We start from the raw sequence: 56550 nt of genomic DNA, 5'->3' as shown, positions 1-56550 counted from the left end.
GTCTGGGACAGATAAGCCGCCTCATCCCATGGCACCCGCGCAATCGCCGCGCGGTCCTCATCCGTCAACTCGACGACATCGTCGTAGAAGCCATCCACGGTGATCCGACCATCGGTTGACTTCATGCTGGCCAACAATTGGGCCAATGCCATCGCCGGGTTCGCGACACCCCCGCCATGCATACCGGAATGTAGATCGGACTTTGCGCCCTGTACAAAGATCTCAAGCGAAGTAAGACCTTTCAGACCCAGAACCAACTGCGGCGTTTCGGTGTCCCACTGGCTTCCATCCGCGGAAAAGATCATATCGGCCTGAAGCCGGTCGAGATTTGCCTCGATAAAAGGTGGGAGGTCGGGAGATCCGATCTCTTCCTGGCCCTCAAAGAAAAACCGAACGTTGACCGGCAGTTTCCCGGTCTCTGCCAGCAAAGCCTCGGCCGCAAGGATGGGGATGAGCATGGCACCCTTGTCGTCTGTCGCACCGCGCCCGTAAATCCGGTCTCCACGGATCGTCGGTTCGAACGGAGGCGATGACCAGAGATCAAATGGTTCGGCTGGCTGCACATCGAAATGACCATAGATCAGGATTGTGGGCGCATCGGTTCCGGCATGCAGCCAATCGGCACAGACCACCGGATGGCCTGCGGTGTCCATCATCTGGACGTTTTCCATTCCCGCCGCAACCAATCGGTTAACCACCCACTGACCGGCTTTTCGAACATCGCCCGCGTTCTCGGGTTTGGCTGACACCGATGGAATACGGATGAAGTCGGATAGCTCTTCGACAAAGCGCGATTGATGGGTGTCGAGATACTCGGTCCAGCTCATTCCATATCCTGCCTCTGTTTGCGATTAGCTTACGAAACTAAACGCATCCCGCAAGTCTTCTGAACACAATCAATTGACCGGTCCTACCCGACAAGGGCTGAGCGAATGCGGCCCATTCCGCACCTTGAGCCAAGGATCGTGATGCCGCGGTGCGGCCCGTCAGACCCGCCATTCGCTGCGCTTGCGAACTCTGGTCGGCGTCGGAGGTCAGGTGCGCGGACAAAGTTCGCTTTCGCTGCGGTGTTTATGGGTTCGCCAAAGACGCTGTACAACTAATGGAACTAGTGGAGCTACATGGGTGTGGGCCAGCCCTGACCCGTGCACAGATGCCTGAACATCCGCAAATCTGCACGAACAAGACCTAGTTGGAATTTGATCGTCCATTGGCTGGCCGACTGCGGCAGGCCGACGCTGTTGCACGGTTCTCGAAAACTCCCACCGCGGTACGATTTGGTGCCTCCGCTTATGGCGCAGATACCGAAGCCGTTTTGCTGAGTCCGGCGTTAAAAAGTGAACCAGCGCCAACGCAAATCAGTGAGAACATCGTAACATGCTGAATTAGAACATTTGTTAACGAGAGCAAAAAAGGAGTTGCAATGCTATCTACCTATCGATAGGTAGATAGCATTGCAACTCCCGACGGAGGTACTCAGATGAAGATTTATGATGTCGAAGGGTTGCCGAACCCTGCACGTATCCGCATTGCGCTGGCTGAAAAAGGCATGTCAGACAAAGTTGAATTCATCCCTGTGGATGTGATGGGCGGCGAACATCGCACGCCTGAGTTCAAAGCCAAAAACCCCGATGCAGCGGTGCCTTGTCTGGAACTGGAAGATGGTTCGCACATCGCTCAATGCAACGCGATCACTGAATATATTGACGCAACCTTCGATGGCCCATCATTGACCGGCGTGACTGCGCAAGAGCGCGCCCGCATCTCGATGATGAACCTGCGCGCGGAAAACGGTCTGTTGAATGCGGTCGGCACCTACTTCCACCACGCTACATCTGGGCTGGGCCCCGATCTTGAAACTTATCAATGCGCCGAATGGGGCAATAAACAGAAAGAGGTCGCCGGAAACACAATGGCCTATCTGGACTCGGTTCTCGCCGAAAATGAATACTTGGCCGGAGACACATTCTCGGTAGCTGATATCACTGCCTTTGCAGGATTGGCGTTCGCCGATTTTGCCAAAGTTGAAATTCCTGAAGCCTTGACCAACCTGCAAGCTTGGCGTGCTAAGATGGCGGCCCGTCCGTCTATCGCCGCCTAAGCGAGAACTGCCATTTAAGTTGAAAGGACCTCTCCCATGGAGCTCAACTCGGACTTCTCTTCGCGTGTCGTTGTTCACTCTGCTCAGCTTGAGTGGCAGGCCTCGCCCATGAAGGGTGTGGACCGGCGCATGCTGGACCGAATTGGTGGCGAAGTCGCCCGCGCCACCACCATTGTGCGCTATGCGCCCGGCAGCAAGTTTTCGGCCCACACCCATACAGGAGGTGAAGAATTCATCGTTCTGGACGGCGTCTTTCAGGATGAGCATGGCGATTTTCCCGAAGGCACCTATGTGCGCAATCCCCCAACGACTGAGCATACGCCCGGCTCGGAACCCGGCTGCACGATCTTCGTCAAACTCTGGCAGTTCGACATGGATGACCGCAATCAGTTCCGCAAAACCATGGCTGACGAACTGGCCGCACCCGTAAACGGGGTTGCCACTGCGACCCTGCACAAGGATGACCGCGAGGTTGTCACCTACAGCCATGTTGATGCAGGCACCGAGATTACCTCGGATGCGCCAGGTGGTATCGAGCTGTTGATGATTGGCGGATCGCTGACCTCAGGCGGTGACGTTCTGAAAAAGGACGACTGGCTGCGCCTGCCTGAAGGCGAAGCGCTGTCTGCAGTCGCGGGCCCAGACGGGGCGAAGGTCTGGATGAAAACCGGCCACCTGCCCTTTGCTCAACCACCGGCGGTGTGATTCATGAATTCTGACAAACCTCTGGCGATTGTCGCCGGTGCGGGGACTGGCCTTGGCCAGTCCCTTCTCGCGCGGTTTCAGGCAGGTGGCATGACGACCATTGGTCTTGGACGGACGCAGCCGCAGGAAACGATCGCGCCGTTTCATCAGGTCGATCTGTCCGATCCGAGTGCGGTTGCGCCAGTGATTTCTGAATTGATCGCCACGCATGGCCCGCCGAAGATCGTGGTACACAGTACGGCTGAGCTGGTGATCGCGCCATTCCCCGAAACCACATTGGAGGACTACCAGAGAACGTGGACATCAATGGTGCAATCTCTGGTCGTGCTGGGGCAATGTGTTATGCAACCGATGGTGCGCGGCGGTGGTGGCGCGCTCATCGTTTCCGGGGCCACAGCGTCGCTGCGCGGCGGCCCACGGTTTTCCGCATTTGCGTCGGCCAAGTTCGCCTTGCGCGGGCTGACACAATCGCTGGCACGTGAATATCAACCGGCTGGCGTACATGTCTCGCACGTCGTTCTGGACGGGATCATTGATACGCCCCGCTCGCGGGATTTGCACTCGCTGGATCCGTCGAAGATGATGAAACCGGACGAGATTGCCGAGGCCTACTGGCAGTTAGCTCATCAACCGCAGTCCACCTGGACCCATGAGCTGGACCTGCGCCCGGCATCAGAGGGGTTCTGAGCGATGCAGACGCAAACTGTGATCATCGGCGCAGGCCTTTCTGGCCTGTGCCTTGCGCAACAGCTACAGGCACAAAACCATGACTACCTGCTGGTCGAAGCACGGGATCGTCCGGGCGGACGTATCCTGACGGAAAGGCTGGAGGGTGAGTATTTCGACATGGGTCCGGCCTGGTTCTGGCCCGGACAGCCGCGTATTGCAGCGTTGATAAAACGGCTCGGACTGGAGTGGTTCGAGCAATATTCAGCAGGCGCGCTCAGCTTTGAAAACGAGAGCGGCCAGGTCGAGCGTGATCGCGGGTTTGCCTCGATGCGGGGGTCTTACCGCCTGAAAGGTGGTCTGGGCGCCCTCACTGATGCGCTGGCCGCCGAGATACCGCAGAAGCGGCTTATCTTACCCGCGCCTATCGTCGGGTTAGAGAAGTCTGCGTGTGGGATCACCGCGTCCGCTCAAACTGGGCAAGTCATCCCTGCTCAGGAAGTCGTACTGGCCCTCCCTCCTCGCGTGGCGAGCAAGATCGCGTTCTCACCTGCTTTACCAGATGAAGCTTTAGCGGCAATGACCGGGATCGCGACTTGGATGGCAGGGCAGGCCAAAGCCATCGCTGTCTATGATACCCCGTTCTGGCGCACGGCCGGGCTGTCCGGTGACGTGATGAGCCGCAGGGGGCCGATGGTGGAAATACACGACGCATCCCCTGCCGTGGGCGGACCTTACGCGTTGTTCGGCTTTATCGGCTTACCTCCCCGCGCCCGCAGCAATGAAGAACGGCTGCGGCAGGCGCTTATTGAGCAACTGGCCCGGCTGTTTGGTGCTGAAGCCGCAGAGCCAATGACACTCTTTGTCAAAGACTGGACCTTCGATCCGTTCACCTCTATCGAAGAGGATCAACAGCCGCTATATGCTCATCCGCAATACGGGCTACCCCATGCGATGACCCGCCTTTGGGATGGCAGACTGATCTTTGGCGGGACCGAGGTTGCGCCACAGTTCGGGGGTTATATCGAAGGCGCCCTGGAGTCTGCGGACAACGCGCTGGCCCTGATCATGACGGAAAAGGTTTGAGCACGTATGACGAGTGATACCAAGACTGCCCTTCTGGATGTTGCCGAACACGCTGCGCGCGCGCGCGGATTTGACGGGTTCAGCTATGCTGATCTGGCCGAGGCAGTAGGTATTCGCAAGGCGTCGATCCATTACCATTTCCCGACCAAAGCGGCGCTGTCAGCGGCACTCATGGATCGCTATAGTCTGACCTTGGAGGCAGAGTGCGACCGCATCCGGGTAGAACACAAAACCGGGGCCGAGCAGTTGCTGGCCCTGATCGACCTCTACCGGGATGCACTCAATGACGGGAAAACCCTGTGCCTCTGCGTGTCGCTCATCAGCAGCCGTGAAAGCCTGTCGGATGACGTGATCCTAAAGATCCGGAAATTCCGCGCCATGATGGTTGCCCAAATCGAAGAGATCCTGAAGCTTGGCCAAGAAGACAAGTCAATCACCGGCATCACCGATCCGATCTCGGAGGCCCGCGCGATACTGGCCCTTTTGGAAGGCGCACATCTGACTGCACGCGCGGAAGAGAAAGTGAATACCTTCGATGAGGCATTGGGCGTTTTAAAGTCCCGCTGTTGACCTTCGCCCCGACACATCAGATCGTTGCCACAAGCAATTCATTTGATATTCGGAGCTTCCCTTATGCCCAAAGTCATTCTGATCACCGGCACGTCAACCGGCCTTGGTGTTCAAATCGCAGTACAAGCGGCCCAAGCGGGCCATACTGTCTATGCTACGATGCGAAACCTCGCCAAGCGCGGCACCTTGGATGCGGTCGCCTCTGAAGCTGGCGTCAATTTCAACATGCTTGAGCTGGACGTGCAGGACAGCGCGAGCGTAAACGCCGCCGTCGACCAGATCATCGCGAACGAGGGCCGGATCGATACGCTGATCAATAATGCGGGTGCTGGATTTGTCCGCACAACCGAACAAGCCAGCGAAGAAGACGTCGACTGGGTCATGGATGTGAATTTCATGGGCGTCGTGCGCTGCACAAAAGCGGTGATGCCACACATGCGCGCAGCGCGCTCGGGCCATGTCATCACAATCTCATCCGTAGGTGGGCTTGTGGGTCAGCCGTTCAACGAGATCTACTGCGCCGCAAAATTCGCCGTTGAGGGTTACACTGAGGCTCTGGCCAGCTATGTCACGCCCAATTTCGGCATCCATTTCTCGACGGTTGAACCGGGCGGCATTCAATCCGAATTTGCCGCCAGTGTGCTGAAAAATGTCGAGGCCACGGGCGGGATGCTTGAGGATGAGTATCTGCCCATTCTCCAGAAGTACATCGGCGGCGCGCAGGCGCGAATGGATGGCAGCGATATCTATCAAACCTCGGAACAAGTGGCATCCGTTGTCATGGGCGTGGTTGACGCCTCTGATCCGCCGATCCGCATTCGCACCTCAAACTGGGGTGAGGAGTTTACACGCCTGAAAACCGAAGCTGACCCGGACGGCAAAAAGCAACAGGCAGCCGTGATTGAGCAATTCTTAAGCTGAGAGCCTATTGGTGCGATGTTGCTCGGAATGTGGCAGCCTTGCTTCGGTTGCCGCAGGTTTCCATGCTGCACCACCGGCGACGCCCACTTTTTGAGATGTCGCGAAACACCAGAACGCATTGATCATGTGCACATTCCCTTAGGGGTTGTACCGTTAAGTTCGAGCTGTGGCACTTGGCATGAGCTTAGACCCAATAATCCGAGTATTTTGACCAGTAGGACGACCGTCCAGCGTCTTAGCGAGACACGTTATCCATATTGCTGTCGCTCCTCTAGCCGCTGTGCACCTTTTCCGACATGCTTCTGCATCCGCGCCACCGCGATGATCACGTCGCTGGCGCATTCAATTCGATCCTTTCGACGACCTCTTAGCCATTAGCGCCATGTAAAAACCGACTAATCGGGGTGGCGATTAATTCCAATCGGGATGTCCCCGCGATGCGGGCGGAGGATTCGGACGCGGACAGAACGTTCTGGCCCAGTCCCCGCAGCGAATAGGCCGGATCCGTGTACATCGCCCGAATTCGCGCTGTCCCAGTCCCTTTCTTCTGAACTTGCCGAAATTGAGCATTAGGGTCGTGGATAAGTGGTGTCCTCTTGCTCCATCCGCCCGAGGCACGCACCACCCCATCGACTTCGAGAACATAGTAGGTACCGCTCTCTATCATCCATGGTTCGAGCGGGATGATGCGATGATTGAATTCAGCAGGTCGCAGGTCTTCGACTTAAAATTAAGACTCTGTTCTCGCAGCCCGCTTTGCGGTCATTCGCTGCGCATGTAAAAATTGGTGACGTCCAAATCAGCCATGTTTTAAAAGACAAACGCCTCACGGTGCCGCCGTGTTTCCTCAATGCTCAGTTCGTTGAGCGCCGCTTCCGTGCTCGTCATCAAGGCGTCCGGACCGCACATATACACATCTCGCATTCCAATATGCGCAACCGCCCGAAAGTCTTCGCGCTGCATGCGTCGCGGCTTTCGTTCCAGCGGTTGATCGGTGAACGCCTCGCGAAGTTCATTCCATGCGGACTGCCCAGCCAGCTGGTTTCCACCAACGCTTTGGAACGCGACAATTTGCAGTCGCACCTGATCCAATGCAGGGCAATTTCGCGGCAGAAAGTGCTTCAAAACTGCGATATCATCGTCCCGTCCAGAATATAGCAGCGCGATATCGATTGGTTGGTTCGGCCGGTGTACCATTGCCACCTGTTGGATCCCGTCCCACATCGCCATAAACGGAGTGATGCCAACACCCCCAGCGATCCAAAGCATCTTTCCGGGGATGGTCGGATGCCCCCCCTCAGCACCGGCTGAGAAACACGTAAAACCAGCGCCAGTTCCTTTGAACTGAACGGGAAGAGCCTGCGCTATCAATTGGTCTCCGTTGTTGTGCAAAACGTTCGACATCAAGCCGCCCGGTTTGCGTTTGACGGTGACACGCACCTGATTGGTCCGCTCAAAACCGTTTCTCTCTGCGTCAAAATTCGGCGCGCTGGATAGCGTCCACGTGCGGACGTAGTCTTCATTCACGAGCTGCGGGTGCGCGTCGTTCATGTGGGCGTAGCCCGCGTTCACAAGGCCGGAGAAGTCAAAGACACCAAACCCGCCGGGGAGTGGGTTTTGGATCGCTTCAGAAAGCTCGAAATCGAAGGTCGTGATCGTACTGGACAGAGGTTCTGTCGAGACAAGCGTGGCCGTTAGCGCCTCTGCGCTGACATGCGGTTCGATCGCATGGCCATTCCGCTCCAACTCGGTGCGTAAATATTTAATGGGCGGGTTATAGGGCGACAGCTCTTCTCGGGACGTGAGCTTTAGGTTCAGCCCCCCGCGCACAAAGACCGCCCCCGTCACCTTGATGCGCGTCAGCAAACTTGTGCGCGGCATCAACGCATCCGCGTCGTCCTCAAGGAGGTTTTCAGCGTCCCCGGTTATGTAGAGAACCTCGCCCGTTGCAAAGTCAGGAAAGACCAGCCCGACCTGTGGATCGGTCTCGATATTCCCAAGCGATTGATAAAATCGATTGCCGGAATGATCCGGCAAGACCAAATACGTGCCACCATCACGCACCTCGTACAGCCGGACAAACCCTGGCGCGCCGCCGCGGTGATTGACACCCATGTCGGTCTGAGCGCTATCATCGCTCGTGTGCTTGGTCGCCAGAAATACGGTGCTGGCCCGTGCTACGACGGACTTTGCCTCATCAGGCAACGACGAAAACTGCGCATCAAAGTTGTCATGAACAACTTCGGCATTGCGCGGCGTGTGCTCCAATGAGCGGACAGTGATGTATTTCGGACAATTCCCAAGGTGTTGATCTGAGATAAGGTTCAGTCTGATCTTTCCCGCACCTTCGACCGACGCACCTTCGATCGAACCTGCTATCTTGTTCCGCCGGCGGTTTCTGAAATCGACCCCCACCCCCGCGAAGAGCTGCGCTTCGCGGACGGCAGTGTGATCTTGACTGAAAGCGCGCACAAACGGGTCAAAGGGATTTGTTTCTGCCACCACCTGTATCGCGTTCTCGCCCGCGATCTTAATACCAAGCGATGGGTCGCTGCCAGATCGTGTGACCAAAAGGCTCACCCAGGGGCGCCCCTGCCCATCAAGCGTTGCCAGCGGCAAATAGGTCAGTCCAACAAAGAAGTCGGCGTGCTGCTGCGGCATTTCGCTGTCTATGTAGTGCGGGATCGCATCGCTCAGCTCCCGCGGCGTGTGACGCCGCGCTTGCAGCGCCAACTCCCCCTTGTGAGATTTGTGTGTCTTTTCCATTGCGTGACCCTACCACCTGCCCCCAGTCAGAGCCCAAGATCGCTGAGACTGGGGTGGTCGTCCGGACGACGCCCGAGCGGCCAGCGGAACTTGCGGTCCACTTCCTCGATTGGGTGCTCATTGATGCTGGCAAAGCGGCGCTCCATGTAGCCATCCGCGTTGAACTCCCAATTCTCGTTGCCATAGGCACGGAACCAATTCCCGCTGTCGTCGTGATACTCGTAGGCATAGCGTACCGCGATACGGTTGCCGTCATGGGCCCAGAGCTCTTTGACCAGGCGGTAGTCCAGCTCCTTGGCCCATTTACGGGTCAGGAACGATTCAATCTGATCGCGTCCTTCGGGAAACTCCGCCCGGTTGCGCCACTTGCTATCCGGCGTGTAGGCCAGCGCGACCTGCGCCGGGTTGCGGCCATTCCAACCGTCCTCTGCAAGGCGCACTTTTTGGATAGCAGTTTCTTTTGTGAATGGAGGCAAGGGAGGCCGCGGGGCTTCGAGTGTCATGGGTATGTCCTTTCACCCGGCAACCAGGCCAACGGCTGTTGACGGCATGGCCTCGAAACCGGGCAACGCTTCGAACCGGGCAAGCCAGGCGCGAACATGCGGGTACGGCTCGAGCGAAACGTTCCCCTCAGGCGCGTGCGCCGTATACGAATAGCTGGCCACATCTGCGATTGTGGGCCTGTCACCGACAAGCCAATCATGGCGCGCGAGCCGGTGTTCTAGCTTCTGCATCGCTTTTGCAGCTGTCGCGGCGGCAAAATCCGGGTCCAGCGGCGCGCCGAAGACGGTGATCAACCGCGCAGCGCAGGCGCCAAAAGCAATCTCTCCAGCCGCCAGAGTAAGCCAGCGTTGCACATTGGCCTCCCCCACCGCATCGCTTGGCATCCAGTCCGGCGCATAGGTCCGCGCCAGATAGACAAGGATCGCGTTCGAGTCGGACACAACCACTTCACCATCTTCAAGAACTGGCACTTGGCCATTTGGGTTCATCGCCAGAAAGTCAGGCGATTTGTGCTCACCTGCGGCCAAATCAACGGGAACAGCTTCATGCGGAATGCCAGCAAGCTTGGCAAAGACCAAGGCGCGATGCGCATGGCCCGATTTGGCAAAGTGGTGAATGCGAACAGCGTTGGACATGTGTCTCTCCGTTTTGGATTTGGGTGTTGGCCCAGCAATACAACTTGCATAGGCTGGCGATAATCACCTAATTCTGACCAAGTTTCAGCCCTCAGAAGGCGCAATAAGATGGATAAGATCGACCGCATGCGCGCCTTTGCCCTTGTCGCAAAGAACGCGTCCTTCACCACCGCGGCGCAGCGCATGGGGCGGTCCGCGCGCCTGGTCAGCAAATACGTGGCTGATCTGGAAAACGCACTCGGGGTCCAGTTGCTCAATCGCACAACACGCAGCGTCTCTTTGACGGATGCGGGCGCGACATACCTGACGCTGTGCGAACCGCTTTTGGACGGGTTTGACGAACTCGAAGACCGGGTCAGGAACGAGCAAGCTTCGTTGCGCGGTGCGATTCATATCTCCGCGCCCACGGGCTTTGGCGCGGTGCGGTTAGTCCCGTCACTTGCAAAATTCGCAGAGGCACACCCGCATGTGGAGCTTGATCTGAGGTTCTCGGATCGGCGGGCATCGATTGTTGATGAGGGCCTCGACCTTGCTATCCGGATTGGCCCCATGCGGGACAGCTCTTTGAAAATCCGACAACTGGGCCGCATGCCTTTGGTTGTCTGTGCCTCCCGAGCCTATCTGGAGCGCGCAGGACGCCCAAACGACCCGCAGGCGCTGACAACGCATGAGTGCATCCTGGATGGCAATATGGCCGAGCCCACAACGTGGAGATTTGATATCGGTGGCCGGGAAGAAACCGTCCACGTCAACGGGCGCTTCCGGATGGACGCGCCCGCTGCGTCAGCACGCCTCGCAGCTCAAGGCGCAGCCATCGCGCGGTGTCCGGCTTATACCGTCACAGAAGCCCTGACGTCGGGAGAGTTGGTCGAGCTTTTCTCGGAGCACCGAATTTCGCCATATGTCGTCGCTGCGCTGTTCCCACAAAACAGGCGCCTCACAACCCGAGTACGCGCCTTAATTGAACATCTGGCAAACGATCCAGAACTATGCCCTGATGACAAGCGTTAACGGCCCATTTCTGACGTTCATCGACTTTGCTCTCGTCGCGATGCGGTTTCATGTAAGCGGACATCGAACAACAGTATTGGTCATCATTTGTCGATCTTTGGGGCATGAGTTTATTCGCCTGCGAGTCTTGATGTTGAAATTCCTACTGACCTCTTGACTTTTGCAGCTCTGAGCCTGATATTTCTGTCATGACAGAAATTAAAGAACCATCGACATCCAACGCCGCGAACCAATTTATTCTCTACTGGGGCGACATGGGCAACCAATGGGGTGTAAACCGCTCTGTGGCGCAAATACACGCGCTTCTCTATCTCAGCTCGCAACCACTTAATGCTGAACAGATTGCCGAGGCTCTGGGAATTGCGCGGTCCAATGTGTCCAACTCGCTCAAGGAACTGGTAAGCTGGCGACTGATCCGCCGCATTCCCATTCCGGGAGATCGGCGCGAGCACTATGAGGCCGAGGTAGATGTCTGGGAAATGGGGATCCGGATCGCTCAAGGGCGCAAAGAGAGGGAAATTGATCCTGCAACACGCGCCTTGCGCGCCTGCGTGTCCCAGGCTGAAATCGAAAGCGGTCTGGACCCTATTGCACTGCAGCGGATGCAGGAGATGCAGGAGTTCCTGGCAACAGCCGACACTTGGTTTCGCGACATGCTTACGGTGCCGCGTCCGAAGTTGGTGAGGTTGATGAAAATGGGAGCCAAGATCGTTTCCCTACTCAACTTCACCGGAGGCAAAAAGAGCAGTTAAAAATTTTTGAACCATTATTTCTCTTATGACGGAAACAGCAGAATGCTCATAAAAAGGGAAAACCCCGCCCTCCCCGGCCAAAAGTTGGCTGAAACACAATTCGATGTGGCACGCGACAGGGATGATCGATTCAAACACCTCCTTGGAGCCAGGGCATGGGCCGTACTACCCAAGGCAATCCAACGCCGATTCAGCAAACAACTTCTGGGAGATGCCAGCCTTGCCTATCAAGGCCGCGTAACCCAAATGCGCATGAACCCCGTTGGGCGCGCACTGGCCTGTGCACTCCGCATCATAGGGGCACCACTGCCGTTTGATGGCAGTTCCGTCGGTCGATCGGCGGTGGTCACCGTCACCGAGGATGCGGCAACCGGCGGGCAGTATTGGATCCGACAATATGGCCGGGCCGCTGGCTTTCCACAGATGGTTGGCAGCTCCAAACGCTTTGCCGGACCGACCGGATTGGAAGAGTATGTTGGCTTTGGGATCGGTATCTCGCTGAGGTTGAAAGGCACGAAGAACGGTCTGTATTTTATCAGCGACCGCTACTTCCTGAAATTGGGGCGACTGCGGCTGCCCTTTCCTCGGTGGGCCGGCCCCGGAAGTCTGGTTGTTGGCCATGAAGAACTCGGCGACGGACATTTTCGTTTTACCTTGGAACTGGCACATCCTCTTTTTGGTCAGTTGATCTGGCAGGACGCGACCTTCCGCGATGCGGAAATTGTCGAGGGTATCCCGTCATGAAGGTCGTAATAATAGGCGGATACGGTGTATTTGGATCCCTGACCGCACGATTGCTGGCCCGTGACGGGCACCAGCTTTGGCTGGCCGGGCGCCATCCCGAAAAGGGTTGCGCTCTGGCTCACGAACTCAACGCAAACACCTTGAAACTGGACACTAGCGCAGCACCAGAAGCCCTATTCGAAGCAGAGCCGGACATGGTTATCGATGCAGCTGGACCATTCCAAAACTATGGCCACGATCCCTACGCAATCCCGAGACTCTGCATCGTCCATCGCTGCCACTATCTCGACCTGTCAGACAGCGCCAAATTCACAAAAGGAATCGCAGCTTTGAACGCTGATGCGATAGCCGCAGGCGTCTTTGTGCTGTCTGGGGCATCCAGTGTACCGGGCCTGTCCTCATGCATCGTCAAAGACCTGATCGACGGTCTGGATGAGGTCGACCTGATCGACATTGCAATCCTGCCAGGCAATCGGGCACCGCGCGGTTTGTCGGTTATCAAAAGTATCGTAAGCGGGGTTGGTCGCCCCTATCAAATATGGCGCGAAGGTGCTTGGCAGACGGCGATTGGATGGACGGATCGCAAGCTTTATCAACTGGAACCAGGTTTGTGGCGTGCCGGATACTGCATTGAAGTTCCCGACATCGCGCTTCTTCCCGCACTAGCCGGGGCCAAAAACGTCGTTTTCCGCGCAGGTCTTGAACTTCCGCTGATGAATGGGGCGCTAAATCTGCTGGCGCGGTTAAGGCAGTACCGGCGTTTCGAGCTACCGGGCCCGGCCTATTCCGCGCTCCACCTGCTCTCTAAGGCGCTCTATTCCTTCGGGAGCGATCGTGGAGGCATGGACGTGAGTGTTTCCGGCAAGCTCGATGGGCATCTCATTACCCGCACATGGAAGTTGATCGCGGAACAAGGGGACGGGCCGTTTGTGCCTGGCGTTATGTGTCGCGCAATCTTGCGGGAGCGCGCCAACATCAACGCCGGTGCGCGCCCTTGCCTGGCAGAGCTGCCAAGGCCGATAGTTGAACGCGCGATGGGAGATTTGCAGGTTCGCACCGGGTTGGTTGAATTGCCTGATCACACGGCTGTGTTCCGCGACGCGCGGACAAAGCGGGCAGAGACTTCGAACAGCCAGACAGATAGAGCCCAATCCCTTCAGCACCATGATTCCGCTTAGATGCGAAGTGTGACCTGTGCCTTGCAAACGGCCCATAGCGGACATTTTCTGCAGCGGATCATCTTGCGGATCTGCAGCTTGCTGCCATTTTCCCTGCGCGCTCAAACCGCACTCATCCAAAACGTGTCACATAATAGTCGCGATGATCTTTTTTTGACGCTTCTTTCCGGTATGCCGTAGAACCGCCAATTTGCGTGGCTTCATGTAAAGCTTCACAACTTTCACGTTCAGCTCATGCTCAGTATTTTCTTCAAAGCGGTTTTACAGAGGTATATGGATATTTCGTTTTCCGTGTCCCCGACACAAGCTGTGCGTGTTGTCGAAGCGCCGGGATTGTGGATGGCGCCGGGAGACTTGGATGAGCTCACAAACCAATTGCACAAAGTGGCAGCAACAACTTTGCCTGCAGGTGATCTGGATTACGGGGTGCTCGGCGGAGATGAGTCCCGGCTGAACAGTTCAATCATAACGCTGGTTACCGAAAAGGCAGACGGCACGCCAGTGGCCTTTAATGCGCTAGCTAGGATGGAGGTAGATCTAGGGCATCGATGTGAGAACGTTTTGCATCTTGGCCTTGTGATGGTTGACCCGAACCAACGCAGTCAGGGGCTTAGCTGGGTGCTTTATGGTCTGACTTGCATTCTGGTGCTCTTCCGCAACGGCATGCGCCCGGTTTGGATTTCGAATGTGACTCAAGTACCTGCGGTTGTGGGGATCGTGTCTTCAGGGTTCTCTCGGGTCTTTCCAAGGCCAGATGCCGCGCTGCGCGATGATAGAAGCCTGGCTCATCTGCTGCTGGCGCGCCGCATTATGAAGGATCATCGCCATGTTTTCGGCGTCGGCGAGGATGCCGGTTTTGACGAAGACCGGTTTGTTGTCACCAATGCCTATACGGGCGGGTCGGATCACTTAAAAAAGACCTATGAAGATGCACCCAAGCACCGGGATACCGCTGTGAATGAGTTTTGCCAGGTAGAGCTCGATTATGAGCGCGGTGACGATGTGCTGCAGCTTGGTCAGATAGACCTGCCAACGGCGCTCTCCTACCTTGCACGGGAAGTGCCACCACGATCCTTTGGGGCTGTCGCCGTGGCCGTGTTTGCCGCGCTTCTGAACCGCTTGGCCCTGCCGATTTGGTATTGGTTTGACTGCAACCATGAATTTGGGATTTTGCGCGCACGGGGCGACAAGACATGACGGCATTCACGTATGAGGAATTCACCACGCGCAATCTGGGTTTTGTGAGCGCCGCCGAGCAAGCGAAACTGAAAGGCGGATGCGTCTTCATCTGCGGCGCGGGCGGCATGGGCGGCAGTGTCATCATGAATTTGATTCGGGTCGGTGTTGGCAAGCTGATCCTTGCCGATCTCGATGAGTTCGAAGTTTCGAATTTAAACCGTCAGCTCTTCGCCACGCTCGATACCGTGGATCATCACAAGGCTCACGCCACGAGCTATCAATGCCTACAGATCAACCCTGAGGCAGAAATTGAGGTGCTGGGAGCGGATTGGCCGGACCATGCCGAACGACTGGTCAGCGCATGCGATGTGGTCATCAACGGCACCGACGATCTTAGGGCAAGCCTGCTGCTCTATCGCACGGCGCGCAAGCTGGAGCGTTGCGTGATTGATGCCTACGCCTCGCCTTTGCCGTCGGTCTATGTCACCGCGCCCAGAGATCCCATGCCCGAAGAATGGCTGGGATATCCGACAATTGGAACCGCATGGGACGCCATCACGCAGGATATGCGTGATGGTGCCATGATGGCGGAGGCAACTCATGTCATGCTGCACTCCAGCTCCCGCCACTACATTGAAATGAAGCTTGCCGGAGAAATGGTCGCGGGTAAGCGCAGCCGGATGTCTTTTGCGCCAATGGTGATCATGGCCGGGACACTTATGGCCGGAGAGGCGATTAACATTCTTCTGGATCGCCCGTCATGCACGGATCACCGCGGTTGGTTCTTCAATGCTCATGCGGGGCGGGTTGAGCGGCCCAAACCAAGCTGGCTGGCCGCCTGTCTGCGTCCTCTGGTGCGCCGCGAGATCAACAAGCTGTTGGGCGCGTAGCAATGGGCGATCATGCGTTTCTGGCAGATACCTCCATCTCGATCTTTGGTGCGCTTGGTGCTGCCATCGTTCTGTGCAATCTAAAGCACATCACTCCAACAGATACGGTGGCCCGCCCTGTGCGCTTTTGCCTATGGGTCCTGATCATCCTCTTGGTGGCCCGGGTCGGGCATTGGGGAGAGCTGGGTTGGCTGTTTTCAATGCTGACACAGGCCGCAGCGGCGTTCATCCCGCTGTCCGGATTGCTGATTGCAGAGGTCTTGTTGCGCCGACACGCGCCGCCCATACTCAAGTGGTTTTGCGCGCTTGGGGCGGTGGTGTTTGTGATCTTCGCAGTTCTGAGCTCGGGTCAGTTTGACTATTGGCATATGCGAGGATTGCTGACGTTTCAGGTGATCTGTTTGACCGGCATCGCCGTTCTCATTGTGTCCCGCGACCGGGCTAGCCTAGCTTTGGCCGAAAATCAGGCGATCGGTCGCATCTCTTTGGCGTTCGTGTTCATCTTGCCCTTCTTGGTCACGGATTTCCTGCGAACGCCCAATGTGGATATTCCCGTGCGTCTGGGCGGCGTCGCCGTTCTGGCGCTCTGCTGGCTGTTGATCAACTTTCAGCGTTCGGGCCTCAGCAGGGCCGACATCATGCGTGGCTTCAGTGCTGTATTTGGCTTCAGCGTGGTGCTGGTTGTCCTGATGGCACTGGCCGTACCACTGGAGTGGCGCTCCGGCGCACAGATCACCGCCGTTCTGCTCGCGGCGTTTATGCTCTTGGCGACGTGGCAGGCCTCAGTTGCCTTGCATATCGAGGATGCTCCGATGGTGGCCCTTCGTGCCATATCAGAGGCCACGGGCTCAGGCCCCGAAGCAGGGTTGATCCTGCTGCGCCGTGCCTCAGGATCTCCGGACGCCATGGTGATCGGGGAGGCAGAACTGGGTGATTTCGATGACGCCGTTCTTGCACAAGCCTTTGAACACAGCGACATTCGCCATATCGGTGAAAGCGCCGTTTCGGAAGATGTCTCCTGGCTGCTTGCCGCCTACGGCGCGACCCATGCGGTGCGTTTGACAGACGCGCCGTTTTCTTTGGTTTTGCTCAACAACCCGGCGCTCGCCATGTCCGACGGCGACGACATGGGCCTCGCAGCCGTGGTGCGCATGGCCCGGATAATCAGCAAGGAAACTGCTGCGTGATGCAACTGGTGGAACGTGACTTCAGTGCCTTCTTTGATGCCCCGTTTCATGCCTATGGGTCAGAAAGCGCCTATGTCTCTCCGATGAAAAGCGATCTGGCGCGGTTTTTGTCGCGTCATAACCCGCTCTTTGGCTCTGATGACGATTTCACCTATTTCGCGGTGGTTCAAAATGGTCAGGCCATCGGGCGCGTCACCGCTCATATACACCGCGCCTCAAACGTTCATTTTGGCGAAGGTCGCGCCTATTTCGGCTACTTTGATTGCGCCGACAACTCAGAAGCAGCCGCGCATTTGCTTGGCGCGGCGGAAGATTGGGCGCGCGTCAGAGGGCTGCGCAGCCTGACAGGCAATTTCAATCTGACGGCGATGCAGCAAGCGGGCATCGTGACGGATGGCTTCGAAAAGGCGCCGTTCACAGATCAGGTCTGGAACCCTCCTCACGTGCCCAAACTGCTCGAAAACCTAGGGTATACTCGTCAGTTTCCCATGACGACTTTTGTGCGAGACCTTGGACAACACGACCTTGGCGAGGTCTTGCCCGACGTGGCGCGAGATGCGCTGTTGAAAGAAGGGTTTTACTTCGCGCCGATCACCCGACGCACCATCAATCAAAGGCTGGAAGACGCCCGCACGATCCTGAACACCAGTTTCAAAGACAACCCGATGTTCGTGCCCGTCAGCAACGAAGAGTTCATGTTTCAGGCCAAGGATATGAAATGGATCATGGACCCGCGTATCTCAAAGGTCGTGCACTATCAGGGCAAACCCGCAGGGGCGGTCATTGCGATACCTGACCTCAATCCACTGCTGAAATCTGTGGGTTCGCGATTTGGGCTCTCACTGCCCTTTCACTACCTGTGCCACCGCGCCCGGAACGATCGGGCAGTGGTGATTTTCCAGGGTGTGATGCCGGAGTTTCAACGCAAATCCGTAAACCCTTTGATGCTCTGTGAGATGACCCGGTCCCTCGTTCAAGCAGGCTACCAGACCGTGGGCGGCACGTGGATTGCCGATGAAAACACAGCCAGCCTTCGCCAGGCGGAAAAGAGCCGGGCCACGGCGCTGCACCGGTTGCATCTCTTCTCCAAGGACCTGATCTGATGGAGCGCGCTGTTTTCGAAGCGATTGTGGCGGAGGCCATGCTCGCCCCGTCCGCCCACAACACCCAGCCCGTACGCTGGCGGCAAGACAGCGAATGCATCAACCTGCTGGCGGATTTGACCCGGCGACTGCCCGTGGGCGACCCGGACGACCGCGATTTCAAGGTCGGATGCGGCATGGCGGTGGAAGGCACAGTGCTGGCGCTGGCCAAGCGGGGTATGGGCGCTCGGGTGACGTGGTTGGACGATGAAGTCCCGACGTTACGTCCCTTTGCCCGTATTGTTCCACAAGGCACACCCCATGCGAGCGACGTAGACTTGGCCGCGCATGTGCAAAAGAGGACCACGCATCGCGCAGGGTTTTTGCCCATGCAGGACACGCGCTTGGCCGCTTTGTCGTCATCACATGTGACACTGGTGACCGACCCCGCTGACATCGCGTCGCTTGCCAAAGAGATTGACCGTGCTTCTGCCGCGCTGCTGCGTGATCCAGCGCTACGGCGAGAGCTGTTGGATTGGATGCGTCTTTCGCCCGGGCAGCTAGGGTACGAGAGCGATGGGTTGAACCGCGAAACGTTATATATGAATAGCTTAACCGCGCGCATCGCTAGCCCGGTTCTTGGCACATTTCTTTATGATATCCTGTCACGCTTTGGCCTCGGCCCAGCCCTGTCTGGTGAGCGCGCACGAACAAACTCTGCCAGTGCTATCGTGCTTTTTCATTGGCCCGTCGAAGGCTCTCTGTTTGAGGCCGGTCGTGCCTTTTATCGGACGTGGCTTCAGGCGTCCGCGTTGGGCTTCGCGGGCTGGCCCGCAGCCGCGCTGGCAGATCATGAAGACACGACGGCCCGCGTCTCGGCTCGTTTCGGTGTACCACCCTCAGATAAGCTGATTAATACGTTGCGGCTGGGCAGGGCCAAAGGTGCCACACCCAGTCGCACGCGCCTTGCAGTATCAGATGTTATCATTTGACGACATAGGTTTGGCGAATGACATCTGAGTATACATCACCAACGCCAGCCGTCTGGCCCAACGCCGTGATTGCCGCTTGATCTTTGCGCTCTGCTATCGTCAGGTCACCTTGAAATCCCCCCAATTCATCAATGTAGCTGGGCAAATGACCAGACGCCATCAGACGCCAATCAAGCCCAACCTCGGGGTGCAAAGCTCTGGCGAGCGGATAAAGCGTGGTGGTACAGTTATGTGTGATCGTATTGTAAAACGCTGGCTGTTCTTCGAGCGTGTTGGCCAGCTCAACATAGGACAGGAACAGAGTGCGACGCTGTTGGTCATTCAGGGCCAAGGGATATAGGCGCACATCTTCTTTGCGGTGGCTGGTGCGGAGTTTAAGGATGTCATCTTCGGTCGCTGCAATCAGAACAAGCTCGAACTGACGAAAGAAGCCGCCCACCACGTTGAAGCTCTCATGGGCCTCTTTGCGAGTTTCCACGGAAAACGCCACGCGCTGCCCATCTTTAAAGCCGAAGGTCACGATCACATGGGCAATGTCTTCGCTGTCCCAAACCGAGGTGACAAGAGCGACGCTATCCAGTTTCTCTAGGTCATAGCTGCGCGCCTCCCAGGATATGTTGGCGGTGTCTTTTGTGATCCAATCAAAGTTGCGTACCTTGTCCATTTGTACGGTGTCGCCTTCGACCCGGGCCTTTACGCCGTGGGCCACATCAAAGGCCCAACTGCGATCCTCTTGGGGCGTAAGGGTTTGGTACCAGCCGACTCCGAACCCGAAGACCACCAAAAGCGCGGCCCATCCCCAGCGTTTGGACATCAAAAACGCAGCACTGACGGCGATGACGCCCAGACTCAGAGCCCAGTAGGCCGCGATCAGCACAAAGCCCGTGAGGTGAAAGGACAGCGCGGTGGCAATCAAGGCTGTGGTGGTGGCAAGGGCGGCCAGCAACACAACGGCGTTCAACACCCAACCCAGCGTGATCTTTGGAAATGAAATCGACATTGTCATAATCCTTGTCATCTCTCGCAACTCAACCGGGCGCCTCGTGGAAGCGCCCGGAGATGTAAGGCTCTTAGCTGTGCGTGCCCGATGTTTCAGCCAACAAACGCTCGGTTTGGGCGTCCTCAATCTTGTTGTGCAGCCTCTCAGATTCTTCGTTGTCGCGGAGCGCCTTAGTAATCGCGGCGGTGCTGCTGACCAGCATGATGGCCGACATTGCATAGAAGCCTTTGGCGGCAAAGCTTGCCTCGAGGAAGAATATCCCGCCTGCCATCATTGACCCGGCCACGACAAACTGCAGGTAAGTGAACATGTTCCAGGTCTGAGACGGTTTGTTGATATATGCGTTGGACATTGGGTTTTCCTTTCAGATGTCAGTGTGTGTTTTGATTTGGTTAAGGGTTAGGATTTCGGTGTTGGTTTCTTGGCTTTGAGTCTGGCGAGCACATCGTCGGCAGTGCTTACTTTTGGCGCGCCATAGCCAGCATCGGCCAAGCGGTCACCCATGGTGTCGGCGCTTTGCGTGGCGGACAGCTCAGCCATAGCAGCCATTGTGGCGTCGGAATGGGCCTGACGTTCCTGCAACCGTTTCAAAGTAGCGGCGGCCTCTTCAAGATTGCTCGACTGAAGCGTCGTGATCTGACCATGAGCGCGGTGGGCCTTGTCATTAGCCTCTGCGATGCGCTGACCGCGCTTGAGCTGGGCCAGAACACTCTGCGATTTGCCGAGATGATCGCGCAGGCGGGCAATCTCAGCGGTGTAGTTGGCAATCGTCTGGGCCGTTGCGTCCCGCTCTGCCTCAAGATGGGCGATGGTGGCGGCCGCCTCGCGGACCAGATCCTCATCACCGTTCTCAAGCGCTTCACACGCCCGCGTTTCTAGATCAGCGATCTTTTCGTTGAGCTGCGCAAGCGCCACATTTTCGCGCTCTGAATAGGCCATCACCGTAGCCAGTGCCTTGCGGGATTGCTCTACGCAGCGGGCTGCATCACGTATCTGCTGACGCAGCAAAGTCAGAGCATTTACATCTAAGAAAGCCTCGGCGCTGTCGACGGACCGACCGCGAACCAGAGTGAAAATTTGTTTGAACATCAGAACCTCTTTTGCTAGTTTGAACATCGTTCACAAAACAAACTTATGACAAACATGAACATCGTTCAAGCAAAAAATGAACAAGGTTCAAGAAACGGAGCGTAGAAGCTTGGGAAACAATCGAGAAACCAAACGCGAGGCTTTGCGCACTCGCTTGATCGAGGCAGCGGAAGAAGAAATATCTTCTCTGGGTTTGGCCGGACTAAAAGCGCGCAGCATAACACAAAAGGCAGGCTGTGCTCTTGGGGCGCTTTACAATGTCGTTTCCGATCTCGATGAGTTGATCATTTTGGTCAACTCCAGAACGATTAAACGCCTAGGTGAAGAGCTGGGCCGCGCCTCAGATCGTGCAAGCACGCCGGAAGAGACGTTGCAGGCGTTGGCAGCCGCATATGTCGATTTTGCGCTCTCAGAAGAAAAGCTGTGGTTTGCCGCATTCAACCACAGTCTGCCCGACGGGGAAGATCTGCCGGACTGGCACCAGACCGACTATTTGGATTTGATTGCTTTCTTGGCCGCACCGCTTGGGCAAATGCTACCTGACTTATCGCCTGAAGCGCGCACTCTGCGTGCGCTCACATTGTTTGCGTCAGTGCATGGAGTGGTGCAACTGTCGCTAAATGGCCAATTTGCCGGCGCACCCAGAGATGCGCTGCCGAGCGAGGTGCGGGAATTGGTCGGGGCAATATCGAGAGGACTAACAGAACAATGAAGACGCTTTCGCGAGATCTATGCATGGGATGACTCGAAAACCTGACTTGGAAGCTATAGCCCTCGCCTGATCTCTTGGTCTGTTATGTCGCAAATACTAGCCTAAATATAGACGAAATGAGGCAGTGTAACCAATTAGGTTGCTTCCAAGCTCTCTTGCATTGCGCATGCAGGGTGAGGCGGGCGGCAAGCGGACTTTGGCCCATGAAGAACGAACGGTGGCTACATCCCGACTGGTTCCCTGCCCAGCCCATCTGTGCTGCGGGCGGCATCAATGACCAGTTTCGTCGCCGCACAACAGCGCCCATAGCCATACGCTTGCAGAGATTTTCATGCTGCGAGCGCGCGAAGCAAAAAAAGCGATGACTGCCTTGGCCTCGATGCAGACATCGGAGTCAGCGCAGAAATCCTTTGATATGGTACCTTGTCAACGTCGGGTTGTCGCTTTGGGAGGGAATGGCGGATCGGAGGATCAGTCATGGAAACACCAAACTTACCGGCCATTCGCGCGCTTCGCCCAGCTTGGAACAAAGGACGTATCGTTGGCCAGAAACGACCGCTCAAGCCAAAGCACGTCTGGGCAATCCGAGTTCGACTTGAACTGGCCGAGAACCATCGCGACCTCGCGCTGTTCAATATGGCAATCGACAGCAAACTTCGTGGCTGTGACCTTGTAAGGATGAAAGTCGTCGACGCAATGGCATCGGGACAGATCAAAGAGCGCGCATCCGTCCTGCAAAGCAAAACTCAGAAACCAGTCCGCTTCGAGATTTCCGAGGGCACGCGTGCTTCAGTCGAAAAGTGGATGGAGGACGAACTCATGGTAGGCTCGGAGTATCTTTGGCCTGGCCGCTTCCATGAGCGCCTGCACATTTCAACACGCCAGTACGCGCGGATCGTCCGTGAGTGGGTCACATCCATTGGCCTTGAGGCAAGCGCATACGGAACGCATTCGATGCGGCGTACCAAAGTAACCCAGATCTACAAGAAGACTGGCAACCTGCGCGCCGTGCAGTTGCTTCTTGGGCATACGAAGATGGACAGCACAGTTAGATACTTGGGCGTCGAACTTGAAGACGCTCTAGCTATCGCCGAAGCCATTGAAATCTAGTGCAATGGGTCGCTTTCACTGGCGCCCCTAAGCGGACATTGCCGTTGTTATCAAGCGCTGCAGTGCGGCTTCTTGGAAGCGGATTTTAATCAACCGCGAAGCATTTTTGGCAGCCCTTATGACTGCCGTGCTGAACTAAGCGTCATTTCTTGGAGGCTATCCTGATGACTGCTTCAGAACGTCCTGATTTGCCTATTGGACATTTTTTGGGCAGCTTCACGACTACCGCAGCCGACCTACAGCTGACTTTGGTCGATCAAACAATGTACGACGAAGAGGGCGGAGCACTGGACGGACTGAATGGTCAACTCGCCCCAGATAGAAGTCCTAGTGTTTACGACCAGTGTAACGCAAATATCGTCCGGTGTCGGCATCAAAGCGCAGCTCGTACCAGTCCCATTTTTGCGATTCCTTGCGCGGCTTTTCCAGTTTTTGCGCAATAACGACCTTGTCGCCCAACGCGCGCACTGTGATCATACCGTAGACGGCTACGTTGCGGTCCTTGCGGGCTTCGATTGCTTTGATCGCAGCCCTTCTTTCGGCGGTATCGGTGATGGCATCAACGGCACCAATTTCTTCCAATAGTGCCACAAAGTCAGGCACTGGCGTCGAAAATTCCTTGGTGCTGCGTGCTAATTCGGTCGAGAATATTAAAGGGCGGTTTCCATGGCTGTGCTTGCCATAAGCACCAAGCGCATCGGGGCGCGGATGGCTGTGGGATTCGTTGTCGCCACTGGACAGAACGGTTGCAACAGCATCGGTGGCCCGAATGAAATCGTCCAGAATGTGCTGGCTGCCGTGATGACACGCCTTGGCAATGTCCGCGCCAAACACTTCGTTTCCTCGCGTGGCGAGCCTGGCACGCTGGGCCTCCAACGCGTATAACTCTTGTTGCTGAGCGCTTGTAAGTGGCTGGCGTTTGGCCATCAATTTTCCGATCGCCTTGTGTACCTCATCTGGCGTTTTTTCGGTCCCGGCGTAGGCCTTTAGCAGAAAATTCTGCGATGGTTCGTTTAGATCACCGCCAAGTAACAAACGCAGATTTCCATAACAGCCTTTCAGAATCACGCTATGTCCGTTTTTCGTCTCGCTTTCGCTGCCAAGTCGGCGCAATGCTTTGCGATCAGCTCCATTGAATGTGACTTGCTCACGGATAGGCCCCAGCACCTGCAGCGAGAACGCTTTGTCGTCTTCAAAATCGGGCACAAAGACATCTTGATCCAAGGTCGCCATATCAACGCCGAGCGACCGCACCGTGCAATTAGGCGAAGATGCAAACAAAGCCTGCACTGTCGTCAAGAGGTCCTTGGCCGTTCTCGGGTGCCGATCCGAAATTGCCTCTAGTTCAGCGGTCGTGGCGACATAGTCGAACAAATACTTCTCGCCCGATGCTTCAAACTGACCGCCAAGATCCCACGGGTAGTCAACGCCATCGTGTTCCTCTTCGTCAGGGCGTTCAATAATGCCATTGTGAAAGACATCGCCAAATTGCAGTTTGGGGTTTCGAAAGACATATTTCAGTCCAAGGTAGTGATCATTGTCGGGGTGCGAAATCAAAACATAGTCAATTTTCCAGGGCCGCTTCTCAGCCGTGTTCGGATCAAAACCCTCAGTATCTGGTACGTTGCGCCCCCTGAGGTTATAACGCCAGCTCAAGAAGCGGTTCATGTTATCCGACACTCCAGCATCGATCAGAAAAACCTTGTCGTCAGGTGTCACGATATGACAGCCGTCGCCTTGACCGACGTCGACAAAATTCACCTCTAGCCCGCGCACGGCGTCAAATTCGTCAAGCTGCAACCATCCTGTGTCGCCGCGACACTTCACCTTTGCGTATGTCTTGCCTTCATGAACGTTGCCTTCGCCTTGATATTGAAGCCAGTCACCAAGTAGCAAATGGTTGATTCCGGTTTTACCGTCATTGGTTTCTTTAAGGACAACGGTTGGCTTACAGACGAAATACGTGCCTTCGTCTTGAAGGTCGGCAAGTTCCAACGGCATTGTAGCATCCTTCAGTCTCGGACATGAACGGCGTTACGATACATCTTTTTGACAGATCGCAAAAAAGCCTGTTTGTCGAAAAAGTAATAGCGGCTTCGGGAGCCAATTGAGTCGTAACGGTCTTATCGATTACAGGACGACAGCTAGCACCAAAGATTGGGGGTTTTGCTGACCACGGGGCGGGCACAATCCTTTATCAATGATGCCATGCTACACCAGTTTTTTTCGACCCAAAGCTGCCCTTCATCGAACTAGTTGTTTAGTCCCGCCATCTGGTGGATCGGATTTAGGATCAAACGTGTGGTTCTGATGTCCAGATTTTGCATATATCTTCGTAAGAAGTGAGACCGCTGAGCGTCTTCAATCGACGCACGAAGTTGTAGGCATCCATAAAATCGGCTAGATGCCTGCGAAGCTGATCGTGGCTGTCGTAGTGGTACCGCTTTATCGTGGGGTCCTTGATCGTGCGGTTCATCCGTTCAACCTGGTCGTTGGTCCAAGGATGATTGGGCTTGGCTTTCGGGCGCTATGCAGCTTGCTGCGTGGGGTGTGGAAACACGATGAGGCCCCGGGGCCGAAATGGCACGATCGGGGCATACTCCTCGAACGCACCAAAGGCAAAAGCCCGTGATCGAAAGGGCGCGAAGCGCCTATCTTTCCGCGCCAACTCCCGGTGTCCAGCTTATCCAGAATCGCATGGGCGGCGTCCCACGGCTCTTCCTGCACCGGGCGCTTTTCACCCAGATTGAAGAACTTGTGAAACGGCCGCGCGATCAACCTGCCATCGAGGTCAAATTTCAACCCCCGGCATTCTCGTGCCACTGCGCTGTCGAACGTGTTGTCCAGCGTGTAGACGTAGTTGATCACCGAGTATCCATCGTAGTCGAAATGAAAAATCCCGGTGTCGGGGACAATGTGCGGGAGGACGTCCTCCAGCGTTTCGATGATACGGTCCACGTCTATGCTCCAGAAAAATAAAAAGCCGCCTCGGGAAGAGACGGCCTGGTTCGAAAAATAAAGTTGGGGTTAGATCACTCGGGTCTTAATCCACCTGTCGAAGAGAAGCCGCCACAAAGCACTGCGTCGCGATTATCCGCGCACAGTTCTTGTGGTATGTATGATGATTCAAAGGTCACTCGGCTTCTCCTGATCTCGCGTCTACCGCTTAGGTAGTGAGTTGGTCAAGAAACTCGTGGCACTATGGTCGCCCAAATTGCACAGCCCATTTTACGTGCGGCATTGATTTATCATGATCGTCATTTTCATCTGCCTAAGCTTAGCCCGTTGTGCCTTACGGACACCACGCGCTAAGAATTACCCACAGATATTACCCGATATATAAAGCTCAAATGAAGAGATGATCGTCATCGCATCGTGCTCGCACGCCAGAGCGCGGATCTACAATTTCAGCAAAGTGATTCGACATACTACCAACACTCCTTCAATCAGCTCTCGAACTGCTTCATTAAATAGCTCAGACAAATTGTTTTCATGTGCGGAAATGTGACCGCAATCTGACCGCTCGGCGCTCCTTTCCATGCGACCTGCCACATTGCTGCCACTGCGCGGTCGCACGTCACAAAATTGATAATGGCCTCGCTCATTTCCCTCTTAACGTGTGCCGTAACCTTTGCTAGCGAGAAGCTAATAAAACAAACAAAAGGTTACGGAATGCGTATTTTGAGGACCGCTTTTGGCGGAGCAGTTTCTGCATCTATCGCTTGTGGTGCATTTGCGGGTGTTCCTGCGGGCATAGCCGCCCTGGAAGCTGGCAATGTTCCGGCCGCAGTCGAAGAGTTCCAAGCTGGATTTGATGACGGTGACGCGGATGGTGCGTTCTTCATCGGGCGCCTGTTTGAGATGGGGTTGGGAACCGAGCGCGACATGCGCCGGGCTGTCGAGCTGTATAGTGCGGCAGCCGATCAGGGGAGTGCGCTAGCGCAGAACCGGCTCGGTTTGATGTACCTGAACGGTGAACTTGTCTTGCAGGACTACAAGCGTGCAGCGGAGTTAATTTGTGCGGCTGCGGAGTCCGACGATGCCAACAGCGCGTTCAATTGCGGATTACTATTCGCGGATGGGCAAGGTGTCGACCAGGACGCAGGCAAGGCGGTGAGCTACTGGCGGCAAGCTGCAGAGCAGAACCACGTAGCAGCCATCAACTATCTGGGTCAGGCCTACCGCGATGGCACGGGTGTAACGCAGAGCTACGAGACCGCTTTTGAGAATTTCTCGCGCACCGGAGGAGCTGGCAACCCTTTAGGGCTCTTTGAGTTGGCCAAAGCCTATCAATTGGGGAACGGTGTGGATCAGGATCGCATCAAAGCGCACGGCTATGCCAATCTCGCGTCCGCGCGGGGCATGGAAGAGGCCCGCGCTCTGCGAGATACACTGAACGCACAGCTGGATCGTGATGATCTGGAAGCAGCACAGAGCTTTGCCCGCGACTGGGAGGCAACGCCGCTGGATCAGGCTGCGCAGTAGCGCACTTTCAGGATTTCGAGTTCTCACCGGTTCAGATTGGTTCGTCTGTTATGAAAAATCCTCTTTTTCTCACGGTTGCTGTTTTTTGCGTCCTGAGCGGGTGTTCAGGTACGTCGCCTGAGCGCCTGAAAGAAATCTATGGCGTCTCTCCGTCGAGCGACGGCGGCTATACGGCCTCCATAGAAGTGCGCGCAAACCATGCCGATCAGCAGGATAAGTTCAGCCAGAACGCATTCAACGAGATTTGTGCGGGGCCCGCGACCATCTCGTCCCGAACCGTTTCGGCGCCATTCGACAAACAAACCACATACACACAAAAAACATGGAACCCAGCCAGCGGCCAATTGGTTCAAACGGCAAGTTTTCCGGTGAACACGCCGCACGTTCGCATGACCTACAGGTTCAAATGCGCATGATGAACAATGCGTTCCTTCGGTCGACCATCTGTATTGGCCTCGCCCTCTTCCAGTCCGCGGCTTTGGCGCAAGAGGCGGAACCTCAGTCCATGGAAGAGGTATTCTCGGACTGGCGGGTATTGTGTCAACCGGTGGAGCAGAATGCCGTCTGTCAGATGATGCAGAGCGTCGCCGCCGAAGAGAGTGGCCCACCCGTCTTTATGCTGAGCGTGTCTGACGATGAAGACACGGGTCAAAGCTATGCAGTCATGACGGTTCCCGTTGGTGTCTATCTGGCTCCGGGCATCGAGTTGCACGTGGACAACCGCCGCCCCTTCAAAGTCTTGTACGAGGTCTGTGATCAGCTTGGCTGTCACGCGGGGTTTCGGATGGATGGAGATGTCCTGTCGGCCTTTCGCAAAGGACTAGAGGTAAAAGCCCGGGTTTGGACAGCGCGCGACAAGGCCGTTGATTTCCCGGTTTCTCTGCGCGGGTTCACGGCCGCTTATAATCAATTCCGAACGGCAGGGGACAACTGATGGGTTTGCGATCCCTCTTCCTGACCTCCGCACTCGGTTTCAACGCGCTTCTACTGACGGGAGCAGCCGTTTCCGCGCAGGGCGTCTCGCCCGGTGATTTGCAACGCATCGGCAACGATATTCTTCAGCAGCAAACCCAGCAGACGGAAGAGCAAGAACTACGCCGCCGGGAATTCGAAACCCGTGAAGATGCAGCACAGGACGAAGCCGCTGGAGCGGAGCTCTATGTCCCACCTCCGGGTGGGCCGTGCTTTGATATCCGCAGCATTGATCTCGAAGGTTTTGAGGCCTTCAAACGTGAACCCGAAGGCTATCGCGATCTGATCGGCACCTGTGCGACAGCGGCAGACATCGCGCAAACATTGAACCTGATCAACACATTCTATCAGGAACTGGGCTTCATCACGACCCGCGCATACGTACCTGAACAGGACATTGCAGACGGGTCTTTGGCGATCACCATCGTGCCGGGCCGCATCGAAGGCTATGTCTACGGCACCGGCCAGCCTGCGGATACGCGTCTGAATACGGCCTTCCCGACTGGACGTGGTGACCTTCTCAACCTGCGCGATCTGGAACAGGGGCTGGAAAATATCAACGCGCCCCGGTCGGCAAGCGGTCAGTTCCAGCTCGTGCCCGGAGAGACGCCCGGTGGGTCGTTCATCCAGGTTGATGTGCAAGATCGGCGTCCCTGGTTTCTGGATTTCCAGTTCGACAATTCCGGCTTTGAGTCCACGGGTCGCGTCAAAGGAACTGCCAACTTTGGTCTCGACAATGCATTGAATCTCAATGACCAGCTGCGGATCGGAATCACCACCACTCCATTTGAGGAGCGTGGGGAGCGCTATTCAGATTCTGTTTCTGTCAGCTGGGGCTTGCCGGTGGGCAACTGGCTGTTCAATGCGGATTTTGGAGCCAGCGACTATCGCTTCATCACCCAAGGCATCAACCAGTCCTTTGTCACAGAAGGACGCAGCCAATACCTGATCCTGCTGACCGAGCGTCTTTTGATGCGGAACCAGACATCGAAGGTCTATGCCTACGGTGATCTGAAGCTGAACAGAACCAAAACATCGATCAACGGCATCGATATCACCAGCCAACGCCAACGCCTGACAATTGCCTCACTTGGCGTTCGGGGCGAGAAGACCATCGGACAGGGTCGGCTGTTCTGGAACATAGGCGTGAAAGCCGGGCTTGATGCGCTGGGAGCGGATATTCCGGAACGCAGTGTCATCGATCAGGAGTTTCGCCTTGTGAAGCTGCGGGCGGATTATTCTGCGCCAATTGGGAAAAGCGGGCTGACCTATCGGGGTACACTGGCCGGGCAATACTCGGACGATATCCTACCTGGCATTGAGCAGTTCGGTATTGGCGGATGGAGCACCGTTCGAGGCTTTCACGACAACAGCCTCTATGGCGATACAGGAATCTATCTCCGCAATACTGTTGAATGGGGTGCTTACAAGGCACCAAGGTTTGAAGTGCGCATGAATGCGGGCCTCGATTTCGGCTATGTCAAACCGTCGGCCCTGCGCCGCTGGTCTCAGGATCATCTGGCAGGTGTCAGCCTTGGGGCGGATATCATCGTGAACAGTCAGTTCACTCTGCAAATGCAGGTGGCACATGCGCTGAGCCGACCTGACGAGTCCCCACCCAACACCAATCCAGCCTTCGAATCCGACAAGACCGTTGGGTATCTCAGTCTGAGGTTACAGTTCTGATGAAGCGTTTTGTTGAGCAAAGTAATTTAGAAAGCCGTAACCATGCGTAGTCGTGTTTTTAAGGAAGTCATTTCTTCGACGCTCGCGCTTGCGCTGACGATACAACCTGCTTTGCTTCATGCGCAGAACATCCAACCTGTCGGCCCGAATACAGGTCCGCGACCGCATGTCGACCAGTCGCTGAACGGCACAACGGTCATCAACATCTCGACCCCAAATGGTGCGGGCGTCAGTCACGATGTCTACACCGACTTTCAGGCGGATGACCTGATCCTGAACAACTCGGCCACGATCACCAACACGCAGCTCGGTGGCGTGATTGAGGGCAACGGCAATCTGAGGCCCGGACGAGAGGCCGATCTTTGGATCGGTGAGGTCGTCGGGGGCAATCAGACTCAGCTGAACGGTATTCTGGAAGTGGCCGGGCCACAAATGGATGTGGTGGTTGCCAATGAGTTTGGCATCACCTGCAATGGCTGCGGGTTCATCAACACTGGCCGTGCGACCCTGACGACCGGAAAACCGCAATTCGGCGGCAATGGCGCCCTCACAGGGTTCGATGTACGTCGCGGTACTGTCACAATCGGGGCTGAGGGTCTGAACCCGGAGAACAGGATTGCCCTGACCGACACCAGCCGCGTCGACGTCATTGCGAGGGCGGCCGCTATCTATGGCAAGATGCGTGCGGATCAGCTCAATGTCGTCGCCGGCGCCAACCAGGTGGACTATAACTGGTCTTACGATCCGGAGACCGGCGCGGTGACCGGGATCACCGAGCAGGCCGGTGAAGGGGCCGCCCCGGCTTTGGCTGTGGACGTGGCCGCTCTTGGTGGCATGTATGCCAACGCAATCCGTTTGATTGCCACCGAGAATGGCGTGGGCGTGCGTCTGAATGGGGATATGGCGTCCTCAACCAACATTGCGCTGCGGACTGATGGGCAGCTTACGCTGGGCGCTCCTGCTGGTGGTCATACACCGCAAATCCGTGCGGGCGGGCGCGTCCAGGTCCGCAACCAGGGTCCGATCCTTCTGGAAGGTGCGATCACCTCCGAGAGCGGTGATTTGATCGACATCAGAACCAGCAATGGCGACCTGACCTTCAACGGTCAGGCAGCGGGCGGTGCAATCCGTCTGGAAAGCGCGGGGATGCTGAACATTTCTGGCGCGATTGTGGCGCGCGACGCGTTTGCGGCTGCATCAACTGGCAGCTCTGTGGGGCTGGACGGCAACTCCGAAGTCTTCGCTCAGTCCATTGATGTGAATGCGCTGACACAGCTGACGTTCGACGGCAAAGCCGCTGCCCTGGAAGCGGCGTCGCTGACGGCCGGAACTGAGCTTGTAACAGGTGCCGATTCAGAACTGGTTGCGGAGTCGGTAGCTCTCACCGGAGGTGACGCCCGGATTGAAGGTCAGGTGCAGGCGCTTGAGACACTGTCTGTTGCTGCGACTGACGGGTCGGTTACTCACATGGGATCGTCACGCGGGCAATCTGTCACCATAGCGGGTGACGAGGTCCGGACAAGCGACGGATCGCAGATCGCTGCCGTCGAATCTCTGTCCGTGACGGCTCAGGATCAAGCGATCATCGATGGTGATCTGGTCGCAGGGCAGCAGGCAAATTTGTCAGTGACAGCGGGGGATCTCGACCTTCAGGGGCAGATCAATGCGCGAAACACCAGCGTCGCTGTATCCGGACAAACCAGCCTTAGTGCCGATGCGCTGCTGGTGGGTCAATCCGTTCTGGAGTTTCAGTCAGGGTCGCTGAACGGCGGGCTGAATACGTCTCACTTCGACCAACTGCGTGCAGGTGATGGGCTTGCAGTCACGTTGGACACTGGTGGCTTGTCTGTCGGTGCATCAGAACAGGTGGAGTTTGACGGAGACCTTCTGCTCGATCTTGGTGGTGATTTGGAGAACCGCGGTACGATCAAGGCGAGTGGCGATCTTCAACTGCGCAGCGGTTCTGATCTGAGCAACCGCGGCGGTCTGCTGAAATCCGGCGAGATAATGCAGCTGGTAGCGCGAGATGGCGCTGTGCTCAACCAGTCTGGACGCATCGAAGCGGATGGTGGTCTGACTATCGAAGCAGAGAACTTCATCAACCGCTACTTATCATTGAATGTTGATACAACTATCGGGAGCGCTCTGATCGAAGGCAGTTACAGCTTTGTAAGATGCGTTCGCCAAAACTCGGATGGCTGTCTGGAAACAGAAACCGTTGTTGTACCTGTATCCCGAACGGTGGTCGTGAATGATCCACGCGATCTGCCACCACAGTCTTGTCGCAGCCGGGTTAGAATACCTGGTGGCGGCGGTGGCTGTGGAGGTGTTTTTGCCGGTGTATCTGACAGTACCGGAACGGTGGAATGGAGCCGGGGAACAGCAGTTGACGCTGAGGGCGATCGCCCCGAGATCGTATCCGGTGCGGGAATCGTCATCGCTGCCGATACCGTCCGCAACGACGCGGGTTTGATTGCGTCTGCAAACGGCATCACCGTAAACTCGGGTCGTTTTGAAAATTCAGCTTATGAGGATACGCGAACAACAGCGCGGGCGACATATAGTAAAGCGACCAGCACCGAAATCTCAGGTGGTGGTCCGGACGGCCAGAATGGCGACCGCGAATATCGGATAACTGAAATAAATGTGGGTCCCGCGGAAATTCTGAGACAACCCGACCCTGCTGTGTCTTTCAACGCTGAGATACGCGCAGGCGGCGCCGTGAATATTAACAGCACGAGCGTTGCGACAGATGGCACTATCACATCAGGCGCAGCAAGCGTTGTCTCCCCGAGTGAAACTGCGGCCGTCACAGAACCGCCTTTGCCCGAACTCGTTATTCCGGCAGAAGCTCTGAACCCTGTGCAGCCTGAGCTTCAGGAACTCGCCAATCTGGATACCCTGATTGGTGAGGGGCGGACAAATTTCGGAACAAACCCTGTCTCGTATGAAGACTTTATTTCGTCTGACTATTTTCTGGATCGCCTGCAAATCCAGGATGAGCTGTTCCAAAACATCAATCGACCAGCCGAGTGGAACGGCTATCCGGTTAGCAGCACCGACTATCACGGTGGAGACGCGGTTCAAGCTGCTGGTTCAAGCTTCAATGGATTTGGCGACCGCTTTGGCTTGTCCGAGACAGGTCTGCTCGAGTCTCTGGACAAGGCCAATCGCTCGGACAGCGGTGATCTGACGATCATTGCGGGGAGTATCTCGGGGACTGGCGGCTCGCTGGTCGCTGAGGGCGGCGATCTGTCCCTGACGTCTTTCGGTGACATCGCTTTCGAAGACACCGAGCTTGGTGGCGATCTGGTCGACATCATCACGGGCGGGGATTTCTCCGGCAAAGCGCTGGTCATAAGGTCTGCATCGGATACGTCCATCTTCTCTGCTGGTAGCGTCACCATTGAAGGCCTGGAATGGACCAAGAACCAGTACACCAAGACCAGCACCACCAAGGTAACCGGAAACATCGCGTCCCGGTTTGAAGTGGGCGGCGACCTGTCCATCATTTCTTCCGCCGACATGACACTGGCTGGTGTTCAGGCGCAGGTTGTCGGTGACATGCGTCTAACGGCAGGTGGCAGCCTTTACCTGCTCGCGGAGCAATCTGGTGTTCAATACAGCGAAGGCGGCAAAAGCAACGGAACTGACCGCCTGACCCTGACAGCTCAGGTCACCCAATTGTCCACTGGTGGCGACTTTATCGCCAACGCGGGCGGTGATGCGGTACTGATCGGGACGCAGATTGATGCAGGTGGAACGGCACATCTGGCTGCAGCTGGTGATGTGATTCTTGCTGCTGCGCAAGACATCACCCAATCGGAAACTCGCAAAACCAGCAGCGGGTTCCTGTCGAAGAAAAAGGAAACGCGATCCACGCTGGCCGTCACCAACCGGGGTGTTGGAATCACCGCTGGCGGTGGCATCGATGTTATCGCTGAGACAGGTGATCTGACTACCGCAGGGACGGAATTCGCCAGCAAATCTGGTGATATCAACCTCACTGCGACCGAAGGAGACATCCTTGTTGGTACTTACACCGACGTTTTTGAAGAGACGCATATCAAGGAAAAGAGCTACCTTGGGGGTCTGCTGAGCAAGTCCAGCCAATTACACACGGTCGATCACATCAATACTGGCACGGATGCGCTGGCAGCGCTTGATCTCAGCATCGTGTCCGGCACGGACACCACTTTGGTCGGAGCGACGCTGTCAGCTGGCCAAAACCTGAATATCACAACAGGTGGTGATTTCTCGGTTCAGGCCGCCATCGACAGCCACCGTTCCGAATTCTTCGAGACCGACATGGGGCTGGTCACCCTGACCACGATCACCGAGACCAGCTTTACGGAAACGGCCGTTTTGACCGAATTGCTTGCCGGACAAGGCATGAGCCTCGACATCGGCGGTGATGCTGAGTTGGTCCTGTATCAAACCGCAGGTGTTGATGCGCCCAACCCGCAAGATCTCTATCCTGAGGAACTTCTGGCCATAGACGGGCTGGAACTGATCAGCCAGGAACTGGCAGATGAGTACTTCTATGAAGAGAAAACGCAGCTCTCGCCTGCGTTTAAGGCGCTGGTGTCAATTGTGGTGGCGGCATATGTCGCGCCTCAGCTGGTCGGTGAGTTGCTGCCAAACCTGACCTCGGTAGCCGTCTCTAATGGAGCCAATGCGTTCACTTCAACAGCGCTCGTCGAAACGTTGGATGGTGTCGTAGCCGGAGATCTCGACCTGGGCGCGATTTTGGAAGCAGCTGCGTTCTCAGGTGTATCAGCAGGACTCACATCAGGCATCAACCTGAATATCCCCGAAAACAGCCCCCTGAACGATGCCTTGATTAGTGGCCTTGGCAATCCGCAAGGTCCACAACTCACGGTGGCCGGCATTCTGGAAGGGACGCTGGATGGGGCGATTTCCTCCGGTCTGAGTTCGACTGTCTATGGAACGGATTTTTCGGATGGGTTCTCAGCAAGCCTTGTTCAAACCGTCACCAATCTGGCGCTGGCAGATGCTCAGTTCGAAATTGGTGGGTTGTTCACTGACGCGAATGGCAACCCCATCAACGGCGGCGAAGGCTCGGCAGGTCATATGCTCCTTCATGCGCTCGCGGGTTGTGCCGCCGCCGAAGCCACCGGTGCGGACTGTGCGGCGGGCGCGGCAGGTGGAATTGCGCAGAGTATTTATGTAGGTACGGATCCTGCGCTCGCAGGGCTTTCAGACTATGAGATCCAAAAACGCGCGGAACTATTTGGTGCCGTCGCAGGCCTGCTCGCATCTGGGGGCAATGCTGACAACGTTGTCGCTGCAGCAGCAATCGCTCAATCTGCCGCGCTGAATAACTACTTGTCGCATACAGAAGCCGCCTTGCGTTCTGAACTTAGAGACAAGCTATTGAGCGAAGAGTGTCAGTCGGGAGGTTGCGAAGACGAGCTCATTAAGCTGAGAGAACTGAACGAACTGGACGCGCAACGTGACGCAGACTTTGCTGCCGCTTGTGGCGCTGGCAGTGCTTCATCTGAATGTCGTAACGAGTTGACCAAACTTCAGGATGCCTTTGAAAGCTACAAAGGAGCCTACAGATCACGTGAAGTTCTGGCTGACGGTACGCTCGGCGAATATCTCAATGTCGCCTCGAAATTCGGGACGTACAGAAGTGAAGCCATGTCGAAGGCTGCGCGTGAAGCCTTGATTGAAATGCCTGTGGATTCAGCAAAAGGTGTAATCGACCTGGTCGAAATTTCCGCTCTTGCTCTGACAGGTGACGAGACTGCACAACAACAGCTGAAGTTGGTTGCCAGCCAGACATGGGACTTGATCAAAGACCCGATCGGGACAACTCAAAACCAGATAAAGGCCGATCTGGAAAAAGCTGATCGCCTCGAAGCGCAGGGCAAGATCCATGAAGCCAACAAGCTGCGCAGCAAGGTGTTCATAAGCGGATACCTCTCTGCAACGGGCGTTGCTGGAGCTGCCAGCGCGACAAGCGGTGGTATCAAGATCGTACTGCGGGGTACTACACCAAATACAATCAAAGTTGATGTATCAGATGTTCGAAAGGGAACCCAAGAATACGAAGCAATAAACAACCCAGAGCCAAATACAACCACTGAGTTGAGCAACGGTACTACTTTCAAGACTGGCGAAGGTGGGTACGTCGATGAAATCACGTATAGACCCTTGGATAGCCCTGGTGTTCGTGACGCCCGGCAAACTGCGGTCGGTAAAGAAGGTATCGACGGTGATGTTGGTGGTCACATTCAAGCTTGCCGTCATGGTGGAACTTGTGATCGGTTTAATCTGTTCCCTCAGAACTCTAACTTCAATAATGGTGCCTATAAGCGGTGGGAGAATGAAATCACGCGTTCACTGCAAAATGGTGATGATATTGGAAATGTAACGGTGCGTTTGAACCGAGCTGATCCTCATAATCCGAGGCCGGATAGTCTTGAGATTGAGTACCAGATCAATGGTGAAACTAGAATTCTAGACTTCAAAAATGAAGCGGGAGGTTAATATGAGTAATCCCATCGAAGAGCAAAGGTTAATCATCGACCAGTTGTATCACATCGTCAAAGGAAGTTGCCCATCGGCTGCTACTTCTGCGAAATGTAAGTTTGAGTATGATCACGGATATGAAGATGGAAGCTCTAGTGTAGGGCAAATTTTTTATTATACCGAGAATGGCAACAGTGTCTCTGCAGCATTGGATCGTACGCTTAGAACTTCCGTCAAGGATTTGGTTCCCAAGCTCCATGCCAAGATGAAGGAGCATACCGGCGGTGACTGGGATGCATTCACACTGTTCATAAATGAAGATGGGACTGTAACGACAAAGTTCGAATACCCCGAAGAAAAGGCGGACAGCTACCCGAGTGGTTGAAATGGAAGTACCTGCTGGCACTCGATTGTTTGAAGGGTTTGCAGCACCCCAACGAGACTTGGTAGGTGGAGGCAATCAAATTTATTTTGATCGCAACGTTAACCCACTGAACCCAGATTGGATTAGCCAATGAGTGAATCTGAATGTGAATGGGAGAGAATCGACGCGTTCTCCTCTCCTATGGAGTTTAAGAGATTTGTGAGATGGATTGAAAATCAAGCATCAGGAGGTGTTTGCCGAGAGATAGGTGGTGTCGATCAAAAGGACGAATGGGCTGATAGAAAATTTCTATGTAATGCATCGGGTGAAGTCTGGATACTCCGGCAACCCGATCCTGGTTACTTTTCAGGGTCTTGGTCGCCCGAATGAGAATTCGTCGGGCACGCGATTTTGTTGACAATCAAATAGTACGAACAAGTGAATGGGGGTGTAGATAAAAGCCGATCTTGAAAAAGCTGATCTCCTTGAAGCGCAGGGCAAGATCCATGAAGCCAACAAGCTGCGCAGCAAGGTGTTCATCAGCGGGTACCTTACCGCTACGGGCGTCGCAGGCGCTGCCAGCGCGACAAGCGGTGGTATCAAGATCGTACTGCGGGGTACAAAACCAAATAGTGCTGGAAGTGCCATCGACGGAATTTATGGCAGCACTCGTTCAATGACGGAGGAGTTTCCTGAACTTGCTGGTGTCAACCCGCACTACATAGATGGTGCAGGGTCTGGCGTTAATACAAACTGTGTTTCATGTGTGAACGCCACTGTCGACCGTCTTACAGGTCGCAATCCTAACGCTGTAGCCAGTCCATCGAATGGATACGGAACTCCGAATGATCTGCTACCTTCTGCTCCTTTCGGTTTCAAACCTGCGACCAACCCCGCAAACGTTACGAGTGAGCTTGTTTCGCAAGGCGATGGTGCTGTTGCAGTAGTTCGTATTCAACAAGCTGGGCCAGTTGAACATGTCATCGTCGGTGTGAACAGGGGCGGTACAGTTCACTATATTGATCCGCAATTAGGAAGTATTGTTGACTTGAACCCCAATCTGACAGTTGTACCAGGTTATCGATGATGGAACAGCGTGAATTAACTTTTTCGGAAATCCGAACTCTAGCAATACAAGCTGGAGAAAATGAATGGTGTGAATTTATCACGAACCAGCAAGAAATACTTGGGACTCAATGTATCGGCTACGGTCGCGCGTGGATGTTCTTTCGTCACTCGGACATTGAGATTCCTGAGCACGCTAATATGCGTAAATGTGCCATCGTTGTAAGCAAATACGGCGAGGTAAGGAAGACAGCTGACTTTTCACCAGATTACAACGAATGCATGATGTATCTAAAAACTATGTCAGAACACTTTGAAGAGCGAAACCTATAAGCGGTGGGGGAAACTTCCAGTTTCTGTGAAAGAAGTTGGTCAGATTTACCTCAAAGCTCAAAAAATGCTCTGATCAATGCCGGTTTGTTCAAGCCAAATGGTAAGCCAATAAAATGAAGTACGAAACACCTACCAAACGCTCACTAAACGAAACCAAATCGGCCTTACTTGAGAAAGGTCTGACCGATGAGGAAGTCTCCGGCCTGTTTTGTCAGCAATCTATTACGTTGAACCCAGTGCTGCTGCTGACATCTTGTTCGATCAATTTAAAGCTGCGAAAGTTGAAAACAAAGCTTATTTAATGGTTTTGTTTAATACTTTCTACTACATACACAAAACAACTTACAGAATTGAAGAAGGCGTGAATTTGTTGAAGGCGTATCAGATTGAAGTCCCCGAGTTGTTTGATCGAATACAGTTTGTAATTGACGATGTGCTCTGGGTAAAAAAACTGTGTCGTCGGGATAGGCAGGAAAGCAATTTGAGGCCGGTATGAGGATCTCAGCCAAACGAGCCAAACCCTCCTGATTAGAAAGATTCTAGGTTTAGATTTTGATAATTAATGAAGGGCAGGAAATTGAAGCCAGAAGAAAATAACCGTGCTGTCGAAATCCAAACCGCAAGAGACTTCTGTAATGCACTGAATATTCTGCTGCGTGATCCTGAGTTTCCTGAAGAAAACTTGAATACCAAGTCTTTTGTGGAGGCAATGCAGGCATGGCTGCTAGCTTTCGAGGGGCGCAATAGCCTCTTCGATCAGCCTTGCGAGGAATACATCACTTGGGCCGACTTGTATAAGCTGCTTCAAGCGGCGGCAGTGTACGAGTAGACTTTTGGTAATCCCCAGATTGAAAGACTCTGGGCCAATGGCGCACGCGGTTGCACTACGGGTGAAACAAGTATCCGGGTCATTGTTAAGCTCAGTACAAACGAAACCATTTCGGCTTACCAACAATGAAACAGAATAGTACTCATGAATGCCCAAGATGCAAACAGGGCTCTGTAGTTCCAGCGAAAATAAAAAGGAATGGTCGCGTCATTCATATCTGTGACGAGTGTGATGCCGTGTGGTTTTGCTCAGACAGCATCGAATACGCGACCTTCAATTACTTCAACCGCTACATGGAACGCTTGGGATTGCCGGATGATTGGTCAGAGCTGGAGATCTTATCAATAAAGTCTGAGCCTTAATTGTCTGATCACTAGGCTGGGCAATAGAATGAACAATCCTATCGAAGAACAACGAAAGATAATTGATCAGCTGTATCTAGCAATCTTGGTGCGTGCGCCTGATGGGTTTACCAGCGCGGCTTGCCGGTTTGACTATGACCATGGTTATGACGACGGTAGTACATCGGTCGGAAGCCAACTCACGTTCTGTGTCAAAGGTGAAAAGATGTATGCCTTACTAAGAAATGATAGTGCAACCGATCTTGTTCCACAGCTTCATTCAAAGATGAAAGTGCATACAGGAGGAGATTGGGATGCGTTAACGTTGTTTATTAATGAAGACGGAACCCTAACAACAAAATTCGAATACCCCGAAGAAAAGGCGGATAGCTACCCGAGTGGTTGAAATGGAAGTACCTGCTGGCACTCGATTGTTTGAAGGGTTTGCAGCATCCCAACGAGACTTGGTAGGTGGAGGCAATCAAGTTTATTTTGATCGCAATATTAACCCACTGAACCCAGATTGGATTAGCCGATGAATGAATGTAAATGGGAGAGAATCGACGCATTCTCGTCTCCTATGGAGTTCAATAGATTCGTGAGATGGATTGAGACTCAAGCATCAGAGGGTGTTTGCCGAGAGATAGGTGATATTCCAAATGCTCAAAAATTGGCTTCAAGCTATGAAGATCTAAAAAGTACGGCTTGCTGGCAGCGAACATTAGCGTTTGCCGGCCTACTATCAGCGATGGAGTTTGCCTGCCTTGAACGGGGCTAGGCTCTCTTGGAACTGCTCGATGAACTCCAGCGTCACCAATGACGGTTGTTTCAAAATCGGGCGAACAAGGGAAAGCGTATGTGACAAAAGCGGCTTGAAGGGCCGGTAGCTCAATCCGTCATCTGAATATTGGACGGCGTCCAACTCGCTGACCACGGAAATTCCGGCACCTTTTACAGCCAACTCACAAGCCGCCGTGAACTGCCTGACTTCGATGTGGGAATTGAGTTTGACGTTGGCGCTTTGAAACGCTTTTGAAAGTTGTCCAAAAAAGTCGCTATCGCGCCTTGTGTGAATAATCTTGGCATTCGCAAGATCCGTAGGTGACACCTCGGAGAGCTCTTCCAATTCATGTCCGGTAGGAAACACGCAAACTGTACGGACATCAATGTCTCTGCTTTCGACGGCCGGATGCCCGTTAAAACTATCTGTGATTCCGAAATCATATTGCTCACCGATCATCCACTCGAGAATGCGTTCCGGTCTGTCTGGTTCGATCGTCATTGTTACACCTGGCCGATCTTCTAGAAACTTGGCGATGACGTTGGGGAGGTGACTGGTGGCAAACCCAGGCAAACATGCGATGCGGATGTGTCCCGCTTTGCGTTGCGTTATGTCCTGACTGACATCCGAGATTTGTTTCATCAGTTCCAAAACACGCTCTACGCTGGGTTGTAGATAACGCACCTCCTGTGAAGGTACTAAGCGGCCTTCACGGCGATCAAAAAGTTGAAAGCCAAGCGATTTTTCCAGATCAGAAAGCAGTCGGCTGACCGCAGGCTGGCTTATCCCAAGATCCGTAGCTGCAGCGGTGACCGACCCGTTTGTGGAAACTGCCATGAGCGCTTCCAATTGGCGGATCCTCAAAGTTTGACTCATGCTTTGAACCTGGTTCGTTGTTTGCTTTGCAGGACTATAATGTAATGTTATGTTTTTCCCAAAAATTAAATGCTTGAATTATAAAACTGTAACGTTAACGTCGTGAAATCGTCATGTGTGCTGATTACGCGTTGCGGTCGGTATTCAACGAAGCATCAACACTGATGCATGGGAGGAATCATGAATAAGCAATTTCTCGGCGCTCTCGCCGTAACTACTGCGTTGTCCCCCGTGGCGGCGATGGCCCAAACTGAAGTTCAGTTCTGGCACGCCTTCACCGGCCGACTGGGTGAGCTTGTCAAAGCGCAGGTCGAAGAGTTCAACGCCAGCCAGGATGAGTTCGTCGTGGTCGAAAGCCACAAAGGCAATTACTCTGAAACTCTGAACGCAGGTATCGCGGCTTTCCGTGCCGGCGAGCAGCCTCACATCCTGATGGTGTTCGAAGTGGGCACGGCAACCATGATGTCGGCCGAAGGTGCAATCAAACCGGTTTATGAAGTGATGGCCGAAAGCGGCGCATCCTTTGACCCTGACGCATATATCGGTGCTGTCAAAGGTTATTACACGACGACGGACGGAGATATGCTGTCTCTGCCCTTCAACTCGTCCACGCCGGTTTTGTGGGTCAATCGTGATGCCTTCGAAGCGGCGGGTGTTGATCCGGACACAGATCTATCGACCTGGGAAAAGGTTGGCGACGTACTTGAGCAGCTTAAGGCTGGGGGCGAGGACTGCCCGCTCGTGACCGCATGGCAAAGCTGGATTCACCTCGAGAACCTGTCGGCCTATCACGACGTCCCGTTCGCATCGCAGGACAACGGTTTTGCCGGTCTGGATACCGAGCTGATGCTGAACGGTCCGGCGCAGGTCGCACACCTTACAGCAATGGGCGACTGGGCCAAGGATGGCAAGTTCATCTATACCGGACGCAGAAATGAAGGTGGTGCAAACTTCCGAGCCGGTGAATGCGCATTGTTCACAGAAAGCTCGGCCGGTTACGCCGGTATCAGCTCGGAGGCTGAATTCGAGTTCGACGTGCGCCCGCTGCCCTATTGGGAAGCCTTGGTGAGCGAGCCGCAGAACACCATTATCGGTGGCGCTTCGCTGTGGGTGATGGAAGGCCATGATCCTGAAGCATACAAGGGCGTGGGTGAATTCCTCAGCTTCCTATCATCTTCGGGCGTGCAGGCTTCGTGGCACCAGAATACTGGTTATCTGCCGATCACGGCGGACGCAGGCGATGTTACGCGCGCTGCAGGTTTCTATGAGCAAAACCCCGGTACTGATATCGCGGTGATTCAGATGACGGCGAAAGAGCCCACCGCAAATTCGAAAGGTCTGCGTTTGGGATCGTTTGATCAGATTCGCGGCATCATCGACGAAGAGCTGGAGGCCGTTTGGTCCGGCGAAAAAACCGCTCAGGAAGCGATGGACAGCGCGAAAGAGCGCGGTGACGCGCTGCTGCGCCGGTTCGAATCCGCCAATCAATAAATCCTAACTCAATGCGGGCCTGTTTCGGGCCCGCATTTTCTCTATTCGGTGGTTTATCGGGATGGAAAAACGCGTCACCTTTCGCGGCTGGCTGTTGCCACTGGCGCTAATCGCCCCGCAGGTCATCATTTCCGCTGTATTCTTTTTCTATCCGGCGGGGCAGGCTGTTTGGCAATCTCTGTTCATACCTGACCCCTTTGGGCTGTCGTCCCAGTTCGTGGGACTCGGTAACTTTGAATTCCTGCTGAGCGATAAATTCTACCGAGCCTCTTTCGTAACGACGGCAGTGTTTTCAACGCTCGTCACATTGTGCTCGATGATACCGGCGTTGTTTCTGGCGGTCATCGCGGACCGCTTGATCAAAGGATCGGGTGTTTACCGGACGCTGCTTATCTGGCCCTATGCCGTTGCCCCTGCGGTCGCAGGCGTGCTGTGGCTGTTCATGTTCAACACGCGCGTTGGCGTCGTCTCGTGGTACCTCGGCCAACTCGGTTATGACTGGAACCATGTCCTTAACGGAACCGAGGCCATGGGGCTGGTTGTTGTCGCCTCGGCCTGGGGGCGCATCAGCTATAACTTCCTGTTTTTCTTCGCGGCATTGCAGTCGGTTCCAAGGTCCGTGATTGAGGCGGCTGCAATCGACGGCGCGCGCTTCTGGTGTCGGTTCTTCACCATCGTGCTGCCGCTGTTGTCTCCAACTGCGTTCTTCCTGCTGGTGGTGAATGTCGTCTACGCCTTCTTTGAAACCTTTGGCGTTATCCACACGATCACCGGAGGCGGGCCGCAGCAGGCGACGACTATTCTGGTCTACAAAGTCTTCTCGGACGGGTTCGTTGGGCAGGATCTCGGTTCATCCTCGGCACAGTCGGTCATTTTGCTTATCGTTGTCGGCCTGCTGACCGTGATCCAGTTCAAATACGTGGAAAAGAGGGTGCATTACTGATGGCGGCCCAACGACACGGAATGGTAGAAAAACGCGGGGCCAGCATCTGGCTGACTCATGCCCTGATGGTTCTGGGCGTCCTGATCATCTTTTTCCCGATCTGGCTGGCCTTTGTGGCATCGACGGTCACCCAGGCCGATATCGTCTCGCCCCCGATGCCGGTCTGGCCGGGTGATCAGTTCTGGATCAACTATAAGGCCGCACTGTTCTCCGGCATTAACGTCCCCGTCGCCACGATGCTGTTCAATAGCATGGTCATGGCCATCGGCATTGCTGTGGGCAAAATCATCATCTCGCTGTTGTCGGCCTTTGCCATCGTCTATTTCCGCTTTCCGGGGCGGCAGACGTTTTTTTGGATGATCTTCATCACGCTCATGCTACCGGTCGAAGTGCGCATCGTTCCGACATTCGAGGTCGTGGCCGGTTTCGGAATGCTCAACAGTTATTCTGGACTGATCCTTCCCCTGATCGCGTCCGCCACGGCAACGTTCCTCTTCCGTCAGTTCTTCCTGACCATCCCGGATGAGCTCGCCGAGGCCGCGCGCGTGGACGGAGCCCGCCCAATGCGGTTCTTCGTCGACATAGTGGTTCCCATGAGCCGCACCAATATTGCCGCCCTGTTCGTGATCCTGTTCATCTACGGATGGAACCAGTACCTGTGGCCGCTGCTCATCACGACCGACCCCGAGATGAACACCATCGTCATGGGCATCAAACAGATGTTCCCCTCGGGCGATGACTTTGCGCATTGGCCGACAATCATGGCTACCTCGATGCTGGCGATGATCCCGCCGGTCATAGTGGTGGTGTCGATGCAAAAGCTCTTTGTCCGCGGCCTTGTCGATAGCGAGAAGTAAGAAATGGCAACAGTAACCCTAGAGAACGTCAAAAAGAGCTTTGGCCAAACGGACGTCATCCACGGCATCGATATCGATATTGCGGATGGTGAGTTCATCGTGATCGTTGGGCCTTCGGGCTGCGGTAAGTCCACGCTGTTGCGGATGGTTGCGGGACTCGAAACCGTGACTGATGGCGAAATCCGAATTGCAGAGGAACGGGCCAACGACAAAGAGCCGATGGATCGCGATATCGCGATGGTGTTCCAGAACTATGCACTCTATCCACATATGTCTGTACGCCAGAATATGGGGTACGGCCTTAAGATCGCGGGTCTCCCCAAGAACCAGATCGACCAGAAAGTGACTGAGGCCGCCAGGCTATTGCAACTGGAACCCTTACTGGATCGCAAACCAAGACAACTTTCTGGTGGCCAACGTCAAAGGGTTGCGATGGGTCGGGCCATTGTCCGCGAACCAGCAGTATTCCTGTTTGATGAACCGCTGTCGAACCTAGACGCTAAACTGCGTGTACAGATGCGTCTGGAAATTCGTGAGCTTCAGGAGAAGCTGGGCATCACTTCGCTTTACGTAACCCACGATCAGGTCGAAGCGATGACGATGGCAGACAGGATGATCGTCATGAACGGCGGTATCGCCGAACAGATTGGAACACCGCTTGAGGTGTACGAAACACCGAGAACTCTGTTCGCGGCACAGTTCATTGGGAGCCCCGCGATGAATGTGTTTGACGCCCGGCGTGAGAACGGGACAGTCAAGATCGGTGAAATAGAAGTTGGCCCATCTGCGGGCCCCGATAGCATGTTGAAGCTGGGCATCCGCCCAGAGCACCTGTTGTTGGATGATAGTGGTCCGCTAGAAGCGGCGATTCAAATGGCGGAACCGTTGGGGGCCAACACTCTGTTGCATGGTCAACTCGCAAGAGTCGGCGGAGCGATCACGATAAGCCTTCCAGGAGTTCATCCGATCGAGGGCCGGCATCCGAATATGCGGTTTTCGGTCGTCCCAGAGCACATGCATCTGTTTGACCAATCAACCGGGGAAAGGCTGTAAAGCTAATGGGGTTCCCGCAGGTCGAAGCATTTCGTGGTGGTAACAACCTGATCCGTGTTGTCGGACATCGAGGGGCAAGAGGCATTTTGCCTGAAAACAGCATGATTGGCTTCGACTTCTCGCTGTCCATCGGTGTACCGCTTCTTGAATTTGATGTTGTTCTGACGGCCGATAATGTTCCGGTCATAACCCACAATCATCGTCTGCACGCATCTGGCTTTCGTGACGCCAATGGCCTGTTTCTTTCTGGAGAGGAGCCGAAAGTCTCATCTCTGACTTTCGATCAAATCCAGCAGTTCGATATTGGACGGTTAGACGGGCAGTCTGACTATGGTCGACGCTTCCCGGATCAGGCGCAACTGGACGGTGTTCGTGTCCCAAGGCTGGTAGACTTGCTCGATTTGGTAGCCGAACCAAAATACAGCGATGCCTATCTGATGCTCGAACTGAAGTCGGATCCTGACGTGGCCCATGATCCGCTTCATAGGGAGAATTTTGTCGGGCGAGTTCTTCAGGAGGTTCGCGCCAAAGGTCTATCTACACGCGCGGTTTTACACAGTTTTGATTGGAACCTTTTAGAAGAATGCCAGCGACAGGCTCCGGATATGCCGTCTTCTTACCTTACGCAGCTTCCGGAAAATGAGGACGATGTAGGCGAGGATTCCTCGAAAGCGGTCTGCCCTGACTTTCGTGGTCGTCGCGATGAAATTCCAAATTTGGTCAAGCAAGCTGGCGGTTCGCTTTGGTGCCCGTACTACGCGGATGTAACAGCTGAAAATGTGGCGCACGCAAAACATCTGGGCCTATGTGTTGCCGTTTGGACGGTCAATAAGCACGAAGATATAGACAGGATGATCAACCTGCGCGTAGATGCGATTGTATCTGACTACCCTGGGCGGGTTCAAAGACATCTGTCGGATTTAGACATGGGGTGGCATGTCGACAACTGACCTGCCCCCCGAGGCTCCCTCATTTATAACGAGAGTCTGCGGGTGTGATTTTCATATTCTTCGCCGTCAGTTTGGGCAAGCGCGCCGGGCGCGGAGCCCTCAAATTGCTAAAGCGTACGGCGCGATTCTGCGGGCGTTTGGTTTCCGAGAGATGAGTGCGGTCTGACGTTGTTGTAGTCGTATCGCCAGAGCGCCAATTTGCGGCGGGCATCATCCAGACTATCGAACATCTCCTCTTTCAGAAGTTCATCCCGCAAGCTGCCGTTAAATGCCTCGATGAAGGCATTCTGCTGTGGTTTGCCCGGATCAATATAGTGCCAGTCGACCTCGTTATCGTTAGCCCATTTCAGGATGGCTCGGCTGGTGAACTCGGTTCCATTGTCACTGACAATGCTGACCGGCTTGCCATGGAGTCGGACAAGCGCCTCCAGTTCGCGCGCAACCCGAGCCCCTGAGATGCTGGTATCGGCCATCAGACACAGGTTCTCGCGGCAGCAATCATCATTCACCGCCAAGATGCGGAACCGACGGGATGCCCCGAACGTGTCGGACAGGAAGTCCAGCGACCAGCGTTCGCCGGGCCTCAGAGCCTCCGGCATCAGTGTTCGCGATCCCCGCGCCCGTTTTCGATCCCGTCGTCGTCTGACGCCAAGCTTTTCCTCGGTGTACCACCGATACAGCTTCTTGTGGTTCATGATCATTCCTTTGCGTTCCAACATCACGCCGATCCGCCGGTAGCCAAAACGGCGTCGTTTGGCAGCGACGGCCCTCATCTCCTTTCGGATGTCAGGATTGTCCGGCGGGCGTTCGCGCCGGACAGTCTTGGGGTCGACACCAACGAGCCTGCACGCCCGACGCTGCGAGATATCATGTTCCCGCATCGCCCTGAGCGCTTCATCACGCCTTTCGCTTGGCGTCGTCAGCTCTTTCCCAGCAAGTCCTTCAACACGACGTTGTCCAGCATCTGATCCGCGAGCAAACGCTTCAGCTTGGCATTCTCATCTTCCAAAGCCTTCAACCTGGCCGCATCAGACACTTCCATGCCGCCATACTTGGATTTGAATTTGTAGAACGTGCCTTGGCTGAGACCGTGCTTGCGGCACACCTCCGCCGTTGGCATCCCGGCTTCTTGTTCTTTGATCATCCCAATGATCTGGGCTTCCGTGAAACGGCTCTTTCGCATTCGTTTGCTCCTTCAAAAGGTTGAGCAAACTCTACATCAGAACGAGGGAAGTTGCGGGGGGCAGGTCACAATATGTGCAGCTAAGCCGCTGATACCAACGCGGCTATGTACGAAGCAATCCATTTTTGAAGCTTCAGGCTCTATCCTTCCGACGCCGTAATCAAAGCCAAGAGTCGCTTCCAAATCACGCCTCAGCCTTATACATGCGAGGTATGAACGCCGCCCCCCCTGCCACAGGCACCCATATTCTGATCGACCACTTCGGTGGCGCAGACCTCACCGACGCGCCGCGGATCGAACGTGCCCTGCGCGATGCTGCGCTGGCGGCCGGGGCCACCATTCTGTCGGGCAGCTTTCACACCTTCGGAGGACATGGCGGCGTGACCGGAGTGTTGCTGCTGGCTGAGTCCCATATCTCGATCCACACATGGCCTGAACAGGACTATGCCGCCATCGACATCTTCATGTGCGGCAATGCCCGGCCCGAGCGCGCCGCGGCCAGTCTGAAAGCCAGCCTGCAGCCTGCGCGCATCAAGGTGACGCGGGTTGATCGCGGGTTAACGGAACCAATAATCCCAGCCGTCTAGATAATACCCGATCAGAGCATGTGATTGCAGCGTGTTCGGGTCCGTCGGAATACGATCCGTGTCCGCGGCAAACACTTGCGCAGCCCACCAGACCCTCGGGTTCAGATAATGCAACCCATCGGGCAGCGCGATGTCCCGTTCCCTGAGTGGCTCGACCGAGGCCAGAACAAACCCCCACTCGCCAAAGCTGGGCACATAGCTGTGATAGGGCCGCGCACTAAGCCCCTGCCCCGGCTGCTGCGGATTGCGGCTTGCCTCAATCGTTTCAACCACTGACCAGAAGGCCTGTCGTGCAAAGAACGGTGATCCGGCTTGTGTTACGAACACCCCCTGCCCGCTTAGCCGTTCCGCCAGCAAACCGTAGAACTGCCGCGTATAGAGCCGCGACAGCGCAACCGATTTCGGATCTGGCAGGTCGATGATCACAACGTCATAGACTTGGCGGTCGCGTTCGAGGAATTTCCACGCATCCTCGTTGACAATCGTCACCTTTGGGTCCCGCAGCGCCCCGTCGTTCAAAGCCGCCAAATCGACGTGATCGCGAAACAGCTGGGTTACGCGCGGGTCCAGATCAACCAGCGTCACGTTTTCGACCTCGGGGTATTTCAGCACTTCGCGCGCCGCCATACCATCGCCGCCGCCGAGGATCAGAATAGTGGCGCGGCGCGGGGCCAACGCCATTGCCGGATGCACCAGAGGTTCGTGATAGCGGTGTTCATCCAGCGTGTCGAACTGGATGGAATGGTCCAAAAACAGGCGCACCCGGTCGCGATAACGGGTCACGGTGATCTGCTGATAAGGCGTTGCCTCGGTCAGGATGATGTCATCTTCGAATAGCTCCGCCTCGGCGACCGAGACCAGACGTTCGGACTGCCACAACGCTCCAAGGGTCAAAACAAAGGCCAACGCCCAGACCGCCACCTGCACCCGGGTCGCCCATTCGCGAAACACCACCAGCGAGAACCCGGCTACCGCAAGGTTCAATGCCCCGAAGGCAAGGCTGGCCGACATCAGGCCCAGATGCGGAATCACCAGCAGCGGAAAGGCCAGCGAGGCGACCAGAGCGCCCACATAGTCGACGCTCAACACGTTTTCGAACCGGAATTTCAGCGCACCGATCTGTTCCAGAACACGGGCGATCAGCGGAATCTCCATGCCCGACAGGATGCCGATGGCAATCAGCGCCGCATAAAGCGGCAAGGCCACCTGCCCCATCCACGCATAGTTCAGAAACAACACCGGGGCCATGAACCCGCCGACGATCCCCAGCAGGATCTGCGCCCAGACAAAGCCGGAAAACGCATCGCCCACAAAACGCGACAGCCAGGCCCCTACCCCCATCGCCGACAGGAAGATCCCGATCACCAGCGAGAACTGACGCACGGAATCCCCCAGCAGGTAGCTGGACAGCGTGGCGGCGATCAACTCATAGATCAGACCTGCAACAGCCACCAGAAACGTCGCGGTCAGCAACCACGCAGCGCGGGCTTCGACCGCACGTGATTGGGTCATGACAGGATGACAGCCGCAATGATAATCGACACCGCGACAAACAACAGCCCGATCAGGATCGCCAGAGCGACGTTCTGGTCCTTCTCGATCTCGCGCACGACCGAGAACGGTGTCATCCAGTCGATCACCTTCCAGACCACCCACATCAGGGTGACACCCAGAAAGGTGTAGAAGATGGTGCTTATGATCTCTGCAATTTGAATTGCTGCTATGTAATCCATTGATTTCTCGCTATTTTACTCGATTTGACTGATAGTATCCGCCGCCGCCGCTGCCGACCCGAACAGAGGTATCCAGATCACGGCTTTCAGCCCCATATCCCTGCCACGAGACATAGCCGGTTGCAGCGATCGCCACGGTCGAGATGACAATGAAAACAACCCTGAACAGCGTCATGTCAGTCCTCGTCCACCCAATCCGTGCCCGACCACCGGGCCTTGTGATGCAGCCACTTACGCCCGAATTGATACAGGAACAACAACCCGAACAGCCCGCCCAACATCAAGGCCCAGATCCCGCTGGACAGATGCGAACGGACATTGACCGTCAGCCTGTTGAACGGTCGGTTCGGGACATGCCCGACCCCTACCCCTCTCCAGAGGCCCTGTTCCGGGATCTCCAGCGCCAGCGTATAGTCTCCGGTCTTCTCGGGTCGGAAGCGCAGGCTTGCGCGGCCGTTTCCCTCGCGCCACGTCCCGTCGGCATCGCGGCCCGAATACGCCTCGATCGTGCGACCTGCCAGAAACACCGGTTCACCTTCGGGATCAAGCAGTTCGAGGTCCAGATAGGCCCAGCTGTTCATAACATCCCCATCGAAGGATATCTGTGTCAGCTGGCTGTCCGCCACCAAGGGTATGGTCATCTCGACCGGCAGGTCATCTGCCCGGATGGTTTCGCCGTAAATGACGGAATGACCGGACCGCAGGCTCAGCGCAGACGCCATCAGCAGGCAGGCAAGCGAAAAGACCAGCGACGCAAACAGCAGGAAGTTGAAATTGGGACCGGCTACAAATGGCTGCAGCGGATGGACACGATAGGGTTTCAAACTCAGCGAGACACCAAAGGCCGCCTCCGCCTGCTCTGTCGGGACATAGACCGAGCGATAGGTTTCGCGCTCGGACCCGTTGGTGGAAAACCCGAGCATCGCCGTATCCGACATGGCCGAAACCGTAGTGGTTCGCGCGCCAAGCTCCGGGTGCCAGGGGAACTCACCCTCGACATAGGTGATCGAACTGGTTGTGGTCTCGTAATACTTAAATCTGCCATCCTCGGTGGTGACCAACGGAGGGGTCTCGGCGGTTTCGACCCAGAGCTCTGATATCCAACCCCTGCCGCGATAGCGCCGCGAGAACGTCAGATGCCCCGCCTCGAGCGTCAGCCAGGCATAACCATGGGTCGGAGAGTAAAGCTGATGATCGATCCAGGTGTAAAACCGCCCGCCCCAACGTTCGGAATGCTCGATCAGACCAATGACGGTGAACCGAACACCAAACAAAGAGCCGGTCATCCCGATCGAGAACGGTGTATGCGGGCGCTTTTGATCCTTGAGCTGACGCAGCATTCGGTAATTGTCCTGCGCATCCAACTCGGCCCCGCAATAGGGGCAGATCTGCACAACCACCCTGCCCCCGCCCAGCACATCAAGGCCGGCACCGCAGCTGGTGCAATTGATCGACAGAAGTTCAGGATTTCGGGTCATGTCCGGCGTGCGACCTTCACGTTAAACGGGTCGTACCAGCGGCCAAAGAACCAAAGTGCATTTCCGTCCCAGAATTCGCCGGACAACAGCGCGTCGTCTCCTGCCGACGCGTTCATGAACGTATGCGTCTCGCCAACCTGCAGCATTTCGTCGAACTGACCGCGCAATGCGACACATTGGGCGGTTTCAACCTCGGTGACCGTAAAGTCCGACGCGTCGAATGGAAGGGTTTGACCTATTTCGAACGGAGGCGCAAACCCGGGCACCGCGTCGCCCCGCAACCGCACCTGCCGCACAACATCGCCCTCATCCACAGAGATCCAGCAGGTCTGTCCGGCATCATCCATGCCACAGAACTCGTCCCAGAATCCACGCCCATAGGAATAGCGCGCGTGACCCAGAATGGTGGTCGAAGTTCGGCCAAGCTCGACCTGATCGCCCAGCCCGAACAAAAGCGGCGCGTCGTGCATCTCGCCCTGCTGGCCTGCCGATTCAAGCTGTGCATCACGCAGCATAAGCGTTGTCGCGCAAGATCGGCAGGTCGCGACCTTGATGTGCTGGGACAAGAGCGGGCATTTTGTACCGCAATTCGGGCAGTTCATGTCTGTCATGCGGCCAACTTGCCAAACGGTTCGGAAAGCACAAGCCGCGATTGCCACCGGCGATGTTGGCAGCTGTCAACTGTGCTGTGGGCGCACTCGGCTCGGCTGATGTTGACAGCTGTCAACTTAGGCAGCCGCACGGTTGGCCCCGTTCAGAAGCGCCATCACCATCGGCCCCGGAGAGAACGCGCCCATAGCCGCCTTACCCGCAAGCGTCCGAAGATAGCCACCGGGGCTGTTGATCTCGGTGAACCGTTGCAAGATGCAGGCCACCGTTACCGCAGCAACTTCCGGCCCCATCAAATCCCTGGCTTCCTGCCAGGCTGACAAGCTGATCCCCATCATTCCGCGCACATATCCTGCAGCAACGATCAGATCGTGCCAGTCTTCGGGTTCCCGCTCGCAGTAAGGTAGGATATCGGGACACGCCTTCAGGATCAGCGCCAATGGCACCCGAGGCAGGGGCCGATCAGGATCGGGTTCGACAGGGCCCTCGGTTTCGCCCTTGTCCATTTCTGGGCAAAGTTCAGATTCAAGTGTATTTGGTTTTGAATTCTGAAACTGCCGCTCGGAATCGCTGTCATTGCCGTTCATTTCTTCTGTATCCAGCGACAACAGAGACTGGATATCCCCAAGGATATGCGCCGTCTCAGCTTCAAGATCCGACAGATCCTCTAGGGTCAGCTTGCGGCGCATCCGCTTGTGAACGGTCATCAGCGCGGCCAGAAGCGCATCCCAGTCGCCGGGCAGGGCGCTTTCCTGACCATAGAGCGCCAGTTTCAACGCATCGCGCTTAAGCAGCGACAGCCGCTCGCGCGAGGCGGCCAGAAGGGCCTGATCGGCGCGAGCTTGGTTTGCGGCTTCGGTGATCTGTGCAGCGTTGTGCAGCAGCGGGCGCAGGTCAAAGCCGAACGCGCGAGTAACCTCTCCGTCGGTGCCACGGCGGGCATAACGCTTGCCATTGGGGCTGTCATGGCGCGCAATCAGCCCCGCATGCACGAGGGCCGCCAGATGCCGGCGCAGAGTGCTTTCCGCCATACCATGGGCACGCTCAGACAGCGCCACGTTCGAGGGGAAGACGATCAGATTGTCATTGTCCGAAAGCGCCGCGTTAGGATGGAAAGTGACCAGCGCATTCAGCACCGCTAGATCCCGATCCGTCACCTCAAAGGCGCGCCGGGCGGTGCAAAGATCGCGCAGCAGCTCCCATTTGTCGATGTGCGTGATCTCGGGTGCGGTCTGCATCGCCACAACCTGTTCAATCAAGCCAGCCGTCACCGGCCGCCGCCCGAAAGGCGTCGTTGTAATGTGTTCCATATGCTGTCACGAGACAAAACTTTTTCACCCGCCGGACTCGACGCCAGTTGACAACCGTCAACTCAAAGCCATAGAATCGGAGGTGCTAAATCACCAATTCAGGCCTCTTGGAACTTCGGTTCTGAGGGGTCTTTTCTTTTCGTCCTGCCTGTTTCGTGCCTCCTTGTCGCTGCTCCACGATTATCCCGCCTGCGCGGGGTTACTCATCCCGACCGGTTTTCCAGCGGTGATGAAGATCTGCGATATTTTGGGCCAGCCAGTCCTCGAACCCTTTGGCCGTTTTGGTGTTCAGCGTCAGCACGGCCTTGGTCCCGCTGCGTCGCATCTGACCCAGCGCCGTCCCATCCGCACCCCGCAGCGGCACATCGGCGCGCGGGGCAGGGGGTTTGCGGGGGGTGAGTGCGATCAGAACGGCCTCGAACCTTTGGTCCGACGTTTCACCCTGCGCCGCGTCAACCGCGCGCTGCACCTGATCCTTGGGCAGCAGATCGGCCAGTTTCAGCCAGCGGTCACGCCCAACCGACGGCGCGGCCCCGATGGCCTGTATCAGCGCCTCGGGTATGCGGTCGGATACGGAAAGCATGCGCGATATCAAAGTCTTATCTACATGAAGTGCATCGCAGATCACTTTGCGGTCATAGCCCATATCCTGCATCTGGCGGGCGAAATTGACCTTTTCGATGAAGCTCAGGTCGCGCCGGGCCGAGTTCTCTTGCCCCTGCGCCAGGATGACCGCGCGGTCATCCAGCACCCGGATCAGCGCCTTGACTGGCAAGCCCAGCTCGCGCAGCGCAGCCACACGGCGGCGGCCATAGACCACCTGAAAACGTTCAGCATCATTGGGATTAGGGCGCAGCAAGACCGGCACCTGCTGGCCGTATTCGCGGATCGATGTGACCAGCTCTGCCAGCCCAGCATTTTCCTCGAGGCGGTCCTGCAAGCCACCCTGATCGATCATACGCGGATCAATTTCTTGCACCGCCCGCGATTTCAAATCGGAAATCGACTGGCTGACCGCCCCGATCGCACCCGAACCGTATCTGGGTTTGGCCACGTCAACGCGGGCGGGGGCCTCATCAGCGGGCGGGGCAGGGGGGGCGTCCATCAACCCCTTGAGCAGGTTCTTACGCGCCATTCATCCGCCCCCAAGCTGCTTGCACCAGTCCTTCAATCTCGCCGTTCACTGCGTTCAGGCTTTCCATCGCGCGCTCATAGGTGGCCCGGGTGAACTGGCCCTTTTCCACCTCGTATAGAGTCTGTTTGGTGATGCCGGCATCGGAAATCGCCGTCGATTTCAGCACCGGATGGTTCAGCACGTGATCCCCGAACATCGAGCGCATGAAGCTGACCATCTGGTTCTGCGGCCCATCGCCGGGTTCATACCGCGTTACAACATAGCGCAGCCAGTCATAGGACATATTGCCCCCGGCCTCGCTGACCACGCCCAGCAGGTTCGAGGTCATCAGCAGGAACTGGCACATCGACATCACATCCAGCATCTGCGGATGAACCGTCACCAGCACGGCGGTGGCCGCAGACAGGGCCGACATGGTCAGAAACCCCAGCTGGGGCGGGCAATCGACGACAACCACATCATACTCCTGTTCAACCGAGGCCAGCGCGTCGCCGATCCTTGTGAAAAACAGGTTACCGTCCCGTTGCGTCAGCGCACGGGGGGTGTCGTGCTCGAACTCCATCAGATCCAGATTGCCGGGAATCAGGTCCAGATTGGTGAAATAAGTTTGCTGAATCACCTCGCGCAGCGGCACCGGATCATCATAGCGGATCGCGTCATAAAGCGTGCCGCCATCCAGCAGGTCAAACTCGGGCTGAAACCCGTGCAAGGCCGACAGGCTGGCCTGCGGGTCCAGATCAATCGCCAGCACCTTATACCCATCCAGCGCCATTTTCTGCGCCAGATGCGCGGCCGTGGTGGTCTTGCCCGAGCCGCCCTTGAAATTGATCACGGTGATCACCTGCAGATGATCGCCCTCGCGCCGCCCCGGCAGATAGGTGCCGGGCGCCTTGGCCCCGGCCTCAAGCAGCTCCCGCAGGGCCTGAATATCTTCGGGCGAGTAATAGCGGCGGCCTCCGGCGCGGGTCTCGGGCGAGGGGCCCCGCCCATCCAGATGCAGCTTGCGCAGATAGGCATCCTTGACGCCCAGCAGATCCGCCGCTTCGCCAGATGTGAACTTGCGCAGCGACCGTTTCGCGTCGGGCGGAAACAGCTGCGCGCGATGCGCCTGCAGCCGCTCGGACAGCCGCCGGGCGTGATCACCCACCAGCAAGTCAATACGTTCCTGCCTATGGCTTGCCTGTTGCGCCCCTGATAGGGTGGCGCTGGCGGTTGCATCGTCCATGTCTGCCCTCATTCGGCGCCGCATTGTTACGCTTGTCGCCGTTTTATTCACTACTTTCCGTAATTAATGGGCCAATAGCCCCGATTCTTGCAAGTGTTTTTTCCATATCCTGTGGCAGGGGCGGGCTGTACCACAAGGCTCAAGGGGTTGACTTGCCTCGCAAGTATGACCAAGTATGACTAAGGAGGCCCGCTATGACAATCAAGACAACGCTCAGTTTTACCGATCGCCACCACCGGTTCCTCAAGGAAAAGGTAGGGGAGGGCGTCTATGCCTCGGCATCTGCCGCCGTTGCCGCAGCGGTTGAGCGGATGATCGAAGACGAGCAGGCCCGCGAGGTCGCCCTGGATGCCATGGCCGAAGAGCTGCGCCGCCGCGCCGCCACACCGCGCTCGGAATTTGTCGACCATGAGGATGTCTTCCGGCCCGCCCTGCGCCGATTGGACCGCGAGGGGTGAGCTATCGCCTGCGCTACCACCCTTCGGTGGCTGACGACCTGCTGACCATCGCCGAGCTGATCGAGGACTATGCCGGTCCGCAGGTCGCCCGCCGCAAGCTGGCCGAAATCGCCGAAGCCGCACAAAGCCTGTGCACGCTGCCCCATCGCGGCACCAAGCGCGATCACATCCTGCCCGGCCTGCGCGCGATCCCCGCCGCCCGCCGCGCCGTAATCGCCTTTACCGTGGATGACGCCGCGCAAGAGGTCTACGTCATGGCGATCACCTATGGCGGGGCTGATTGGATCGGCCGCGCGAGCCTACGACAGAGTTGATACATCACCCCAGCAAATCTGCTGCCGGGTTTTCCGCGATATCGACGTCGTCATAATACTTCTGTGCCTGTGCGAGAGAGCGATGCAAGGATAGGCGCATGGCGGCCTGAA

General features: G+C 55.9%; 54 protein-coding genes and 3 pseudogenes (1 of these 57 only partly in view). 35 read left to right on the top strand and 22 right to left on the bottom strand.

The annotated features are described in order from the left end of the window. Nucleotides 1-827: the 5' portion of a dipeptidase gene (locus ACR0J1_RS15660; protein WP_480734377.1), read on the bottom strand. It extends 541 nt beyond the left edge of the window; 827 of the gene's 1368 nt are visible here — the first part of the coding sequence; the start codon lies at nucleotides 825-827; the stop codon falls past the left edge of the window. A gap of 653 nt (nucleotides 828-1480) precedes the next feature. Between ACR0J1_RS15660 and ACR0J1_RS15655 the strand changes: the two genes are divergently transcribed. From ACR0J1_RS15655 to ACR0J1_RS15630, 6 genes are all read left to right on the top strand, one after another. After that, nucleotides 1481-2101 (top strand): glutathione S-transferase family protein, encoded by a 621-nt coding sequence (locus ACR0J1_RS15655; protein ID WP_480734376.1) that lies wholly within the window; start codon nucleotides 1481-1483, stop codon nucleotides 2099-2101. Between the two features lie 36 nt (nucleotides 2102-2137). After that, complete coding sequence (locus ACR0J1_RS15650; RefSeq protein WP_480734375.1) at nucleotides 2138-2806, top strand: cupin domain-containing protein; 669 nt, start codon at nucleotides 2138-2140, stop codon at nucleotides 2804-2806. A gap of 3 nt (nucleotides 2807-2809) precedes the next feature. Then, on the top strand, nucleotides 2810-3493 hold the full coding sequence (locus ACR0J1_RS15645) for an SDR family NAD(P)-dependent oxidoreductase (RefSeq protein WP_480734374.1): 684 nt from the start codon (nucleotides 2810-2812) through the stop codon (nucleotides 3491-3493). A gap of 3 nt (nucleotides 3494-3496) precedes the next feature. Beyond that, complete coding sequence (locus tag ACR0J1_RS15640; RefSeq protein WP_480734373.1) at nucleotides 3497-4558, top strand: flavin monoamine oxidase family protein; 1062 nt, start codon at nucleotides 3497-3499, stop codon at nucleotides 4556-4558. Between the two features lie 6 nt (nucleotides 4559-4564). Continuing rightward, complete coding sequence (locus ACR0J1_RS15635; RefSeq protein WP_480734372.1) at nucleotides 4565-5128, top strand: TetR/AcrR family transcriptional regulator; 564 nt, start codon at nucleotides 4565-4567, stop codon at nucleotides 5126-5128. A gap of 63 nt (nucleotides 5129-5191) precedes the next feature. Then, nucleotides 5192-6049 (top strand): SDR family oxidoreductase, encoded by an 858-nt coding sequence (locus ACR0J1_RS15630; RefSeq protein WP_480734371.1) that lies wholly within the window; start codon nucleotides 5192-5194, stop codon nucleotides 6047-6049. A 4-nt stretch (nucleotides 6050-6053) separates the two neighbouring features. On the opposite strand, the pseudogene ACR0J1_RS15625 reads toward ACR0J1_RS15630, so the two are convergent. From ACR0J1_RS15625 to ACR0J1_RS15605, 5 genes and pseudogenes are all read right to left on the bottom strand, one after another. Then, nucleotides 6054-6179, bottom strand: a pseudogene (locus tag ACR0J1_RS15625) (CGNR zinc finger domain-containing protein); the annotation flags it as partial. 237 nt (nucleotides 6180-6416) lie between these two features. Beyond that, nucleotides 6417-6716 carry a GNAT family N-acetyltransferase gene (locus tag ACR0J1_RS15620; RefSeq protein WP_480734370.1) on the bottom strand — a complete coding sequence of 100 codons (300 nt, stop codon included), beginning with the start codon at nucleotides 6714-6716 and terminating at the stop codon, nucleotides 6417-6419. Nucleotides 6717-6859: 143 nt separating this feature from the next. Further along, on the bottom strand, nucleotides 6860-8815 hold the full coding sequence (locus ACR0J1_RS15615; RefSeq protein ID WP_480734369.1) for a pyridoxamine 5'-phosphate oxidase family protein: 1956 nt from the start codon (nucleotides 8813-8815) through the stop codon (nucleotides 6860-6862). Between the two features lie 26 nt (nucleotides 8816-8841). Beyond that, nucleotides 8842-9318, bottom strand: coding sequence for a nuclear transport factor 2 family protein (locus ACR0J1_RS15610; RefSeq protein ID WP_480734368.1), 477 nt, complete (start codon nucleotides 9316-9318; stop codon nucleotides 8842-8844). Between the two features lie 12 nt (nucleotides 9319-9330). Further along, nucleotides 9331-9954 (bottom strand): glutathione S-transferase family protein, encoded by a 624-nt coding sequence (locus ACR0J1_RS15605; RefSeq protein ID WP_480734367.1) that lies wholly within the window; start codon nucleotides 9952-9954, stop codon nucleotides 9331-9333. A 108-nt stretch (nucleotides 9955-10062) separates the two neighbouring features. Here ACR0J1_RS15605 and ACR0J1_RS15600 point away from each other — a divergent pair, with 108 nt between their 5' ends. From ACR0J1_RS15600 to ACR0J1_RS15560, 9 genes are all read left to right on the top strand, one after another. Further along, nucleotides 10063-10965: a LysR family transcriptional regulator gene (locus ACR0J1_RS15600; RefSeq protein WP_480734261.1), complete on the top strand. Its 903-nt coding sequence runs from the start codon at nucleotides 10063-10065 to the stop codon at nucleotides 10963-10965. Nucleotides 10966-11153: 188 nt separating this feature from the next. Then, nucleotides 11154-11717, top strand: coding sequence for a GbsR/MarR family transcriptional regulator (locus ACR0J1_RS15595; protein WP_480734262.1), 564 nt, complete (start codon nucleotides 11154-11156; stop codon nucleotides 11715-11717). A gap of 6 nt (nucleotides 11718-11723) precedes the next feature. Next, nucleotides 11724-12461, top strand: coding sequence for a DUF4166 domain-containing protein (locus ACR0J1_RS15590; RefSeq protein ID WP_480734263.1), 738 nt, complete (start codon nucleotides 11724-11726; stop codon nucleotides 12459-12461). Next, the gene (locus ACR0J1_RS15585; RefSeq protein ID WP_480734264.1) at nucleotides 12458-13639 is read left to right on the top strand and encodes a saccharopine dehydrogenase family protein; all 1182 of its coding nucleotides are present in this window, start codon (nucleotides 12458-12460) and stop codon (nucleotides 13637-13639) included. The genes ACR0J1_RS15590 and ACR0J1_RS15585 overlap by 4 nt, the downstream gene beginning before the upstream one ends. 234 nt (nucleotides 13640-13873) lie before the next feature. Continuing rightward, nucleotides 13874-14836 carry a hypothetical protein gene (locus tag ACR0J1_RS15580; RefSeq protein ID WP_480734265.1) on the top strand — a complete coding sequence of 321 codons (963 nt, stop codon included), beginning with the start codon at nucleotides 13874-13876 and terminating at the stop codon, nucleotides 14834-14836. Then, nucleotides 14833-15708 carry a HesA/MoeB/ThiF family protein gene (locus tag ACR0J1_RS15575; RefSeq protein WP_480734266.1) on the top strand — a complete coding sequence of 292 codons (876 nt, stop codon included), beginning with the start codon at nucleotides 14833-14835 and terminating at the stop codon, nucleotides 15706-15708. Before ACR0J1_RS15580 ends, ACR0J1_RS15575 begins: the two co-directional genes overlap by 4 nt. A 2-nt stretch (nucleotides 15709-15710) precedes the next feature. Next, the gene (locus tag ACR0J1_RS15570; RefSeq protein WP_480734267.1) at nucleotides 15711-16895 is read left to right on the top strand and encodes a hypothetical protein; all 1185 of its coding nucleotides are present in this window, start codon (nucleotides 15711-15713) and stop codon (nucleotides 16893-16895) included. Then, on the top strand, nucleotides 16892-17998 hold the full coding sequence (locus tag ACR0J1_RS15565; protein WP_480734268.1) for a hypothetical protein: 1107 nt from the start codon (nucleotides 16892-16894) through the stop codon (nucleotides 17996-17998). The genes ACR0J1_RS15570 and ACR0J1_RS15565 overlap by 4 nt, the downstream gene beginning before the upstream one ends. Then, nucleotides 17998-18969 (top strand): nitroreductase family protein, encoded by a 972-nt coding sequence (locus tag ACR0J1_RS15560; RefSeq protein WP_480734269.1) that lies wholly within the window; start codon nucleotides 17998-18000, stop codon nucleotides 18967-18969. Before ACR0J1_RS15565 ends, ACR0J1_RS15560 begins: the two co-directional genes overlap by 1 nt. Here the strand turns inward: ACR0J1_RS15560 and ACR0J1_RS15555 are convergent. The 3 genes from ACR0J1_RS15555 to ACR0J1_RS15545 form a co-directional block, all read right to left on the bottom strand. After that, entirely contained in the window at nucleotides 18962-19969 is a 1008-nt protein-coding gene (locus ACR0J1_RS15555; RefSeq protein ID WP_480734270.1) for an Lnb N-terminal periplasmic domain-containing protein, read from the bottom strand. The genes ACR0J1_RS15560 and ACR0J1_RS15555 overlap by 8 nt on opposite strands. 70 nt (nucleotides 19970-20039) lie before the next feature. Beyond that, nucleotides 20040-20321 carry a YiaA/YiaB family inner membrane protein gene (locus ACR0J1_RS15550; RefSeq protein WP_480734271.1) on the bottom strand — a complete coding sequence of 94 codons (282 nt, stop codon included), beginning with the start codon at nucleotides 20319-20321 and terminating at the stop codon, nucleotides 20040-20042. Between the two features lie 47 nt (nucleotides 20322-20368). Then, entirely contained in the window at nucleotides 20369-21058 is a 690-nt protein-coding gene (locus ACR0J1_RS15545; RefSeq protein WP_480734272.1) for a PspA/IM30 family protein, read from the bottom strand. Nucleotides 21059-21134: 76 nt separating this feature from the next. On the opposite strand from ACR0J1_RS15545, the gene ACR0J1_RS15540 reads away from it, so the two are divergent. Both ACR0J1_RS15540 and ACR0J1_RS15535 read left to right on the top strand, forming a co-directional pair. After that, the gene (locus ACR0J1_RS15540; protein WP_480734660.1) at nucleotides 21135-21770 is read left to right on the top strand and encodes a TetR/AcrR family transcriptional regulator; all 636 of its coding nucleotides are present in this window, start codon (nucleotides 21135-21137) and stop codon (nucleotides 21768-21770) included. Between the two features lie 477 nt (nucleotides 21771-22247). Further along, complete coding sequence (locus ACR0J1_RS15535) at nucleotides 22248-22880, top strand: tyrosine-type recombinase/integrase (RefSeq protein ID WP_480734274.1); 633 nt, start codon at nucleotides 22248-22250, stop codon at nucleotides 22878-22880. 327 nt (nucleotides 22881-23207) lie between these two features. On the opposite strand, the gene ACR0J1_RS15530 is transcribed toward ACR0J1_RS15535, so the two are convergent. The 3 genes and pseudogenes from ACR0J1_RS15530 to ACR0J1_RS15520 form a co-directional block, all read right to left on the bottom strand. Continuing rightward, the gene (locus tag ACR0J1_RS15530; RefSeq protein WP_480734275.1) at nucleotides 23208-24881 is read right to left on the bottom strand and encodes a ComEC/Rec2 family competence protein; all 1674 of its coding nucleotides are present in this window, start codon (nucleotides 24879-24881) and stop codon (nucleotides 23208-23210) included. A gap of 251 nt (nucleotides 24882-25132) precedes the next feature. Further along, a pseudogene (locus ACR0J1_RS15525) lies at nucleotides 25133-25395 on the bottom strand (integrase core domain-containing protein); the annotation flags it as partial. After that, a complete protein-coding gene (locus ACR0J1_RS15520) occupies nucleotides 25353-25838 on the bottom strand; it encodes a hypothetical protein (RefSeq protein WP_480734276.1) in 486 nt (161 codons plus the stop codon). The gene ACR0J1_RS15520 and the pseudogene ACR0J1_RS15525, both read right to left, overlap by 43 nt. Before the next feature lie 633 nt (nucleotides 25839-26471). On the opposite strand from ACR0J1_RS15520, the gene ACR0J1_RS15515 reads away from it, so the two are divergent. The 10 genes from ACR0J1_RS15515 (at nucleotide 26472) to ACR0J1_RS15470 (ending at nucleotide 39862) form a co-directional block, all read left to right on the top strand. Beyond that, the gene (locus ACR0J1_RS15515) at nucleotides 26472-27365 is read left to right on the top strand and encodes a tetratricopeptide repeat protein (RefSeq protein ID WP_480734277.1); all 894 of its coding nucleotides are present in this window, start codon (nucleotides 26472-26474) and stop codon (nucleotides 27363-27365) included. A gap of 50 nt (nucleotides 27366-27415) precedes the next feature. Next, nucleotides 27416-27781, top strand: a complete 366-nt coding sequence (locus ACR0J1_RS15510; protein ID WP_480734278.1) for a hypothetical protein — start codon at nucleotides 27416-27418, stop codon at nucleotides 27779-27781. After that, complete coding sequence (locus tag ACR0J1_RS15505) at nucleotides 27778-28299, top strand: invasion associated locus B family protein (protein ID WP_480734279.1); 522 nt, start codon at nucleotides 27778-27780, stop codon at nucleotides 28297-28299. The genes ACR0J1_RS15510 and ACR0J1_RS15505 overlap by 4 nt, the downstream gene beginning before the upstream one ends. Continuing rightward, complete coding sequence (locus ACR0J1_RS15500; RefSeq protein ID WP_480734280.1) at nucleotides 28299-30023, top strand: ShlB/FhaC/HecB family hemolysin secretion/activation protein; 1725 nt, start codon at nucleotides 28299-28301, stop codon at nucleotides 30021-30023. The genes ACR0J1_RS15505 and ACR0J1_RS15500 overlap by 1 nt, the downstream gene beginning before the upstream one ends. Before the next feature lie 42 nt (nucleotides 30024-30065). After that, nucleotides 30066-36542, top strand: coding sequence for a two-partner secretion domain-containing protein (locus ACR0J1_RS15495; RefSeq protein WP_480734281.1), 6477 nt, complete (start codon nucleotides 30066-30068; stop codon nucleotides 36540-36542). 1 nt (nucleotide 36543) lies between these two features. Further along, the gene (locus ACR0J1_RS15490) at nucleotides 36544-36909 is read left to right on the top strand and encodes a hypothetical protein (protein WP_480734282.1); all 366 of its coding nucleotides are present in this window, start codon (nucleotides 36544-36546) and stop codon (nucleotides 36907-36909) included. A 655-nt stretch (nucleotides 36910-37564) separates the two neighbouring features. Next, nucleotides 37565-37975 carry a toxin glutamine deamidase domain-containing protein gene (locus ACR0J1_RS15485; protein ID WP_480734283.1) on the top strand — a complete coding sequence of 137 codons (411 nt, stop codon included), beginning with the start codon at nucleotides 37565-37567 and terminating at the stop codon, nucleotides 37973-37975. Then, complete coding sequence (locus ACR0J1_RS15480) at nucleotides 37975-38286, top strand: hypothetical protein (protein ID WP_480734284.1); 312 nt, start codon at nucleotides 37975-37977, stop codon at nucleotides 38284-38286. The genes ACR0J1_RS15485 and ACR0J1_RS15480 overlap by 1 nt, the downstream gene beginning before the upstream one ends. 577 nt (nucleotides 38287-38863) lie before the next feature. Further along, nucleotides 38864-39115, top strand: coding sequence for a DUF7660 family protein (locus ACR0J1_RS15475; protein ID WP_480734285.1), 252 nt, complete (start codon nucleotides 38864-38866; stop codon nucleotides 39113-39115). 390 nt (nucleotides 39116-39505) lie between these two features. Next, entirely contained in the window at nucleotides 39506-39862 is a 357-nt protein-coding gene (locus ACR0J1_RS15470; RefSeq protein WP_480734286.1) for a hypothetical protein, read from the top strand. A gap of 336 nt (nucleotides 39863-40198) precedes the next feature. On the opposite strand, the gene ACR0J1_RS15465 is transcribed toward ACR0J1_RS15470, so the two are convergent. Then, on the bottom strand, nucleotides 40199-41113 hold the full coding sequence (locus ACR0J1_RS15465) for a LysR substrate-binding domain-containing protein (protein ID WP_480734287.1): 915 nt from the start codon (nucleotides 41111-41113) through the stop codon (nucleotides 40199-40201). Between the two features lie 180 nt (nucleotides 41114-41293). Between ACR0J1_RS15465 and ugpB the strand changes: the two genes are divergently transcribed. From ugpB to ACR0J1_RS15440, 5 genes are all read left to right on the top strand, one after another. Next, nucleotides 41294-42604, top strand: a complete 1311-nt coding sequence (gene ugpB / locus ACR0J1_RS15460) for a sn-glycerol-3-phosphate ABC transporter substrate-binding protein UgpB (protein ID WP_480734288.1) — start codon at nucleotides 41294-41296, stop codon at nucleotides 42602-42604. Nucleotides 42605-42665: 61 nt separating this feature from the next. Beyond that, nucleotides 42666-43547: a sn-glycerol-3-phosphate ABC transporter permease UgpA gene (ugpA, locus tag ACR0J1_RS15455; RefSeq protein WP_480734289.1), complete on the top strand. Its 882-nt coding sequence runs from the start codon at nucleotides 42666-42668 to the stop codon at nucleotides 43545-43547. 20 nt (nucleotides 43548-43567) lie between these two features. Then, on the top strand, nucleotides 43568-44404 hold the full coding sequence (gene ugpE / locus ACR0J1_RS15450; RefSeq protein WP_480734290.1) for a sn-glycerol-3-phosphate ABC transporter permease UgpE: 837 nt from the start codon (nucleotides 43568-43570) through the stop codon (nucleotides 44402-44404). A gap of 3 nt (nucleotides 44405-44407) precedes the next feature. After that, nucleotides 44408-45457, top strand: coding sequence for a sn-glycerol-3-phosphate ABC transporter ATP-binding protein UgpC (ugpC, locus tag ACR0J1_RS15445; RefSeq protein WP_480734291.1), 1050 nt, complete (start codon nucleotides 44408-44410; stop codon nucleotides 45455-45457). 5 nt (nucleotides 45458-45462) lie between these two features. Continuing rightward, nucleotides 45463-46407 (top strand): glycerophosphodiester phosphodiesterase family protein, encoded by a 945-nt coding sequence (locus ACR0J1_RS15440; RefSeq protein ID WP_480734292.1) that lies wholly within the window; start codon nucleotides 45463-45465, stop codon nucleotides 46405-46407. Between the two features lie 23 nt (nucleotides 46408-46430). On the opposite strand, the pseudogene ACR0J1_RS15435 reads toward ACR0J1_RS15440, so the two are convergent. Further along, a pseudogene (locus ACR0J1_RS15435) lies at nucleotides 46431-47590 on the bottom strand (IS3 family transposase). A gap of 212 nt (nucleotides 47591-47802) precedes the next feature. Here ACR0J1_RS15435 and speD point away from each other — a divergent pair. Next, nucleotides 47803-48177: an adenosylmethionine decarboxylase gene (speD, locus tag ACR0J1_RS15430; RefSeq protein ID WP_480734293.1), complete on the top strand. Its 375-nt coding sequence runs from the start codon at nucleotides 47803-47805 to the stop codon at nucleotides 48175-48177. Here speD and ACR0J1_RS15425 read toward each other — a convergent pair. The 8 genes from ACR0J1_RS15425 to repA form a co-directional block, all read right to left on the bottom strand. Then, entirely contained in the window at nucleotides 48148-49689 is a 1542-nt protein-coding gene (locus ACR0J1_RS15425) for a polyamine aminopropyltransferase (RefSeq protein WP_480734294.1), read from the bottom strand. The two genes, speD and ACR0J1_RS15425, sit on opposite strands and share 30 nt — an antisense overlap. Further along, entirely contained in the window at nucleotides 49686-49910 is a 225-nt protein-coding gene (locus tag ACR0J1_RS15420) for a DUF350 domain-containing protein (protein WP_480534536.1), read from the bottom strand. The genes ACR0J1_RS15425 and ACR0J1_RS15420 overlap by 4 nt, the downstream gene beginning before the upstream one ends. 10 nt (nucleotides 49911-49920) lie before the next feature. After that, nucleotides 49921-50085: a hypothetical protein gene (locus tag ACR0J1_RS15415; protein WP_480734295.1), complete on the bottom strand. Its 165-nt coding sequence runs from the start codon at nucleotides 50083-50085 to the stop codon at nucleotides 49921-49923. Between the two features lies 1 nt (nucleotide 50086). Then, nucleotides 50087-51388 (bottom strand): DUF4178 domain-containing protein, encoded by a 1302-nt coding sequence (locus ACR0J1_RS15410; RefSeq protein WP_480734296.1) that lies wholly within the window; start codon nucleotides 51386-51388, stop codon nucleotides 50087-50089. Then, entirely contained in the window at nucleotides 51385-51903 is a 519-nt protein-coding gene (locus ACR0J1_RS15405) for a DUF4178 domain-containing protein (protein WP_480734297.1), read from the bottom strand. The genes ACR0J1_RS15410 and ACR0J1_RS15405 overlap by 4 nt, the downstream gene beginning before the upstream one ends. Nucleotides 51904-52116: 213 nt before the next feature. Continuing rightward, on the bottom strand, nucleotides 52117-53307 hold the full coding sequence (gene repC / locus ACR0J1_RS15400) for a plasmid replication protein RepC (RefSeq protein ID WP_480734298.1): 1191 nt from the start codon (nucleotides 53305-53307) through the stop codon (nucleotides 52117-52119). A gap of 199 nt (nucleotides 53308-53506) precedes the next feature. Next, nucleotides 53507-54442 carry a plasmid partitioning protein RepB gene (gene repB / locus ACR0J1_RS15395; RefSeq protein WP_480734548.1) on the bottom strand — a complete coding sequence of 312 codons (936 nt, stop codon included), beginning with the start codon at nucleotides 54440-54442 and terminating at the stop codon, nucleotides 53507-53509. Beyond that, on the bottom strand, nucleotides 54432-55667 hold the full coding sequence (repA, locus tag ACR0J1_RS15390) for a plasmid partitioning protein RepA (RefSeq protein ID WP_480734399.1): 1236 nt from the start codon (nucleotides 55665-55667) through the stop codon (nucleotides 54432-54434). Before repA ends, repB begins: the two co-directional genes overlap by 11 nt. Before the next feature lie 194 nt (nucleotides 55668-55861). Here repA and ACR0J1_RS15385 point away from each other — a divergent pair, with 194 nt between their 5' ends. Together ACR0J1_RS15385 and ACR0J1_RS15380 are read left to right on the top strand one after the other, a co-directional pair. Next, entirely contained in the window at nucleotides 55862-56125 is a 264-nt protein-coding gene (locus tag ACR0J1_RS15385; protein WP_480534522.1) for a hypothetical protein, read from the top strand. Next, complete coding sequence (locus ACR0J1_RS15380; protein WP_480734400.1) at nucleotides 56122-56439, top strand: type II toxin-antitoxin system RelE/ParE family toxin; 318 nt, start codon at nucleotides 56122-56124, stop codon at nucleotides 56437-56439. Before ACR0J1_RS15385 ends, ACR0J1_RS15380 begins: the two co-directional genes overlap by 4 nt. Nucleotides 56440-56550 lie beyond the last annotated feature (111 nt).

The organism is Ruegeria sp. CJ3 (genome assembly GCF_056536725.1).
Note: the sequence above shows the minus strand (reverse complement) of the source record. Positions and strands in the feature narration are given on the sequence as shown.

What these genes read in the sequence shown, in the direction of transcription:
- ACR0J1_RS15530 (WP_480734275.1), bottom strand. Translation starts at nt 24,881, where the DNA reads ATGCCGTTGGAACTTGCCGACCTTCAAGACGAAGGCACGTATTTCGTC.
- ACR0J1_RS15510 (WP_480734278.1), top strand. Translation starts at nt 27,416, where the DNA reads ATGAAAAATCCTCTTTTTCTCACGGTTGCTGTTTTTTGCGTCCTGAGC.
- ACR0J1_RS15500 (WP_480734280.1), top strand. Translation starts at nt 28,299, where the DNA reads ATGGGTTTGCGATCCCTCTTCCTGACCTCCGCACTCGGTTTCAACGCG.
- ACR0J1_RS15535 (WP_480734274.1), top strand. Translation starts at nt 22,248, where the DNA reads ATGGAAACACCAAACTTACCGGCCATTCGCGCGCTTCGCCCAGCTTGG.
- ACR0J1_RS15470 (WP_480734286.1), top strand. Translation starts at nt 39,506, where the DNA reads ATGAACAATCCTATCGAAGAACAACGAAAGATAATTGATCAGCTGTAT.
- ACR0J1_RS15610 (WP_480734368.1), bottom strand. Translation starts at nt 9,318, where the DNA reads ATGACACTCGAAGCCCCGCGGCCTCCCTTGCCTCCATTCACAAAAGAA.
- ACR0J1_RS15575 (WP_480734266.1), top strand. Translation starts at nt 14,833, where the DNA reads ATGACGGCATTCACGTATGAGGAATTCACCACGCGCAATCTGGGTTTT.
- ACR0J1_RS15490 (WP_480734282.1), top strand. Translation starts at nt 36,544, where the DNA reads ATGAGTAATCCCATCGAAGAGCAAAGGTTAATCATCGACCAGTTGTAT.
- repB (WP_480734548.1), bottom strand. Translation starts at nt 54,442, where the DNA reads ATGGCGCGTAAGAACCTGCTCAAGGGGTTGATGGACGCCCCCCCTGCC.
- ACR0J1_RS15605 (WP_480734367.1), bottom strand. Translation starts at nt 9,954, where the DNA reads ATGTCCAACGCTGTTCGCATTCACCACTTTGCCAAATCGGGCCATGCG.
- ACR0J1_RS15440 (WP_480734292.1), top strand. Translation starts at nt 45,463, where the DNA reads ATGGGGTTCCCGCAGGTCGAAGCATTTCGTGGTGGTAACAACCTGATC.
- speD (WP_480734293.1), top strand. Translation starts at nt 47,803, where the DNA reads ATGAACGCCGCCCCCCCTGCCACAGGCACCCATATTCTGATCGACCAC.
- ACR0J1_RS15485 (WP_480734283.1), top strand. Translation starts at nt 37,565, where the DNA reads ATGACGGAGGAGTTTCCTGAACTTGCTGGTGTCAACCCGCACTACATA.
- ACR0J1_RS15650 (WP_480734375.1), top strand. Translation starts at nt 2,138, where the DNA reads ATGGAGCTCAACTCGGACTTCTCTTCGCGTGTCGTTGTTCACTCTGCT.
- ACR0J1_RS15480 (WP_480734284.1), top strand. Translation starts at nt 37,975, where the DNA reads ATGGAACAGCGTGAATTAACTTTTTCGGAAATCCGAACTCTAGCAATA.
- ACR0J1_RS15555 (WP_480734270.1), bottom strand. Translation starts at nt 19,969, where the DNA reads ATGTCGATTTCATTTCCAAAGATCACGCTGGGTTGGGTGTTGAACGCC.
- repC (WP_480734298.1), bottom strand. Translation starts at nt 53,307, where the DNA reads ATGGAACACATTACAACGACGCCTTTCGGGCGGCGGCCGGTGACGGCT.
- ACR0J1_RS15655 (WP_480734376.1), top strand. Translation starts at nt 1,481, where the DNA reads ATGAAGATTTATGATGTCGAAGGGTTGCCGAACCCTGCACGTATCCGC.
- ugpA (WP_480734289.1), top strand. Translation starts at nt 42,666, where the DNA reads ATGGAAAAACGCGTCACCTTTCGCGGCTGGCTGTTGCCACTGGCGCTA.
- ACR0J1_RS15425 (WP_480734294.1), bottom strand. Translation starts at nt 49,689, where the DNA reads ATGACCCAATCACGTGCGGTCGAAGCCCGCGCTGCGTGGTTGCTGACC.
- ACR0J1_RS15645 (WP_480734374.1), top strand. Translation starts at nt 2,810, where the DNA reads ATGAATTCTGACAAACCTCTGGCGATTGTCGCCGGTGCGGGGACTGGC.
- ACR0J1_RS15465 (WP_480734287.1), bottom strand. Translation starts at nt 41,113, where the DNA reads ATGAGTCAAACTTTGAGGATCCGCCAATTGGAAGCGCTCATGGCAGTT.
- ACR0J1_RS15630 (WP_480734371.1), top strand. Translation starts at nt 5,192, where the DNA reads ATGCCCAAAGTCATTCTGATCACCGGCACGTCAACCGGCCTTGGTGTT.
- ACR0J1_RS15580 (WP_480734265.1), top strand. Translation starts at nt 13,874, where the DNA reads ATGCTCAGTATTTTCTTCAAAGCGGTTTTACAGAGGTATATGGATATT.
- ACR0J1_RS15385 (WP_480534522.1), top strand. Translation starts at nt 55,862, where the DNA reads ATGACAATCAAGACAACGCTCAGTTTTACCGATCGCCACCACCGGTTC.
- ugpB (WP_480734288.1), top strand. Translation starts at nt 41,294, where the DNA reads ATGAATAAGCAATTTCTCGGCGCTCTCGCCGTAACTACTGCGTTGTCC.
- ACR0J1_RS15595 (WP_480734262.1), top strand. Translation starts at nt 11,154, where the DNA reads ATGACAGAAATTAAAGAACCATCGACATCCAACGCCGCGAACCAATTT.
- ugpC (WP_480734291.1), top strand. Translation starts at nt 44,408, where the DNA reads ATGGCAACAGTAACCCTAGAGAACGTCAAAAAGAGCTTTGGCCAAACG.
- ACR0J1_RS15505 (WP_480734279.1), top strand. Translation starts at nt 27,778, where the DNA reads ATGATGAACAATGCGTTCCTTCGGTCGACCATCTGTATTGGCCTCGCC.
- ACR0J1_RS15420 (WP_480534536.1), bottom strand. Translation starts at nt 49,910, where the DNA reads ATGGATTACATAGCAGCAATTCAAATTGCAGAGATCATAAGCACCATC.
- ACR0J1_RS15495 (WP_480734281.1), top strand. Translation starts at nt 30,066, where the DNA reads ATGCGTAGTCGTGTTTTTAAGGAAGTCATTTCTTCGACGCTCGCGCTT.
- ACR0J1_RS15560 (WP_480734269.1), top strand. Translation starts at nt 17,998, where the DNA reads ATGGAGCGCGCTGTTTTCGAAGCGATTGTGGCGGAGGCCATGCTCGCC.
- ACR0J1_RS15615 (WP_480734369.1), bottom strand. Translation starts at nt 8,815, where the DNA reads ATGGAAAAGACACACAAATCTCACAAGGGGGAGTTGGCGCTGCAAGCG.
- ACR0J1_RS15415 (WP_480734295.1), bottom strand. Translation starts at nt 50,085, where the DNA reads ATGACGCTGTTCAGGGTTGTTTTCATTGTCATCTCGACCGTGGCGATC.
- ACR0J1_RS15515 (WP_480734277.1), top strand. Translation starts at nt 26,472, where the DNA reads ATGGCCTCGCTCATTTCCCTCTTAACGTGTGCCGTAACCTTTGCTAGC.
- ACR0J1_RS15570 (WP_480734267.1), top strand. Translation starts at nt 15,711, where the DNA reads ATGGGCGATCATGCGTTTCTGGCAGATACCTCCATCTCGATCTTTGGT.
- ACR0J1_RS15585 (WP_480734264.1), top strand. Translation starts at nt 12,458, where the DNA reads ATGAAGGTCGTAATAATAGGCGGATACGGTGTATTTGGATCCCTGACC.
- ACR0J1_RS15405 (WP_480734297.1), bottom strand. Translation starts at nt 51,903, where the DNA reads ATGCTGCGTGATGCACAGCTTGAATCGGCAGGCCAGCAGGGCGAGATG.
- ugpE (WP_480734290.1), top strand. Translation starts at nt 43,568, where the DNA reads ATGGTAGAAAAACGCGGGGCCAGCATCTGGCTGACTCATGCCCTGATG.
- ACR0J1_RS15600 (WP_480734261.1), top strand. Translation starts at nt 10,063, where the DNA reads ATGGATAAGATCGACCGCATGCGCGCCTTTGCCCTTGTCGCAAAGAAC.
- ACR0J1_RS15640 (WP_480734373.1), top strand. Translation starts at nt 3,497, where the DNA reads ATGCAGACGCAAACTGTGATCATCGGCGCAGGCCTTTCTGGCCTGTGC.
- repA (WP_480734399.1), bottom strand. Translation starts at nt 55,667, where the DNA reads ATGGACGATGCAACCGCCAGCGCCACCCTATCAGGGGCGCAACAGGCA.
- ACR0J1_RS15540 (WP_480734660.1), top strand. Translation starts at nt 21,135, where the DNA reads ATGAACAAGGTTCAAGAAACGGAGCGTAGAAGCTTGGGAAACAATCGA.
- ACR0J1_RS15410 (WP_480734296.1), bottom strand. Translation starts at nt 51,388, where the DNA reads ATGACCCGAAATCCTGAACTTCTGTCGATCAATTGCACCAGCTGCGGT.
- ACR0J1_RS15545 (WP_480734272.1), bottom strand. Translation starts at nt 21,058, where the DNA reads ATGTTCAAACAAATTTTCACTCTGGTTCGCGGTCGGTCCGTCGACAGC.
- ACR0J1_RS15620 (WP_480734370.1), bottom strand. Translation starts at nt 6,716, where the DNA reads ATGATAGAGAGCGGTACCTACTATGTTCTCGAAGTCGATGGGGTGGTG.
- ACR0J1_RS15635 (WP_480734372.1), top strand. Translation starts at nt 4,565, where the DNA reads ATGACGAGTGATACCAAGACTGCCCTTCTGGATGTTGCCGAACACGCT.
- ACR0J1_RS15550 (WP_480734271.1), bottom strand. Translation starts at nt 20,321, where the DNA reads ATGTCCAACGCATATATCAACAAACCGTCTCAGACCTGGAACATGTTC.